The 54674-nt window shown below is 71.3% G+C and carries 60 protein-coding genes, 1 pseudogene and 1 riboswitch (1 of these 62 cut by a window edge); of the genes and pseudogenes, 12 read left to right on the plus strand and 49 right to left on the minus strand.

The genetic code is table 11. From position 1 onward, the window contains the following. Positions 1 to 217 precede the first annotated feature (217 nt). From guaA to guaB, 6 genes are all read right to left on the minus strand, one after another. Positions 218 to 1759 carry a glutamine-hydrolyzing GMP synthase gene (gene guaA / locus AB0M43_RS31135; RefSeq protein WP_363729383.1) on the minus strand — a complete coding sequence of 514 codons (1542 nt, stop codon included), beginning with the start codon at positions 1757 to 1759 and terminating at the stop codon, positions 218 to 220. Between the two features lie 9 nt (positions 1760 to 1768). Next, on the minus strand, positions 1769 to 2434 hold the full coding sequence (locus AB0M43_RS31140; protein WP_363729384.1) for a TetR/AcrR family transcriptional regulator: 666 nt from the start codon (positions 2432 to 2434) through the stop codon (positions 1769 to 1771). Next, a complete protein-coding gene (locus AB0M43_RS31145) occupies positions 2431 to 3975 on the minus strand; it encodes a DHA2 family efflux MFS transporter permease subunit (RefSeq protein ID WP_363729386.1) in 1545 nt (514 codons plus the stop codon). Before AB0M43_RS31145 ends, AB0M43_RS31140 begins: the two co-directional genes overlap by 4 nt. Positions 3976 to 4148: 173 nt before the next feature. Then, positions 4149 to 5804, minus strand: coding sequence for a GMC family oxidoreductase (locus AB0M43_RS31150; RefSeq protein WP_363729387.1), 1656 nt, complete (start codon positions 5802 to 5804; stop codon positions 4149 to 4151). 83 nt (positions 5805 to 5887) lie between these two features. Further along, positions 5888 to 7000 (minus strand): GuaB3 family IMP dehydrogenase-related protein, encoded by a 1113-nt coding sequence (locus AB0M43_RS31155; protein WP_363729389.1) that lies wholly within the window; start codon positions 6998 to 7000, stop codon positions 5888 to 5890. Between the two features lie 10 nt (positions 7001 to 7010). Next, complete coding sequence (guaB, locus tag AB0M43_RS31160) at positions 7011 to 8513, minus strand: IMP dehydrogenase (protein ID WP_363729390.1); 1503 nt, start codon at positions 8511 to 8513, stop codon at positions 7011 to 7013. Positions 8514 to 8977: 464 nt separating this feature from the next. On the opposite strand from guaB, the gene AB0M43_RS31165 reads away from it, so the two are divergent. Continuing rightward, positions 8978 to 9361, plus strand: a complete 384-nt coding sequence (locus AB0M43_RS31165) for a DUF5319 domain-containing protein (protein ID WP_197006725.1) — start codon at positions 8978 to 8980, stop codon at positions 9359 to 9361. Positions 9362 to 9696: 335 nt separating this feature from the next. On the opposite strand, the gene AB0M43_RS31170 is transcribed toward AB0M43_RS31165, so the two are convergent. The 5 genes and pseudogenes from AB0M43_RS31170 to groES form a co-directional block, all read right to left on the minus strand. Further along, positions 9697 to 10278: a hypothetical protein gene (locus AB0M43_RS31170; RefSeq protein ID WP_363729934.1), complete on the minus strand. Its 582-nt coding sequence runs from the start codon at positions 10276 to 10278 to the stop codon at positions 9697 to 9699. Positions 10279 to 11043: 765 nt separating this feature from the next. Further along, positions 11044 to 11157, minus strand: a pseudogene (locus AB0M43_RS31175) (anti-sigma-D factor RsdA); the annotation flags it as partial. Beyond that, positions 11154 to 11726, minus strand: coding sequence for an RNA polymerase sigma factor ShbA (shbA, locus tag AB0M43_RS31180; RefSeq protein ID WP_363729391.1), 573 nt, complete (start codon positions 11724 to 11726; stop codon positions 11154 to 11156). The gene shbA and the pseudogene AB0M43_RS31175, both read right to left, overlap by 4 nt. 114 nt (positions 11727 to 11840) lie before the next feature. Further along, positions 11841 to 13469 carry a chaperonin GroEL gene (gene groL / locus AB0M43_RS31185; RefSeq protein ID WP_363729392.1) on the minus strand — a complete coding sequence of 543 codons (1629 nt, stop codon included), beginning with the start codon at positions 13467 to 13469 and terminating at the stop codon, positions 11841 to 11843. A gap of 63 nt (positions 13470 to 13532) precedes the next feature. After that, the gene (gene groES / locus AB0M43_RS31190) at positions 13533 to 13847 is read right to left on the minus strand and encodes a co-chaperone GroES (RefSeq protein WP_197006721.1); all 315 of its coding nucleotides are present in this window, start codon (positions 13845 to 13847) and stop codon (positions 13533 to 13535) included. Positions 13848 to 14009: 162 nt separating this feature from the next. Here groES and AB0M43_RS31195 point away from each other — a divergent pair, with 162 nt between their 5' ends. Continuing rightward, positions 14010 to 15197: a class I SAM-dependent methyltransferase gene (locus AB0M43_RS31195; protein WP_363729394.1), complete on the plus strand. Its 1188-nt coding sequence runs from the start codon at positions 14010 to 14012 to the stop codon at positions 15195 to 15197. 288 nt (positions 15198 to 15485) lie between these two features. Here the strand turns inward: AB0M43_RS31195 and AB0M43_RS31200 are convergent, their stop codons facing one another. The 3 genes from AB0M43_RS31200 to AB0M43_RS31210 all read right to left on the minus strand — a co-directional run bounded on the left by AB0M43_RS31200 (position 15486) and on the right by AB0M43_RS31210 (position 19388). After that, positions 15486 to 17231, minus strand: a complete 1746-nt coding sequence (locus tag AB0M43_RS31200; RefSeq protein WP_363729395.1) for an ABC transporter ATP-binding protein — start codon at positions 17229 to 17231, stop codon at positions 15486 to 15488. After that, positions 17228 to 18922 carry an ABC transporter ATP-binding protein gene (locus AB0M43_RS31205; RefSeq protein ID WP_363729396.1) on the minus strand — a complete coding sequence of 565 codons (1695 nt, stop codon included), beginning with the start codon at positions 18920 to 18922 and terminating at the stop codon, positions 17228 to 17230. Before AB0M43_RS31205 ends, AB0M43_RS31200 begins: the two co-directional genes overlap by 4 nt. A gap of 76 nt (positions 18923 to 18998) precedes the next feature. After that, the gene (locus AB0M43_RS31210) at positions 18999 to 19388 is read right to left on the minus strand and encodes a helix-turn-helix domain-containing protein (RefSeq protein ID WP_363729397.1); all 390 of its coding nucleotides are present in this window, start codon (positions 19386 to 19388) and stop codon (positions 18999 to 19001) included. Between the two features lie 85 nt (positions 19389 to 19473). On the opposite strand from AB0M43_RS31210, the gene AB0M43_RS31215 reads away from it, so the two are divergent. From AB0M43_RS31215 to AB0M43_RS31225, 3 genes are read left to right on the plus strand one after another with little or no spacing between them, the layout of a single operon-like run. After that, a complete protein-coding gene (locus AB0M43_RS31215) occupies positions 19474 to 20391 on the plus strand; it encodes an NADP-dependent oxidoreductase (protein ID WP_363729398.1) in 918 nt (305 codons plus the stop codon). Positions 20392 to 20394: 3 nt separating this feature from the next. Further along, entirely contained in the window at positions 20395 to 20838 is a 444-nt protein-coding gene (rimI, locus tag AB0M43_RS31220; protein WP_363729399.1) for a ribosomal protein S18-alanine N-acetyltransferase, read from the plus strand. Between the two features lie 11 nt (positions 20839 to 20849). Beyond that, positions 20850 to 21104 carry a hypothetical protein gene (locus tag AB0M43_RS31225; RefSeq protein ID WP_363729400.1) on the plus strand — a complete coding sequence of 85 codons (255 nt, stop codon included), beginning with the start codon at positions 20850 to 20852 and terminating at the stop codon, positions 21102 to 21104. A gap of 116 nt (positions 21105 to 21220) precedes the next feature. On the opposite strand, the gene tsaB is transcribed toward AB0M43_RS31225, so the two are convergent. From tsaB to AB0M43_RS31260, 7 genes are read right to left on the minus strand one after another with little or no spacing between them, the layout of a single operon-like run. After that, positions 21221 to 21862, minus strand: a complete 642-nt coding sequence (gene tsaB / locus AB0M43_RS31230; protein WP_363729402.1) for a tRNA (adenosine(37)-N6)-threonylcarbamoyltransferase complex dimerization subunit type 1 TsaB — start codon at positions 21860 to 21862, stop codon at positions 21221 to 21223. Then, entirely contained in the window at positions 21843 to 22292 is a 450-nt protein-coding gene (gene tsaE / locus AB0M43_RS31235) for a tRNA (adenosine(37)-N6)-threonylcarbamoyltransferase complex ATPase subunit type 1 TsaE (protein ID WP_363729403.1), read from the minus strand. Before tsaE ends, tsaB begins: the two co-directional genes overlap by 20 nt. Further along, a complete protein-coding gene (locus AB0M43_RS31240) occupies positions 22289 to 22861 on the minus strand; it encodes a uracil-DNA glycosylase (RefSeq protein WP_363729405.1) in 573 nt (190 codons plus the stop codon). Before AB0M43_RS31240 ends, tsaE begins: the two co-directional genes overlap by 4 nt. Beyond that, entirely contained in the window at positions 22851 to 23936 is a 1086-nt protein-coding gene (locus AB0M43_RS31245) for an alpha/beta hydrolase (RefSeq protein WP_363729407.1), read from the minus strand. Before AB0M43_RS31245 ends, AB0M43_RS31240 begins: the two co-directional genes overlap by 11 nt. Further along, positions 23933 to 25042, minus strand: coding sequence for an alanine racemase (gene alr / locus AB0M43_RS31250; protein WP_363729409.1), 1110 nt, complete (start codon positions 25040 to 25042; stop codon positions 23933 to 23935). Before alr ends, AB0M43_RS31245 begins: the two co-directional genes overlap by 4 nt. Before the next feature lie 4 nt (positions 25043 to 25046). After that, positions 25047 to 26486 (minus strand): NAD(P)H-hydrate dehydratase, encoded by a 1440-nt coding sequence (locus tag AB0M43_RS31255; RefSeq protein ID WP_363729410.1) that lies wholly within the window; start codon positions 26484 to 26486, stop codon positions 25047 to 25049. Beyond that, entirely contained in the window at positions 26483 to 26857 is a 375-nt protein-coding gene (locus tag AB0M43_RS31260) for a holo-ACP synthase (RefSeq protein WP_363729411.1), read from the minus strand. Before AB0M43_RS31260 ends, AB0M43_RS31255 begins: the two co-directional genes overlap by 4 nt. A gap of 125 nt (positions 26858 to 26982) precedes the next feature. Here AB0M43_RS31260 and AB0M43_RS31265 point away from each other — a divergent pair, with 125 nt between their 5' ends. Together AB0M43_RS31265 and AB0M43_RS31270 are read left to right on the plus strand one after the other, a co-directional pair. After that, positions 26983 to 27405, plus strand: coding sequence for a hypothetical protein (locus AB0M43_RS31265; protein ID WP_363729413.1), 423 nt, complete (start codon positions 26983 to 26985; stop codon positions 27403 to 27405). Beyond that, on the plus strand, positions 27402 to 27785 hold the full coding sequence (locus tag AB0M43_RS31270) for a DUF5615 family PIN-like protein (protein WP_363729414.1): 384 nt from the start codon (positions 27402 to 27404) through the stop codon (positions 27783 to 27785). Before AB0M43_RS31265 ends, AB0M43_RS31270 begins: the two co-directional genes overlap by 4 nt. A gap of 267 nt (positions 27786 to 28052) precedes the next feature. Here AB0M43_RS31270 and glmS read toward each other — a convergent pair whose 3' ends face one another. The 4 genes from glmS to rplM all read right to left on the minus strand — a co-directional run bounded on the left by glmS (position 28053) and on the right by rplM (position 32603). Next, on the minus strand, positions 28053 to 29900 hold the full coding sequence (gene glmS, locus AB0M43_RS31275; RefSeq protein ID WP_363729416.1) for a glutamine--fructose-6-phosphate transaminase (isomerizing): 1848 nt from the start codon (positions 29898 to 29900) through the stop codon (positions 28053 to 28055). Positions 29901 to 30130: 230 nt separating this feature from the next. Next, positions 30131 to 31471 (minus strand): phosphoglucosamine mutase, encoded by a 1341-nt coding sequence (gene glmM, locus AB0M43_RS31280; RefSeq protein WP_363729417.1) that lies wholly within the window; start codon positions 31469 to 31471, stop codon positions 30131 to 30133. Between the two features lie 191 nt (positions 31472 to 31662). Then, positions 31663 to 32145: a 30S ribosomal protein S9 gene (gene rpsI / locus AB0M43_RS31285; RefSeq protein WP_363729419.1), complete on the minus strand. Its 483-nt coding sequence runs from the start codon at positions 32143 to 32145 to the stop codon at positions 31663 to 31665. A 14-nt stretch (positions 32146 to 32159) separates the two neighbouring features. Further along, a complete protein-coding gene (gene rplM, locus AB0M43_RS31290; RefSeq protein WP_363729420.1) occupies positions 32160 to 32603 on the minus strand; it encodes a 50S ribosomal protein L13 in 444 nt (147 codons plus the stop codon). Between the two features lie 393 nt (positions 32604 to 32996). Here rplM and AB0M43_RS31295 point away from each other — a divergent pair, with 393 nt between their 5' ends. Further along, the gene (locus AB0M43_RS31295) at positions 32997 to 33140 is read left to right on the plus strand and encodes a hypothetical protein (protein ID WP_363729421.1); all 144 of its coding nucleotides are present in this window, start codon (positions 32997 to 32999) and stop codon (positions 33138 to 33140) included. A gap of 114 nt (positions 33141 to 33254) precedes the next feature. Here the strand turns inward: AB0M43_RS31295 and AB0M43_RS31300 are convergent, their stop codons facing one another. The 9 genes from AB0M43_RS31300 to AB0M43_RS31340 form a co-directional block, all read right to left on the minus strand. After that, complete coding sequence (locus tag AB0M43_RS31300; RefSeq protein WP_363729422.1) at positions 33255 to 33494, minus strand: DUF397 domain-containing protein; 240 nt, start codon at positions 33492 to 33494, stop codon at positions 33255 to 33257. An 8-nt stretch (positions 33495 to 33502) separates the two neighbouring features. Continuing rightward, the gene (thiC, locus tag AB0M43_RS31305; protein WP_363729871.1) at positions 33503 to 35119 is read right to left on the minus strand and encodes a phosphomethylpyrimidine synthase ThiC; all 1617 of its coding nucleotides are present in this window, start codon (positions 35117 to 35119) and stop codon (positions 33503 to 33505) included. Then, positions 35116 to 35907, minus strand: a complete 792-nt coding sequence (gene thiD, locus AB0M43_RS31310; RefSeq protein ID WP_363729423.1) for a bifunctional hydroxymethylpyrimidine kinase/phosphomethylpyrimidine kinase — start codon at positions 35905 to 35907, stop codon at positions 35116 to 35118. The genes thiC and thiD overlap by 4 nt, the downstream gene beginning before the upstream one ends. Next, positions 35904 to 36449 carry a thiamine phosphate synthase gene (locus tag AB0M43_RS31315; RefSeq protein ID WP_363729424.1) on the minus strand — a complete coding sequence of 182 codons (546 nt, stop codon included), beginning with the start codon at positions 36447 to 36449 and terminating at the stop codon, positions 35904 to 35906. Before AB0M43_RS31315 ends, thiD begins: the two co-directional genes overlap by 4 nt. A 76-nt stretch (positions 36450 to 36525) precedes the next feature. Further along, positions 36526 to 37284 (minus strand): thiazole synthase, encoded by a 759-nt coding sequence (locus AB0M43_RS31320; RefSeq protein WP_363729874.1) that lies wholly within the window; start codon positions 37282 to 37284, stop codon positions 36526 to 36528. A gap of 157 nt (positions 37285 to 37441) precedes the next feature. Further along, positions 37442 to 37603 (minus strand): sulfur carrier protein ThiS, encoded by a 162-nt coding sequence (gene thiS, locus AB0M43_RS31325; RefSeq protein WP_233472858.1) that lies wholly within the window; start codon positions 37601 to 37603, stop codon positions 37442 to 37444. A gap of 17 nt (positions 37604 to 37620) precedes the next feature. Further along, positions 37621 to 38625, minus strand: coding sequence for an FAD-dependent oxidoreductase (locus AB0M43_RS31330; protein ID WP_363729425.1), 1005 nt, complete (start codon positions 38623 to 38625; stop codon positions 37621 to 37623). Beyond that, on the minus strand, positions 38622 to 39230 hold the full coding sequence (gene thiE / locus AB0M43_RS31335) for a thiamine phosphate synthase (RefSeq protein ID WP_363729427.1): 609 nt from the start codon (positions 39228 to 39230) through the stop codon (positions 38622 to 38624). Before thiE ends, AB0M43_RS31330 begins: the two co-directional genes overlap by 4 nt. Beyond that, a riboswitch (TPP riboswitch) is annotated at positions 39225 to 39334 on the minus strand. (Overlaps the previous gene by 6 nt.) A 66-nt stretch (positions 39335 to 39400) precedes the next feature. Beyond that, positions 39401 to 40351: a hypothetical protein gene (locus tag AB0M43_RS31340; protein ID WP_363729428.1), complete on the minus strand. Its 951-nt coding sequence runs from the start codon at positions 40349 to 40351 to the stop codon at positions 39401 to 39403. 236 nt (positions 40352 to 40587) lie between these two features. Here AB0M43_RS31340 and AB0M43_RS31345 point away from each other — a divergent pair, with 236 nt between their 5' ends. Together AB0M43_RS31345 and AB0M43_RS31350 are read left to right on the plus strand one after the other, a co-directional pair. Further along, the gene (locus AB0M43_RS31345) at positions 40588 to 40767 is read left to right on the plus strand and encodes a hypothetical protein (RefSeq protein ID WP_363729429.1); all 180 of its coding nucleotides are present in this window, start codon (positions 40588 to 40590) and stop codon (positions 40765 to 40767) included. Then, positions 40764 to 41114: a hypothetical protein gene (locus tag AB0M43_RS31350; protein WP_363729430.1), complete on the plus strand. Its 351-nt coding sequence runs from the start codon at positions 40764 to 40766 to the stop codon at positions 41112 to 41114. The genes AB0M43_RS31345 and AB0M43_RS31350 overlap by 4 nt, the downstream gene beginning before the upstream one ends. A 77-nt stretch (positions 41115 to 41191) precedes the next feature. On the opposite strand, the gene AB0M43_RS31355 is transcribed toward AB0M43_RS31350, so the two are convergent. Next, positions 41192 to 42868 carry an ATP-binding cassette domain-containing protein gene (locus AB0M43_RS31355; RefSeq protein WP_363729432.1) on the minus strand — a complete coding sequence of 559 codons (1677 nt, stop codon included), beginning with the start codon at positions 42866 to 42868 and terminating at the stop codon, positions 41192 to 41194. Between the two features lie 16 nt (positions 42869 to 42884). Then, positions 42885 to 43400: a methyltransferase gene (locus AB0M43_RS31360; RefSeq protein WP_363729877.1), complete on the minus strand. Its 516-nt coding sequence runs from the start codon at positions 43398 to 43400 to the stop codon at positions 42885 to 42887. 151 nt (positions 43401 to 43551) lie between these two features. Here AB0M43_RS31360 and AB0M43_RS31365 point away from each other — a divergent pair, with 151 nt between their 5' ends. Then, complete coding sequence (locus AB0M43_RS31365; RefSeq protein WP_363729433.1) at positions 43552 to 44604, plus strand: hypothetical protein; 1053 nt, start codon at positions 43552 to 43554, stop codon at positions 44602 to 44604. 61 nt (positions 44605 to 44665) lie between these two features. On the opposite strand, the gene truA is transcribed toward AB0M43_RS31365, so the two are convergent. From truA to AB0M43_RS31410, 9 genes are all read right to left on the minus strand, one after another. Continuing rightward, on the minus strand, positions 44666 to 45508 hold the full coding sequence (gene truA / locus AB0M43_RS31370) for a tRNA pseudouridine(38-40) synthase TruA (protein WP_363729879.1): 843 nt from the start codon (positions 45506 to 45508) through the stop codon (positions 44666 to 44668). Positions 45509 to 45759: 251 nt separating this feature from the next. Continuing rightward, on the minus strand, positions 45760 to 46293 hold the full coding sequence (rplQ, locus tag AB0M43_RS31375; protein ID WP_363729434.1) for a 50S ribosomal protein L17: 534 nt from the start codon (positions 46291 to 46293) through the stop codon (positions 45760 to 45762). A 30-nt stretch (positions 46294 to 46323) separates the two neighbouring features. Further along, complete coding sequence (locus AB0M43_RS31380; RefSeq protein ID WP_197006684.1) at positions 46324 to 47412, minus strand: DNA-directed RNA polymerase subunit alpha; 1089 nt, start codon at positions 47410 to 47412, stop codon at positions 46324 to 46326. Positions 47413 to 47496: 84 nt separating this feature from the next. Then, on the minus strand, positions 47497 to 48123 hold the full coding sequence (gene rpsD, locus AB0M43_RS31385) for a 30S ribosomal protein S4 (RefSeq protein WP_363729437.1): 627 nt from the start codon (positions 48121 to 48123) through the stop codon (positions 47497 to 47499). 19 nt (positions 48124 to 48142) lie between these two features. Continuing rightward, positions 48143 to 48547, minus strand: a complete 405-nt coding sequence (gene rpsK, locus AB0M43_RS31390; RefSeq protein WP_197006682.1) for a 30S ribosomal protein S11 — start codon at positions 48545 to 48547, stop codon at positions 48143 to 48145. 37 nt (positions 48548 to 48584) lie between these two features. After that, positions 48585 to 48965: a 30S ribosomal protein S13 gene (gene rpsM / locus AB0M43_RS31395; protein ID WP_363729440.1), complete on the minus strand. Its 381-nt coding sequence runs from the start codon at positions 48963 to 48965 to the stop codon at positions 48585 to 48587. Positions 48966 to 49150: 185 nt separating this feature from the next. Continuing rightward, entirely contained in the window at positions 49151 to 49264 is a 114-nt protein-coding gene (gene rpmJ / locus AB0M43_RS31400; protein ID WP_197006680.1) for a 50S ribosomal protein L36, read from the minus strand. Between the two features lie 44 nt (positions 49265 to 49308). Next, entirely contained in the window at positions 49309 to 49530 is a 222-nt protein-coding gene (gene infA / locus AB0M43_RS31405) for a translation initiation factor IF-1 (RefSeq protein WP_007073013.1), read from the minus strand. 205 nt (positions 49531 to 49735) lie between these two features. After that, complete coding sequence (locus AB0M43_RS31410; RefSeq protein WP_363729443.1) at positions 49736 to 50512, minus strand: class I SAM-dependent methyltransferase; 777 nt, start codon at positions 50510 to 50512, stop codon at positions 49736 to 49738. A 174-nt stretch (positions 50513 to 50686) separates the two neighbouring features. Between AB0M43_RS31410 and AB0M43_RS31415 the strand changes: the two genes are divergently transcribed. Then, positions 50687 to 51235 (plus strand): DUF1707 domain-containing protein, encoded by a 549-nt coding sequence (locus tag AB0M43_RS31415; RefSeq protein WP_363729445.1) that lies wholly within the window; start codon positions 50687 to 50689, stop codon positions 51233 to 51235. 135 nt (positions 51236 to 51370) lie between these two features. Here AB0M43_RS31415 and map read toward each other — a convergent pair whose 3' ends face one another. The 4 genes from map to rplO all read right to left on the minus strand — a co-directional run. Beyond that, positions 51371 to 52192, minus strand: a complete 822-nt coding sequence (gene map, locus AB0M43_RS31420; RefSeq protein WP_363729880.1) for a type I methionyl aminopeptidase — start codon at positions 52190 to 52192, stop codon at positions 51371 to 51373. A 35-nt stretch (positions 52193 to 52227) separates the two neighbouring features. Then, a complete protein-coding gene (locus AB0M43_RS31425; protein WP_363729447.1) occupies positions 52228 to 52881 on the minus strand; it encodes an adenylate kinase in 654 nt (217 codons plus the stop codon). A gap of 37 nt (positions 52882 to 52918) precedes the next feature. Further along, entirely contained in the window at positions 52919 to 54250 is a 1332-nt protein-coding gene (gene secY, locus AB0M43_RS31430) for a preprotein translocase subunit SecY (protein ID WP_363729449.1), read from the minus strand. Positions 54251 to 54512: 262 nt separating this feature from the next. Next, positions 54513 to 54674 carry the 3' portion of a 50S ribosomal protein L15 gene (gene rplO / locus AB0M43_RS31435; RefSeq protein WP_363729450.1) on the minus strand. It continues 282 nt past the right edge of the window, so 162 of the gene's 444 nt are visible here — the last part of the coding sequence; its start codon lies beyond the right edge, outside the window — the gene reads right to left on this strand; its stop codon occupies positions 54513 to 54515.

Raw genomic sequence — 54674 nt, forward strand, 5'->3', positions numbered from 1 at the left:
TTTTGTTTCTATTTTAGCCTTTTCTTCCATTTCCAACCACCCCCCCACGGACCTGTACTGGTCGCTGTGGAGTGCCGCGCCGGGTGGGATTTCGGGCCGCGTACCCGGCTTGGGGGCTTCGTGAAAGATGCGGGACCCGCCACGGCGTCCATGCAAGCGTGGCGGGTCCCGCAGACTTTTTAGTTTACTCCCGATTTCGGCTGGTAGTGCCGGTGTGCTACTCCCACTCGATGGTGCCCGGGGGCTTGCTCGTGACGTCGAGGGTGACCCGGTTGATCTCCGCGACCTCGTTGGTGATCCGGGTCGAGATCCGGGCGATCAGGTCGTAGGGCAGGCGGGACCAGTCGGCGGTCATCGCGTCCTCGGAGGAGACGGGGCGCAGCACGACCGGGTGGCCGTAGGTGCGGCCGTCGCCCTGGACGCCCACGGAGCGGACGTCGGCGAGCAGGACCACCGGGAACTGCCAGACGTCGCGGTCCAGGCCGGAGGCGGTGAGCTCCTCGCGGGCGATCAGGTCGGCCTGGCGCAGGATGTCGATCCGCTCCTGGTCCACCGCGCCGATGATCCGGATCGCGAGGCCGGGGCCCGGGAACGGGTGCCGCCAGATCATCTCCGGAGGGAGGCCCAGTTCGAGGCCGATGGTGCGGACCTCGTCCTTGAACAGGGTGCGCAGCGGCTCGACCAGGGAGAACTTCAGGTCCTCGGGCAGGCCGCCGACGTTGTGGTGCGACTTGATGTTGGCGGTACCGGTGCCGCCGCCCGACTCGACCACGTCCGGGTAGAGCGTGCCCTGGACCAGGTACTCGACGCCCTCGGCGGCGAGGTCGCGGGCCGCGGCCTCGAAGCACCGGATGAACTCCCGGCCGATGATCTTGCGCTTCTCCTCGGGGTCGGTGACCCCGGCGAGCGCGCCCAGGAACTGGTCCTGCGCGTTGAAGACCCGCAGCTTGATGCCGGTGGCGGCGACGTAGTCGGTCTCGACCTGCTCGGCCTCGCCGGCGCGCAGCAGGCCGTGGTCCACGAACACGCAGGTCAGCTGGTCGCCGACGGCCTTGTGTACGAGGGCGGCGGCCACGGCGGAGTCCACGCCGCCGGACAGGGCGCAGAGCACCTGCTTGTCGCCGACCTGGGCGCGGATCGCGGCGACCTGCTCCTCGATGACGTTCGCGGAGGTCCACTCGGGGGTGAGGCCAGCGATGTTGTACAGGAAGTGCTCCAGCACCGTCTGGCCGTGCGCGGAGTGCTTGACCTCCGGGTGGTACTGCACCCCGGCGAACCGGCGCGCCACGTCCTCGAAGGCGGCCACGGGGGCGCCCTCCGAGGTGGCGGTGACGGTGAAGCCGGCGGGGGCCTCGGAGACGCTGTCCCCGTGGCTCATCCACACCGAGAGATCCTTCGGCAGGTCGGCGAGCAGGACACCGGGGGTCACGACGGACACCGGGGTGCCGCCGAACTCCCGGAGGCCGGTACGGGCCACGGTGCCGCCGAGCGCGCGGGCCATCGCCTGGAATCCGTAGCAGATGCCGAAGACGGGCACGCCGGCTTCGAACAGCTCATCGGAGACCTGCGGGGCGCCGGGCTCGTAGACGGACGAGGGGCCACCGGACAGGATGATCGCGGCCGGGTTCTTCGCGAGCATCTCGGCCACGGGCATCGAGGACGGGACGATCTCGGAGTACACCCGGGCCTCGCGGACGCGGCGGGCGATCAACTGGGCGTACTGCGCCCCAAAATCAACAACGAGGACGGGCTGCTGCATGTCAAGAGCCTAGTCATCCCCGTCCGGGGGCCCGGCGGCGATCCCCCGCAGTGTGAGCTGGACGAGTTGGTCGATCTCCGCCGGGCCCGGCATCGGCTGGTGCGCCAGGGCCCGGTTGACCGTGACCCCGTTGAACAGTTCCATCACCAGCTTGGCGTTGACGCCGGGCCGGACCTGGCCGCGCGCGCCGGCCCGGTCGAGCAGGGTCTGGGCCATCGAGATCCGGGCGTCCATCCCGGTGACGAGCAGGGCGGCGACCTTCGGGTTGCGGGCGGCCTCCATGGCCACGGTCCGGATCCAGGCGGCGCCCTGCTCGGTGGAGAACATGGTGACGGCCGAGGTGTAGACCGTGCGCAGGTCGGTGGCGATGTGCCCGGTGTCGGGCAGGGGTACCCGGTAGTCGATCAGGCTGGCGAACGCCTCCAGGACCAGCTCGTCCTTGCTGGCCCAGCGGCGGTACAGGGTCGCCTTGGCCACGCCGGCCCGTTTGGCGACCTCGTCGACGGTCGTGCCCTCGAAGCCGACCTCGAAGAGGAGTTCGGCGGCGGCGCGGCGGACCCGTTCGGCGACCTCGGGGTCGCGGGGGCGGCCACGGGGGGCGGCGGTCGGGTCCCCGGCCCCGGAGGCCGCCGCCTCGGGAACGGCCCCCACCGTGGCCGGCTCGCGCTTGCTCACTTGACCTCCACGAGCTCCGGTTCCTCAGCGACGGCCGCGTGCGCGGGCAGCCACACGGCGGCCACGAGCGCGCCGATCACGCACAGCGCCACCGAGACCCACGCGACCACGTGCAGCCCGTCCACGAAGGCCTGGAAGGCGGTACCGGTCAACTGTCCGCCCGCCTGCGGGGGCATGCCCGGCGCCGCCGCGACCTGCATCGCGCCCTGCACGTTGTCCTTCGCCATGTCCTGGGCCTGCGCGGACAGGCCGGCGGTGGCGTCGACCATCTTATGCCGGTACACCGAGTTGATGATCGAGCCGAGCACCGCGACGCCGAGCGCGCCGCCGATCTGGCGCACCGCGTCGTTGACCGCCGAGCCGACGCCGGCCTTCTCGATCGGCAGCGAACCCATGACCGCCTCGGTGGCCGGGGCCATCGCGAAGGACATCCCGAAGCCCATGATCAGGACGGCGGTGAGCACCCGGCCGTACCCGGAGTCGACCTGGGTGCCGGCGATCACCCAGAAGGACGCCGCGAGCAGGACCAGCCCGAACACGACCGGGATCTTCTCGCCGACCTTCTGGGCGATGGCCATCGCGAGCGGGGCCCCGAACACGAGTCCGGCGGCGATCGGCATGATCCGCAGGCCGGCTTCCAGGGCGTCGTACCCCATGACGGTCTGGAGGTGGATCGAGAGGAAGAACGCCGAGCCCATCAGGACGAAGAACACGAGCGTGACGGCGATGGCGGGTACGGAGAACCGCCTGTTCGCGAAGAACCGCATGTCGAGCATCGGGTACGGGTGCCGCAACTCCCACACCGCGAACGCCACCAGCGTCACGGCCGCCACCCCGAAGCCGACCACGACCTTGGTGGCTCCCCAGCCGGCGCCCGGGGCCTCGATGATGGCCCACACGAGCGCGACGAGTCCGATGACGCTGAGCAGCCCGCCGACCAGGTCGAGCTTGGGGGCGTGCGCGTCGCGGGACTCGGGGACGATCAGCAGCGCGCCCACGATCCCGGCGACGACGACGAACACGTTGATGTAGAACACGCTGGACCAGTCGAAATGGTCGAGCAGGTACCCGCCGAGGGCCGGTCCGGCGGCGATCCCGATCCCGGAGACGCCGGCCCAGATCCCGATCGCGGACTTGCGCTCCTTCTGGTTGGTGAAGGAGTTGGTGAGGATCGACAGGGTGCTCGGCATGATCAGGGCCGCGCCGACGCCCATCACGGCGCGGGCGGCGATCAGCTGCTCGGGGCTCTCGCACAGCGCCGCCCACAGCGAGGACGCGCCGAAGACGACGAGACCGATCAGCAACGCCTTCCGCCGCCCGTACTTGTCCCCCCACGCGCCCGCGAGCAGCAGCAGCCCGGCGAAGGCGAGGGTGTAGGAGTCCACGATCCACTGGAGCTGGCCGGCGGTGGCGTCGAGTTCGCGCTGGAGGGTGGCGAGCGCGACGTTCAGGACGGTGTTGTCCAGGCCGATGATGAGGAGCGAGACGCAGAGGACGCCGAGGGTGGCCCAGCGTCGGCGGTGGATGACGGCAGTGTCCATCGGAGCCTCTTTCCGATACCGAGGGGTCTAGTAATAGAAACTAGACCCGGCGGTATCGGAATGGGGAGGGGGTATGGCGGATGTCACCCGGGTGTCGGGAGGCCGGCGCCCCGCTTGCCGGGAGGCCGGCGCCCCGACTGCCGGGAGGTCGACGCCCCGGGGCCGCGGGAGGCTCAGGGACGCACGGTCAGGCGTAACACCGCCGGCGCGTGCTCCGGCACCACCGGGCTCTCCGGCGACACCGGCCCCACCTGCACGTACGCGCTCCCCAGCGCCGGGCGCGGGTCGGGCTCGCCGTAGTTCGGCCAGAAGGACAGGGCCCGCTCCGCCTGGGCCGTGATGGTCAGGGACGGGTTCACGCCCAGGTTCGCGCTCACCGCCGCGCCGTCGACGATGTGCAGCCCGGGGTAGCCGTACACCCGGTGGTAGGGGTCGATCACGCCCGTCTCCGGCGAGTCCCCGATCGCGCAGCCGCCCAGGATGTGCGCGGTGAGCGGGATGTTGAACAGGTCGTTCCAGGTGCCGCCGGCCACGCCGCCCATCTTCTCGGCGAGCCGGCGGACCGCCTCGTTGCCGGCCGGGATCCACGACGGGTTCGGCTCGCCGTGGCCCTGCTGGGAGGTGAGCTTGCGGCGGCCGTACCAGGTGCGCTTCAGGCTGACGGTCAGCGAGTTGTCCCGGGTCTGCATGACGAGCGCGATGATCGTCCGCTCGGACCACTTGCGGATCGACAGCGCGCGCAGGGTCTTCGGCTCGCGGAACAGGGTGGCGATCCCGACCAGCCAGCGCGGCCAGCGCGAGCCGCCGTCGGTGAGCACGGTCTGGAGCAGGCCCATCGCGTTGGAGCCCTTGCCGTAGCGCACCGGCTCGATGTGGGTGTCGGCGTCCGGGTGGAACGAGCTGGTGATCGCCACCCCGTCGGTGTAGTCGGCGCCCTTGGCGAACGACCGCGCACCGATGATGGACTCGGAGTTCGTCCTGGTCAGGTAGCCGAGCCGATCGGACAGCCGGGGCAGCTCGCGTGCCTTGAACGTGTGCAGCAGCCGCTGGGTGCCGAGCGCCCCGGCCGCGAAGATGACCTGGTCGGCGGTGAAGGCTTTTTTCTGGTACCCGCCGGTGCGTCGGGTCCGCACCTCGTAGCCGCCGTTGTGCGGGCGCACCGAGGTGACGGTCGTGAGCGCGTGCACCTGGGCGCCGGCCTGCTCCGCGAGGTAGAGATAGTTCTTGACCAGCGTGTTCTTGGCGTTGTAGCGGCAGCCCGTCATGCACGCCCCGCACTCCCGGCACGGCTGGCGCTCCGGGCCGACCCCGCCGAAGAAGGGGTCCACGCCGGGCTCGCCGAAGTACACGCCGACCGGGGTCTGGTGGAAGGTGTCCCCGACCCCCATGTCGTCGGCCACCGCCTTGATCATGACATCGGCGCTGGTCATCCGGTCGTACGTGACCACGCCCAGCATCCGTTTCGCCTGGTCGTAGTAGGGGGCCAGCTCGGCCTTCCAGTCCGTGATGTGCGCCCACTGCCGGTCGGCGAAGAACGCGGGCAGCGGCTCGTACAGCGTGTTCGCGTACACCAGGCTGCCGCCGCCGACCCCCGCGCCGGACAGGATCAGCGCGTCGCGCAGCAGGTTGATCCGCTGGATGCCGAAGAAGCGCACCTTCGGGGCCCAGAGGAAGCTGCTCAGCCGCCAGGAGGTCCTGGGGAACTCGTCGTCGGCGAACCTGCGCCCGGCCTCCAGGACCGCGACGCGGTAGCCCTTCTCGACGAGCCGGAGCGCGGAGACGCTGCCCCCGAACCCGGAGCCGATCACGATGACATCGAAGTCCGCCATGCCTCGGGATGCTACTCGCGGGTAGCTTGCGACGGAAGAGGCCCGACCGGCAGCACGCCGGTCGGGCCTCCCACGATCACGAACTAGATGTCGAGGCTCAGCTCGACCTTCTGGAACTCCTTCAGGTCGCGGTAGCCGCACTTGGCCATCGCGCGCTTCAGCCCGCCGAACAGGTTCAGCGCCCCGCTCGGGTCGTCCGACGGGCCGTAGAGCAGCTCCTCCAGCGAACCGAGCGGCTCGTCCCCGGGCACGTACATGCCCCGGGCCAGCTTCGGGTGGCTCGCCGACGAGTGCCACCAGGCGCCGCCGGCCGGCGAGTCCTCCGCGAGGGCGAGCGGCTGGCCGAGCATCACGGCGTCCGCGCCGCAGGCCAGGGCGCGCGCGATGTCACCCGAGGTGGAGATGTCGCCGTCGGCGATCAGGTGGACGTAACGGCCACCCGTCTCGTCGAGGTAGTCCCGCCGGGCCGCCGCCGCGTCCGCGATCGCCGAGGCCATCGGGACCCGGATGCCGAGCACCTGGTCGGTGGTCGAGAAGTCGTCCGCGCCGATGCCGATGATGACGCCGGCCGCGCCGGTACGCATCAGGTGCAGTGCGGTCTGGTAGTTGGTGCAGCCGCCGACGATCACCGGCAGGTCGAGGTCCGCGATGAACTCCTTGAGGTTCAGGGGTTCGTCCGTGGTCGACACGTGCTCGGCGGACACCAGCGTGCCCTGGATGACCAGCAGGTCCACGCCCGCGTCCAGGATCACCGGGGCGAGGGCGAGGGTGTGCTGCGGGGACACCCGGACGGCCACCGTGCCGCCGCCGAGGCGCATCTCGCGGACCCGCTCGGCGATCAGCTCGGGCTTGATCGGCTCGGCGTAGATCTCCTGGAGCCGCGCGGTCGCGGGCTGGTCGAGGTCCGCGAGCTCGGCGAGGAGCTTCGACGGGTCCTCGTACCGGCACCACAGGCCCTCGGCGTTCAGCACGCCCAGCCCGCCCAGCCGACCGAGGGCGACCGCCGAGGCGGGGCTCATCGTGGCGTCGGTGGGGTGGGCCACGCAGGGGATCTCGAACCGGTAGGCGTCGAGCTGCCAGGCCGTGGAGACGTCGTCGACATCCCGGGTTCGGCGGCTCGGCACGATCGCGACATCCGACAGGTGATATCCCCGCCGGGCGACCTTGCCCAGCCCGATCTCGACGACGTCTCGCACGGCGCGCTCCTTAACGGGAGTGGTAGTTGGGTGCCTCGACGGTCATCTGGATGTCGTGCGGGTGGCTCTCCTTGAGGCCAGCCGACGTGATCCGGATGAGCTTGCCCCGCCGCTGTAGCTCACTGATGCTATCGGCACCGCAGTAGAACAGCGCCTGGCCCAGGCCACCCACCAACTGATGGGCGACGGCGGAGAGCGGGCCGCGGTACGGAACCTGGCCCTCGATGCCCTCCGGGACCAGCCGGTCCTCGGAGACGTCCTGCTGGAAGTACCGGTCCTTGGAGTACGACCGGCGGTCGCCCCGGGACTGCATGGCCCCGAGGGAACCCATGCCCCGGTACGACTTGAACTGCTTGCCGTTGATGAAGATCAGCTCGCCCGGGGACTCCTCGCAGCCCGCCAGCAGCGAACCGAGCATCACGGTGTCCGCGCCCGCGACGATGGCCTTGGCGATGTCCCCCGAGTACTGCATCCCGCCGTCGCCGATCACCGGCACGCCGAGCGGGCGGCACGCGCGGGCCGCGTCCATGATGGCCGTGACCTGGGGGGCGCCGACGCCGGCGACCACCCGCGTCGTACAGATCGAGCCCGGGCCCACGCCGACCTTGACCGCGTCCGCGCCGGCCTCGGCGATGGCCAGGGCACCGGAGTAGGTGGCGATGTTGCCGCCGACGACGTCGACCGACGTCTCCTTCTTCAGCAGCTTGATCATGTCGAGGAGGTGCCGGCTGTGCCCGTGCGCCACGTCGACCATGATCACGTCGACGCCGGCGTCGACCAGGGCGCGCGCCCGCTTGTACCCGTCCTCGCCGACCCCGACGGCCGCCGCGACCCGCAGCCGGCCCGCGTCGTCCTTGGTGGCGTTCGGGAACTGCTCGCTCTTCGTGAAGTCCTTGACCGTGATCAGCCCGCGCAACTTGCCCGTGCCGTCGACCAACGGGAGCTTCTCGATCTTGTGCTGCCGCAGCAAGGCGAGCGCGTCGTCCTTGGAAACCCCGACCGGGGCCGTGACCAGGGGCATCTTCGTCATGATCTCGCGGACCGGGGTCGCGCCGTCCGTGACGAAGCGCATGTCCCGGTTGGTCACGATGCCGACCAGCGTGCCGTCGGCGTCGATCACCGGGACGCCCGAGATCCGGAACTTCGCGCACAGCGCGTCGACGTCGCGGAGGGTGTCGTTCGGCTGACAGGTCACCGGGTTCGTGATCATGCCGGACTCGGACCGCTTCACCAGGTCCACCTGGGTCGCCTGGTCCTCGACGGAGAGGTTGCGGTGCAGGACGCCGATGCCGCCGTTGCGCGCCATCGCGATGGCCATCCGGGCCTCGGTCACCGTGTCCATGGCACTGGAGACCAACGGGATCTCGAGAGTGATGTTCTTGGTGAGCCGGGTCGTGGTCCGCGTGGACCCCGGTTCGATGTCAGCTTCGGCGGGCAGGAGAAGCACGTCGTCGAAGGTCAGACCCAGTGGCAGGGTGTTCATGGCGGTGTCCGATTCCAGATGCTGCGGCATACACAATCCTACCCAGCGGGATACTCGCACCTCGGCGGCACCCTCTGTGATCTGGACCCCGGTCCCGGCAGGCGTGACCAGGGCCGGAACGGGCGGGCGCCGCACGGGGCCGGGCCGGGTCGGCGACGGGCGCGCCACCGCGCCCGGCACAGGTCGCCCGCCCCTCCTGGCTCGGGTCGCCTTACCGCTCACGGTACGGGCCGGCCAGCGGGCAGGCTCATGGGCCGCCGCCGGCCCGACACGGACCAGACCACTGGCGACCGGATCACCGCGCCGGTGCGGGTCGGGCGACGCATCGGCCCTGGCCTGCGAAGACGGCGCACGGCCCGGGAGTTCGGCGCGCACCACGGGTCGGGGCGGGCGGGACGCGTACCCGTCGGAGGTTCTTGATCGTCGGGGTCGGCCCGAGCGCGCCAGGAAGCAGGTGGAGCGCGCAGGGCCCTCGGAGCGATACGGTAGGAGGCGTGCACGACGAGCCGATCGACCCTTTCGCCGGTGATCCGGGCGACCCCTCCGCGGGGCTCGACCCCGAGGAGCCGACCGATCCGCTGTCCGAGGACGAGAAGCAGGACGTCCTCGACGACCTGGAGGATCTGGAGCTCTACCAGACCCTGCTGGAGCCGTCCGGCGTGAAGGGCCTCGTCGTGGACTGCGAGGACTGCCGCGAGCCGCACTACTTCAACTGGGAGCTGCTGCGCGCCAACCTGCGCCACCTCCTGGACGACGGCCGGCCCCGGGTGCACGAGCCCGCGTTCAACCCGGACCCGGAGCACTACGTGACCTGGGACTACGCGCGCGGCTACACCGACGGCGTCCAGGACACCCTCGCGGCCGAGGACACCCCCTAAACCCTCATTTGGGTACTGGGGACCCTGCCCCGAATCCCCCCGGGGCGCCTTGTTCCCGCAGGCCCAGCCCACGGTGCTGTCGACCCGACGCGAGTTCCGCCGCATGCCGCCGCCCAGGTCCGGCACGGCCCGGACACGCGCGCCCGGCACCGCCACCTTGCACGCGGGGTAGGCGCAACCACACAGGCCCTGCACGCCCTGAAACGCGGGGTAGGCGCAACCACACAGGCCCCGCACGCCCTGAGACGCGGGCACGGCACAGGCACGCGGCAGATCCTGCACGCCCTGGGCATGGGGCCGGCACGGCCCGGGCACGTGGGGCCGGCGGGCTGATCTCAGGCGTGCTTGGGCGGCTTCGGGGGCTTCTTCGGCGGCCAGTTGCCCTTGTGCCCGCCGCGGCTCCTGTCGTCCCAGTCCTTGTCGCCGTCGTCCTTCTTCTCGTTTTCGCCGCCCGGACCGCCACCCGGCCTGTCCCCCGAATCGCCGGTGCCGCCGGTCGGCCGGGACTGCGGCCGGGACTTGTCCCCAGGGTTGTCCACAGGCTTGGTGGGCTTCGGCGTCGGCGCGAACCGCGGATCGGCCCGCCCCGGCACGCCCTCCACTCCCCCGGCGACCCCCTTGAGATCCTCCGTACGCTGCCGCAGCCGGCGGCCCGCCTGGTCCGAGGTGACCTTGTCCAGCCAGCGCTCTGCCTCGGCAAGGTACTTCTGCGCGTCCTCCGGCCGGCCCGTCTCCAGCGCCTGGGTCGCCAGGTTCAGCGACTCCTCCGCGCGGGTCTCGGCGAGGGTGGAGGCGGCCCGGTCGGCGTACACCACCCGGGTGACCGGCCACAGCGGGCTGCCGGGGCGGGCGTTCCCGGCGGCGGCCACCCCGCCACCTCCGGCGGCCAGCACCACCACGGCGGCAGCGGCCAGCACGAGCCTCCGCCGCGACCGCGCGCCCCTGACTCCCGGAGCACCGCCGATCCCGCCAGGCCCGGCGGGCTCGCCCAGACCACCGGGCCGACCGGCGCGTCCGGACGTGCCGAGGTCTTCTGACGCTGCACGATCTCCGGACCCGCCCGGACCGCCGTGCGCGCCGTGCCCGCCGGCGCCACCAGGCCCGCCGGGCTTGCCAGAGCCAACGGGCCGGCCAGTGCCTCCGGACCTGCCGAGGTCCCCCGACCCACCCGGGCCACCGCGCACGCCATGCCCGCCGGGTTCATCGGATCCACGGGGTTCGACTCCGAGGTCCGCGCCGGCCGTGGGCGCGGCCTTCGCGGGCACACGCGCGGCGGGAACGAACACCACCGGCGGCACGGCATCCTGGCCGAGCTGGTCGGAGGCCGCGATGCCGAACGTCGCTCCCTCCTGGCCGGAATGGTTCAGCCGGGCCGCGCCGCCCTGCGCGAAATCATTCAGGCCAGTAGCGCCGCCCTGCCCAGAATCATTCAGGCCAGTAGCGCCGCCCTGGACGGAATCGTTCAGACCAGTCGCGCCGCCCTGGACGGAATCGTTCAGACCAGTCGCGCCGCCCTGCGCGGATTCACTCGGACGGGCCGCGCCAGCCTGCGCGGAATCGTTCGGGCGGATCGGAGTGTCAGGACCAGACAGGCTGTTCGGGACCGAGTCGAGTGGAGTCCCCGACCGGAGCCCGAGCAGGGTTCCCACGGGGAGCGACGGGTCCTCGTCGGCCGTCACGTCCGCCCGCCACGCCGCCAACGCGTCCACCAGCGGATCCCCGGCCGGCACGGGCCCGCCCCGGCCGAGGGCGTCGAGCAGCGCGTCCGTCCGCGCGAACTCCTCGAACGGGGTCACGCTGACACCTCCTCGTCCGCGAACGTCCGCAGCCGGGCCAGCGCCCGGTGCTGGGCGACCCGGATCGCCCCGGCGGTCATGCCGAGCACGGTGCCGGCCTCCTCGGCGGAGAGGCCGACGGCCACCCGGAGCAGGATGATCTCGCGCTGCACGGGGGTGAGGCGTTCCAGTAGGCCGGCGAGTTGGCGGGACAGGTCGGCGGCCACGGCCTGGGCTTCGGGGTCGGCGCCGGGGTCGGGGCGTTCGGGGACCTGTTCGACGGGCGCGACGGTGAGGGCCCGCTGGGCCGCGCGGTGCGCGTCGGTCACCTTGTGCCCGGCGATCCCGAACACGAACGCGGCGAAGGGGCGGCCCAGGTCCTGATATCGCGGCAGGGCGGCCAGCACAGCGAGGCACACCTCCTGGGCGACGTCGTCGGCGGTCAGGTAGCCACCACCGACCCGTCCGAGGCGCGCCCGGCAGTAGCGCAGGATCAGTGGCCTCAGCTTGCCCAGCAGGTCGGACAGCGCCTGCTGATCGCCTGCCGCCGCCCGGACCGCGAGCCCGGTGAGCTCATCCTCTTCGACCATCGTTGAAGACAGACCCTCCGTTACGGTGCCCGTGTATTCGCACCGTAACGGACGCGTGCAAAAAGAACGAGCACCCAGCTTTCGCCGGGTGCCCGTCCACTGTGCACGGTTTTGCTAGTGCGCGTGCCCGCGACCGCCGTGAGAGTGGCCGTGACCTGCGTCACTGTCGTTCTCGGGCTTCTCGACGATCAGCGTCTCGGTCGTCAGGAGCAGCGCCGCGATGCTGGCCGCGTTGGCGACCGCGCTGCGGGTGACCTTGACCGGGTCGACGATGCCGGCGGCGAGCAGGTCGACGTACTCACCCGTCGCGGCGTTGAGGCCCTGGCCCCACGGGAGCGCCCGGACCTTGCCGACGACGACGTACCCGTCGTGGCCGGCGTTCTGGGCGATCCAGCGCAGCGGCTCGTCGAGCGCCTTGCGGACGAGCCGCACGCCGACGCCCTCGTCACCGGTGAGGCCGAGGTCCTTGTCGAGCACCTCGGTCGCCTGGACGAGCGCCGCGCCGCCTCCGGGCACGATGCCCTCCTCGACAGCGGCCTTGGTCGCGGCGATCGCGTCCTCGATCCGGTGCTTCTTCTCCTTCATCTCGACCTCGGTCGCGGCGCCCACCTTGATGACCGCCACGCCGTCGCCGAGCTTCGCGAGCCGCTCCTGGAGCTTCTCGCGGTCCCAGTCGGAGTCCGAAGCCTCGATCTCAGACTTGATCTTGTTCGCCTGGATCTTGACCTGCTCGGCGTCGCCGCCGCCCTCCACGACCGTGGTGTTGTCCTTGGTCACCACGACCCGCCGGGCGGTGCCCAGCATGTCGAGGGTCACGTCGGACAGCTTGTGGCCGAGGTCGGCGGTGATGACCTGACCACCGGTCAGGACCGCGATGTCCTCGAGCATCGCCTTGCGCCGGTCGCCGAAGCCCGGGGCCTTGACGGCCACGGACTTGAACGTCTTGCGCACGGCGTTGACGACGAGGGTCGACAGCGCCTGGCCGTCCACGTCCTCGGCGATGATCAGCAGCTGCTTGTTCGCGCCGATGATCTTCTCGAGCAGCGGGAGGATCTCCTCGAGCGCGGAGACCTTCTGGCCCGTGATGAGGATGTAGGGGTCCTCCAGCACCGCCTCGCCGGCCTCGGCGTCGGTCACGAAGTGCGGGGACACGAAGCCCTTGTCGAACTGCAGGCCCTCGGTGACCTCGAGCTCCGTGGTCAGGGTCGAGCCCTCCTCGACGGTGATGACACCGTCGCGGCCGACCCGGTCCATGGCCTCGGCGAGGAGTTGGCCGATCGTGGCGTCCTGCGCGGAGACCGTCGCGACGTTGGCGATGGCTTCCTTGGTCGACACCTCGACGGCGCGGTCGAGCAGCACGCCCGAGACGGCCTCGACGGCCGCGTCGATGCCGCGCTTGATGCCGCTCGGGTTCGCGCCGGCGGCCACGTTGCGCAGGCCCTCGTGCACCATGGCCTGGGCGAGCACGGTCGCGGTGGTGGTCCCGTCACCGGCGACGTCGTTGGTCTTCGTCGCCACCTCCTTGGCCAGCTGCGCGCCGAGGTTCTCGTACGGGTTGGTGAGCTCGATCTCCTTGGCGATGGTGACACCGTCGTTGGTGATGAGCGGAGCGCCGAACTTCTTGTCCAGCACGACGTTGCGGCCCTTGGGGCCGAGCGTCACGCGGACGGCGTTGGCGAGCTGGTCGACGCCGGACTCGAGGTGCTTGCGGGCGTCGTCGGAGAAGCTGAGGATCTTCGACATGTGTGAATCCCTTTCGAAAAAAGTGACGGGCCACCCCGCAAGGGGTGACCCGTCACTTCACGACTACTTCTCGACGACCGCGAGAACGTCGCGGGCGGACAGGATCAGGTACTCCTCGCCGGCGTACTTGACCTCGGTGCCGCCGTACTTCGAGTAGATCACCACGTCACCGACCTGGACGTCCACCGGCACGCGAGCGCCGTTGTCGTCGAAGCGGCCGGGCCCGACGGCCAGGACGGTGCCCTCCTGGGGCTTCTCCTTGGCGGTGTCGGGGATCACGAGGCCAGATGCGGTCGTGGTCTCAGCCTCGTTCGCCTGGACCACGATGCGGTCCTCGAGAGGCTTGATCGCAACCTTGGTCGCGGTGCTCATGGACATACCCTCCTGGGGTACTTGGTGTGTATGCCAACTCCACCGACGGAACCGTCGTCGCGGGTCCGGGACCGCCGAGTGCTGGCACCCTCGGGTGGAGAGTGCTAACCGAAGGTTATGTCGTGGCTGGCACTCCGTCAACCAGAGTGCCAGCCGTAAGCTGTCGTGGTGAGTCTCACCGAGCTGCGGAGCCCCGCCGGAAATGCCCTCCTGGCCCTCGCCGCCGACCTGGTGGACGGGGACCAACTGCGCGCCGTCGAGGCGCTCCGGGCCACCGGGGCCGGCCCCGAACTCGCGGGTGAGGCGCTCACCCAGGCCACCCTGCGGGCCCGCGCGGTCGGCAAGTTCGGGCCGGACGCGGCGGAGATGTTCTTCACCCGGGCCGGGCTGGAGCAGGCCACCCGGTTGACCGTGGCCGACCGGCGCGCCGCCCGGCTCGCCCGCGCCGGAGTGCGCACGATCGCGGACCTGGGTTGCGGGATCGGCGCCGACGCGCGGGCGTTCGCGAGGGCCGGCATCACGGTGTACGCGGTGGAGGCCGACCCCGGCACCGCCGAGATCGCCGCCGCGAACACCGCCGGGCTGCCCGTGACCGTCGAGCACCGCGACGCCCAGTCGGTGGACCTGTCCGGGTTCGACGCGGTGTTCTGCGACCCGGCGCGCCGGGCGGGCAACCGGCGGGTGTTCGACCCCCGGTCGTACTCGCCGCCGTGGGACTTCATCGAGAGCCTCACGAAACGGGCCGCCGTGATCAAGCTCGGGCCCGGGATCGACCACGCGCTGCTGCCGGCCGGGGCCGAGGCCGAATGGGTCAGCGTCGGCGGGGAGGTGGTCGAGGCGGCGCTGTGGTGCGACCGGCTCGCCGAGGTGCCCCGCCGGGCCACGGTGCTGCCCGCCGACCATCGCCGGAGCACGGCCGACGGCGGCGGGGACGTGGCCCAGATCACCGGGGGCGGGGACCGGGAGGCCGACGTCGGGCCGACCCGGGGATTCGTCTACGACCCCGACGGGGCCGTCATCCGGGCGCACCTGGTCGCCGAGCTGGCCGACACCCTCGGGGCGAACATCGCCGACCCGACGATCGCGTACCTCTACGCCGACGAAGTGCGCGCGACCCCCTTCGCCAGGGCGTACCGGATAGAGCTGGTGTCGCCCTTCGGGTTGAAGCGGTTGCGGGCCACCCTGCGCGACCGGGGCGTCGGGCGGCTGACCATCAAGAAGCGCGGCTCGGCCCTGGAACCGGAGGCGCTCCGCAAGCAACTCAGGCTCGACGGCCCGAACGAGGCGACGGTGATCCTGACCCGGGTGGCCGGTGCCCCGGTGACGCTGGTGTGCCAGCCGGCCGACGTTTCGTGAACCGCTGCCACGTCCGGCAGCCGGCGTCGTCCACGGCGCGTTCCCGCCAGGTCTCCTCGGCGGAGAACCGGTGACCCTCGCACTCGGCGAGCTCCCGCTCGGCGAAGTGCGTGACCGGCACGGCCAGCACGCCGACGAACAGCACGACAGCCGCTGCGCTCAGCGCCAACCGCCGCATGGTCCCCTCCCGTTGTCCCGCCTGACCGGCGCGCGGCCGGGCCGGACCGGGCGGCGCACCCCGCGCGGGGGCGCCGCCAGCGGACCGGCGGGACACAGCGTAGCGGGGAACTAGTCGTTCTTTCCGCCGTGCCAGGAACTCCACAGCGCCGAGTACGCGCCGCCGGCGGCCACCAGTTCCTCGTGGCTGCCCAGCTCGGAGATCAGCCCGTCCTCGACGACCGCGACCCGGTCCGCGTCGTGCGCGGTGTGCAGCCGGTGCGCGATCGCGATCACGGTCCGGCCCTCCAGGACGGCGGCCAGCGAACGCTCCAGGTGCCGGGCGGCCCTCGGGTCGAGCAGCGAGGTCGCCTCGTCCAGGACCAGCGTGTGCGGGTCGGCCAGGACCAGGCGGGCCAGGGCGATCTGCTGGGCCTCCGCCGGGGACAGGGTGTGCTCCCCGGAGCCGACCTTCGTCTCCAGGCCCTCGGGCAGGGCCAGCACCCAGTCCAGGGCGTCGACGGCGGCCAGCGCGGTGCGGATCTGGTCGTCGTCGGCGTCGGGGCGGGCCAGGGCCACGTTCTCCGCGAGGGTGCCGAGGAAGACGTGGTGCTCCTGGGTGACCAGGGCCACCTGGCCGCGCAGGTCGTCCAGCGGCAGTTCGATCAGGGGCACCGCGCCGACGTCGACCGAGCCGGTCCGGGGCCCGTGGATGCCGGCCAGCAGCCGGCCGAGGGTCGACTTGCCGGCCCCGGACGGGCCGACCATGGCGAGCCGTTCGCCGGGGCGGATCTCCAGGTCGATGCCGTGCAGGACGTCGCGGGTGCCGTAGGAGTACCGCACGTCGCGGGCCTCGATGTCCGAGCCGATCGGGACCTTGCCGGTGGCCTCGCGGTCGGCCGGCACCTGGGCCACGCCGAGCAGCCGGGCCAGGGAGACGCCGCCGACCTGGAGCCGGTCCAGCCAGCTGAGCAGCTCGTCCAGCGGGTTGATCAGCTGCTGGATGTACAGCACGCCGGCCACCGCCTGCGGCAGGGTCACCCAGTCGTTGGTGTAGAAGATGCCCGCCCCGAGCGCGGTGGCCGCGACCGGGAGCACGTAGCCGAACTCGACGATCGGGAACCAGACGCTGCGCAGCCACAGGGTGTAGCGCTCCGCCGCCCAGGACTCCTTCAGCGCGTCGTCGAGCCGGTCGCGGCGCCGGTCGGCGAGGCGCAGGGCCTCCACGGTGCGCGCGCCGTCGACGGTCTCGGCGAGGTTGTCGTTGATCGACGCGTACGCGGCGTTCTCGCGCAGGTAGCCGGGGGTGGCGCGCTTGAGGTACCAGCGGGTGCCGAAGTACAGCAGCGGCACGGTGACCAGCCACGGCAGGGCCATGATCGGGCTGACCAGCGCCAGCGCGCCGATCGTGAGCACCACGGTGACGATGGCGACGAGGGTGGCGGGGACCGCGTACCGCACGGCCTCGGACATCTCGTCCACGTCCCGGGAGCTGCGGGTCAGCAGGTCGCCCGAGCCGGCCTTCTCGACCGTGGACAGCGGCAGGGCCAGGGTCTGCTCGATGAAGTCCTCGCGCAGCTCGGCGAGCATCTTCTCGCCGAACTTGGCGCTGGCCAGCCGCGCGTACCGGATCAGGAGGGCCTGGACCACGAGGAACGCCGCGATGGCGATCGCGATCTTGTCCACGGTGACCCTGCTGCCGTGCTGGGATACCTCGCCCACGAGGTCGCCGAGCAGGCGCGGCGCGAACAGGCCGGACACCGCCGCGGCGGCGTAGAGGCCGACGGTCAGGAGCAGGTCGCCGGGGTGCCGGCGCATCAGGACCAGGGCGTAGCGTCGGACCTCGGGGCCGTCCGCGATCGGCAGGAGCTGTTTCACGCCTCACCTCTCGTCACAGTCGCCAGGTACCTGGGCTCGGTCTTCAACAGGTCACGGTGCGCGCCCTCCGCGACCACCTTGCCGTCCTCCACGTAGAGGACCCGGTCGGCGTGGTCGAGCATCAGCGGGCTGGTCGTGCACACCACGGTGGTGCGGCCCTCGCGGGCGCCCCGGAGCCGCTCGGCGATCCGGGCCTCGGTGTGCGCGTCGACGGCGCTGGTCGGCTCGACCAGGAGCAGCACGTCCGGGTCGATGAGCAGGGCCCGGACCAGCCGGAGCCGCTGCTGCTGGCCGCCGGAGAAGGACCGGCCGCGCTGGGCGACGTGCTCGGCGAGCCCGTCGGGCAGGGCCTCGACGATGTCGGTGGCGCTCGCCACCCGCAGCGCTTCGTCGAGGGTCGCGTCGTCGGCCGCGCCGGTCGGGTCGAGTTCGGCGCGCAGTTCGCCGGCGAAGATCAGCGACTCGTTGTCGGCGACCAGGATGCGTTCGCGCACGGCGGCCAGGGGCGCGTCGCGGAGCGGAACCCCACCCCAGGTCACGACACTTTCGGTGTACCGGCCGAGCCGGTCGACGATCGCCGCCGCGTCCTCCGGGGTGGCCGCCGCGATCGCGGTCAGCCGGCCGGGCCCGACGACGGTGCCCGACTCGGGGTCGTGCAGTTCCCCGCCGGTGGGCAGGACCGCGTCCCCGGTCGAGACGACCTCGGGTTCGAGGGTGAGGATGCGGACGACCCGCTTGGCCGCCACGTTCGCCTTGATCATCTTGTCGGCGACCTCGGTCAGGGTGCGCATCGGCGTGACCATGAAGGCCGCGTACCCGTAGAAGGAGACCAGTTGGCCCGGGGTCACGTCACCGGCCAGGGCCAGACGGGCCCCCACCCAGGTGACCAGGACCAGGAACACGCCCGGGATCAGGAACTGGGCGGCCTCCAGCAGCGACTGGACCCGGCCCACCCGGACCCCGGAGTGCCGGACCCGCTGGGACTCGGCGCGGTAGCGCTCGTTGAAGGCCTGCTCGCCGCCGACCCCGCGCAGCACCCGCAGCCCGGCGACGATGTCGTTGGCCCGGGAGGTCAGGCCGCCGTACAGCTCGCGCTGGGCGCTCTGCCTGCGGTGCAGCGGGCGGAACAGCGGGCCGATCAGGGAGAGCAGCAGCGGCACGCCGACGAGCACCAGCAGGCCGAGCTTGACCGAGGTGCTGAGCATGATCGCGGCGATCACGAAGATGGCGATCACCGCGCCGCTGCCCCGGCCGAGCACGTCGATCGCGCTGCCGATCCGGGACACGTCGGAGTTGCCGACCGCGACGACCTCGCCGGCCGCGAGCCGCTTCGGCAGGGTCGCGCCGAGGCGGGTGGCCTGCCGGCCGGTGACCTGGATCGTGCGGTAGGCGGCGGCCAGCCAGTTCGTCACGGCGAACCGGTGCCGGGCCAGACCGGAGGCCACGATCACCAGGCCGAGGACCAGGATCATGCCGGTCCAGGTCAGGAGCCCGGAGAGGTCCTTGGCCCCGATCTTGTCGATGGACTTGCCCACGGTGTAGGGCAACAGGGACTGGGCGACCATCCAGACGATGCCGAAACTGACCAGGCCGGCGACCGCCGAACCCTGCATGCGGATCACCCACAGCAGGTAGCGGGTGGCCGAACGGACATCGGGCTCGCCGGGATCGGCTTCGGGAAGTTTTCGCATGGCGCACCCGACGCTACGCGGATCGGCTCCGGAACGCCTCCCGTTTTCGGTGTGACATGTAAGGGGTGAACGGTGGCTAGACCGCTACGAGTTCCCGGGTGTCGTACGCCACCCGGGCCGCCTCCACCGCGTCCGTGTTCTCCTCGGCCCACGCCCGGAGCTGGGCGGTGAGCACCAGGACACTGCGGCCGAGGTCCGCGAGCGAGTACTCCACCCGGGGCGGGGTGGTCGGGTACACCCGGCGGTGCAGCAGGCCGTCGCGTTCGAGGGTGCGCAGGGTCTGGGTGAGCACCTTCTGGCTGATCCCGTCGAGCCGGCGGCGCAGCTCCCCGAAGCGCATCGGGCCGTCGGTGAGCGCGCAGATCGCCAGCAGCGCCCACTTGTCGGCGAGCATGTCGAGCACCTGACGGGACGGGCACGCCTTGAGGAAGCTGTCGTGCCAGGTGGCTCCGCAGTCGGTTTCCATGAGGTACCTATAGCACAAATTACTGCCTACTTCCCAACGGATACCGCCTCTGCGCAGGATGGAATCCGACGGAGAGGAGCACGAGATGCGTGCGATGCAGGCCCAGAAGTACGGCGACCCGATCACCCTGGTCGAGCTGCCCGTCCCCGCCCCGGCGGCCGGCGAGGTGCTGGTCCGGGTGGCGGCGGCCGGCGTGAACCCGGTCGACTGGAAGGCGCACGCCGGCCACGTCGCGAGCTGGTTCGACGGCGGGCCCTACGTGTGGGGCTGGGACGTGTCCGGCACCGTCGAGGCGGTCGGCGAGGGGGTCACCGCGTTCGCGGCCGGCGACGAGGTCTACGGCATGCCCCGGTTCCCGGACCTGGTCGGCGGCTACGCGGAGTACGTGACGGCCCCGGTCGACGCCATCGCCGCCAAGCCGGCCGGGCTCGACCACGTGGGAGCCGCCGCGCTGCCCCTGGCCGGCCTCACCGCGCTCCAGGCCCTCGACGTGGCCGGGGTCACCGCCGGGCAGCGGGTGCTCGTGCACGCCGCGGCCGGCGGGGTGGGGCACCTGGCGGTGCAGGTGGCGAAGGCGCGCGGCGCGTACGTCGTCGGCACCGCCCGGGCCGCCAACCACGGGTTCCTCCGCTCGATCGGGGTGGACGAGCCGGTGGACTACACCGTGCCGGGCTGGCTGGAGGCCCTGGAAAAGGTCGACGCGGTACTCGACGGCATGAACGACCCGGCCCTGGTGGCCGCCCTGAAGCCCGGGGGCATCGTGGTGACCCTGCCCGCCGGCCTGAGCCCCGAGATGACCGGGGCGGCCGAACGGGCCGGCGTGCGGGCCGTCGGGCACCTGGTGTTCCCCGACGGCCCCGGGCTGCGCGCGCTCACCGCGCTGGTCGACGCGGGCGCCCTGCGGGTCGAGATCGCCGAGACCCTGGCGCTGGAGGACGTGGCCAAGGCACACGAGCTGGTGGCCACCGGTCGGACCCGGGGCAAGGTGGTGCTTACCATCTGAAGGATGCGACCCGAACTCGTGACCCTCGAACCGCTCGTCCGCGCGCACGTGCCGGCGGTCCTGGCCATCGAGAAGGAGTTGTTCGGCCGCGAGGCGTGGAGCCGGTGGATGGTGCAGAGCGAGCTGGACGAGGGGCACCACTACCGGGCGGCGATGTCCGGCGGCGAGCTCGTCGGGTACGCGGGCCTGGCCGTCGTCGACGACACCGAGGCCTGGGTGCAGAACATCGCGGTCCGGGCGGAGAGCCAGGGTCACGGGATCGGCCGGCTGCTGCTGGAGGACCTCCTCGCGGCGGCCGGCGACCGGACCGTCGGGCTGGAGGTGGCCACCGACAACCCGGCCCAGCGGCTCTACGCCCGGTACGGCTTCGAGATCGTCGGCGTCCGGAAACGCTACTACCAGCCGAGCGGCAAAGACGCTCTGGTCATGCTGAGGGGGCGGCCCTAGTGTCAACAGACGTGATGGTGCGCATGTGGGAGGTCAGGGCCGAGCCGGACGGGTTCGAGGAGCTGCTGGCCTGGATCTGTGAGTACGCCGTCCCCAACGTCGAGCACCATCCGTCCCATCTGGACAGCGAGGTGTTCAGCTCCACCGACGACCGGATCGTGTGGCTGTCGCGGTGGCGGGGGTTGCCCGCGCCGCTGCCGAGCCCGCCGGCCAGGTTGGTGGCGCGGCCGCCGCATTCGTGGGACTTCACACCCGTCGAGTTCTAGAGGGGTACTGCGGGGCGCGGCGCCAGGCCCTGGCCGAGCTGGTGCCCGGGTGGGCGCGGACCGGGCGCGCCAGGCCTTGGCCGGCCCCATGCCCGGGTCGGCTCCGGACCGGCGCGCTAGGCCCGGGGTGCCTTCGGCGTCGGGGGCACGGCGTCCGGGCGGCGCAGGTAGAGCGGGGTCAGCTTCTCGTCCGGGGCGCCCGACCGGATCCGCTCCGCCGCGAGCTCCCCGAACGCGCGCACCGACGGGTACAGCGGCTCGTCGAGCACCGGCACGCCCAGCGGGTACAGGTGCGCGCCCGCGCCGACCGCCGCCTCGTAGTCGCCGGAGATGTCGGCCGGCTTCGCGACGGACGGGCCGGTGACGGGGAGCCCGTCGGCGTACACCCCGTAGTAGAGCTCCTTGCGGCGCGCGTCGGTCGCCACCAGCAGCCGGCCGACGGTGCCGTGCCCCAGCGCGTCGAGGGTGCCGACGGCGTAGGTCGGGATGCCCAGCGCGTGGCCGAGGGCGGTGGCCGTGACCAGCCCGACCCGCAGGCCCGTGAACGGCCCCGGACCGACCCCGGCGACGATCGCCTTGAGGTCCTTCGTCACGAAGCCGGCCTCGGTCAGCGCCAGCCGGATCGACGGGGCGAGCAGCTCGCCGTGCGCCTTGCCGTTGACCGTGACCTTCTCCGCCAGCACCTCCACCGACTCGCCGACTTCCAGGACGCCGGCCGTCACCGCCGCCGTAGCCGTGTCAATCACCAAGGTCAGCACGGGTCAGCCTCTCCGTCCAGGAGTCGCCATGCGGCTCCAGCGTCACGATCCGGGTGTCGTCGTCCAGCCGGTCGAGCCGGATCTCCAGGTACTCCTCGACCATCCGCTCCACCAGCCCGTGGCCCCACTCCACGACCGTGACCGCCTCCTCGGCGGTGGCGTCGAGGTCCAGGTCGTCCACCTCGCCGATCGAGCCCAGCCGGTACGCGTCCACGTGCACCATCGGCAGCGGCCCCGGATGCACCCGGGCGATCACGAACGTCGGACTGGTCACCGCGCCGGACACCCCCAGCCCGGTACCGATGCCCTGGGCCAGCGCCGTCTTGCCCGCGCCGAGCGGACCGGTCAGTACCAGCAGGTCACCGGGTTGGAGGTAGAGCGCGAGCCGGACGCCGAACGCGCGGGTGTCGTCCACGGTCGGAAACTTCACAGCGAGTCCCCCAACAGTCGGGCGGCCAGGGCCAGGTCGTCTCTGAGCGCGGCGAGGGGCTTGCCGTTCGGGCCGAACCGGATGGCGGCCGACGGGTGGTAGGTCGCGACCACGGCACGCCCGTCGACCTCGTGCACCACACCACGCACCCCCGCCAGGGTAGTCCTGGGTCCGAGGAACCATGTCGCCGCGGTCAGTCCCAGCGCGACGATCAGGCGGGGATTGAGGAGGTCCAGCTGGGCCGCCAGCCACGGCCTGCAGTTGTCCACCTCGGCGGCCCGGGGCGTGCGGTTGCCGGGCGGGCGGCACTTGATCGCGCTCAGCACCGCCGTCTCGCGCCGGGCCAGGCCCGCGTCCGCGAGGAGCTGGTCGAGGAGCTGGCCGGACAGCCCGACGAACGGCCGGCCCGCCGCGTCCTCCTGTGCGCCCGGAGCCTCGCCGACCACCGCGAGCCGGCGGGTGAACATGCCCGGCTCGCCGGGGACCACGGTGTTGCGGGACGCGACGAGATCCTTGCAGAGGACGCAGGCGCGGATCCGGGTCGTCAGGTCGTCCCAGTCACCGTTCACGCCGCGACACCCGGCTCAGCAGGTCGGTCAGGGCCTCGGTGACGGGGACCGGGTGCTCCAGCAGCGCCAGGTGCCCGCCGTCGGCGATCGCGACGAACTCGGCGTGCGGCAGCAGCCGGACGATCTCCTCACCGTGGCTGCGCGGCGTGAACAGGTCCTTGTCCCCGGCGATGACCAGCACCTCCCGGTCCGCGAACGCGACCAGCGCCTCGGCCCGGGAATGGCTCAACAGCGTCTTGAGATACCCCGCGATGATCTCCACCGAGGTACGGGAGATCATCCGCTCCACGTAGGAGACCAGGGCCGGGCTCGGTTTGGGGCTGCCGAAGCCGTACTTGCGGGTCAGCAGCCAGAACAGGTCCGTCGAGGCCCGGCGCGCCCGGTCGATCGCGCCCGGGGTCAGCCGGCCCGCCGTGGAGAGCACCGGCAGAATCGGCTTGCGGAGCACCCCCAGCAGCGCCGGCAGCCCGAACGTCACCTCGTCGAGCTTGCCGGAGGACGTGTTGATCAGGGCCACGCCGACGATCCGTCTGCGGATCAGGTCCGGCCACTGTTCGGCCAGCGCCATGATGGCCATCGCGCCCATCGAGTGGCCGACCAGCACGATCGGGCCCGTCGGGGTGGTCTCCTCGATGACGCGGCGCAGGGTCGCGGCCAGGGCGCCGAGGTCGTAGTCGCCGGCGGCGAGCCTGCCGGAGCGGCCGTGGCCGGGCTGGTCGAAGAACACCATCCGGTACTGGCGCCAGAGGGCCTTGCGCTGGAAGTGGAACGTGCCCATGTCCAGGCAGAAGCCGTGCACGAACAGGAGCGTCGGCTCGGGCCTGGCCTTGGCCGTACCCGGCTTCGCCTTCTCGCGTTTGCAGATCTCCACGTAGATGTCGACGTCGTCCTCGGTGACGACGGTGCGCTGCTCGTCGAAGGGCAGCCGGTCGAACGGCTCGCCCGCGCACGGGTCCTCGGCGACCCGGCGGGTGCGGCGGACCAGGACCCGTTCGGCGGCCACGCCGGCCGCGACCCCGGCCGCGGCCACGCCGAGGAGGGCGCCGATGACGCCGACCTTCTTCTTCCGGCTCACCGGTACACCCGGGGGATGCGGCGCTGGCTGCCGAAGCTGGTCAGCACCTCGTAGTTGATGGTGCCCAGGACCCCGGCCCAGTCGTCGGCCGTCGGCTCCCCGTCGTCGCCCGGCCCGAACAGGGTCGCGATGTCGCCCGCGTGCACGTCGTCGTCCCCGCAGTCCACCACGAACTGGTCCATGGCGACCCGGCCCGCGATCGACCGGCGCGCGCCCCCGAGCTGCACCGGGCCGACGCCGGACGCGGTGCGCGGCAGGCCGTCGAAGTACCCGATCGGCACCAGGGCCAGCGTCGACTCCCCGGCCGTCGCGTACGTCAGGCCGTAGGAGACGCCGTGGCCGGCCGGCACCCGCTTGGTCAGGGCGACCCGGGCCCGCACGGTCATCGCCGGCCGGAGCCCGAAGTCGCGCCCCGGGATCGGGGTCAGCCCGTACATCGCCACCCCGAGCCGGATCACGTCGAAGTGCGCGTCGGGGCGGGTGAGGATGGCGGCCGAGTTGGCCATGTGCCGCTGGGCGGGGCGCAGCCCGGCGGTGGAGGCGACGTCGAGCGCCCACGCGTACCGCTCCAGCTGGAGGTCGTTGGCCGGGTGTTCCGGCTCGTCGGAGCACGCGAAGTGGCTCCACACGCCGACGACCTCGACCAGGCCGGTGGCCTCGGCCTTCGCGGCGGCCTCGACCAGCTCCAGCCAGTCGCGGGGCTGCGCGCCGTTGCGGCCCAGCCCGGTGTCGACCTTGAGGTGCAGCCGCGCGTTCCGGCCGGCCGTCGCCGCGCCCGCGGTCACCTCGGCCAGCTCGGTCAGGGAGGCGGCCGACAGCTCGATGTCGGCGGCCACGGCCTGCTCGCGGGGCTGACCGGGGGCCAGCAGCCAGGCCAGCACGGGGGCGGTGATCCCGGCGTCGCGCAGTTCCAGGGCCTCGGACAGGGTCGCGACGCCCAGCCGGGTCGCGCCCGCCGACAGGGCCGCGCGGGCGACCTGGACCGCCCCGTGCCCGTACCCGTCGGCCTTGACGACCGCCATGACCTCGGCCGACGTGCCCGAGCACACCCGCGCCACGTTGGCCCGGATCGCGCCCAACTCGATGCTCGCCTCGGCCTGCCACATGCCGTTAACCGTAGCTGAGCACCTCGGCGACCACGTTCCGGAGCGCGCCGGCCACGTCGGAGGCGGTCACCGGGCCGGCCTGCGCGGCGTGTTGCCCGGCGAGTCCGTGCACGTACGCCGCGCACACCGCCGCCCAGGTCGGCTCGACCCCGCCGGCCAGCAGGGAGCCCAGCAGCCCGGCCAGCACGTCCCCCGTGCCGGCGGTGGCCAACGCCCGGGTACCCGTCGGGTTGACGAACGCCGTGCCGTCCGGGGCCGCCACGATGGTCCGGGGCCCCTTGAGCAGGACCGTGGCGCCCATCTGGCGGGCCAGGCCGCGCGCGGCGGCCACCCGGTCGGGGCCGGGCGGGGCGCCGGCCAGCCGCTCATACTCCCCGTCGTGCGGGGTCACGACCAGCGGTACCTCCCGGCCGGCGAGCCAGTCCGGGTGGGTGGAGATCAGGGTCAGCGCGTCGGCGTCCAGGCACAGCGGCACCCGTTCGGCGATCGCGGTGCGCAGGTCCGCCTGGGCCGGGGAGTCCAGGCTGAGCCCCGGGCCGACCACCCAGGCCTGCACCCGGCCCGCGTCGGACACCCGGTCGGTGACGACGACGTGCGGGTGCCGGTCCCGGACGGCGGAGGCGCCCGCGCCCGCGTACCGGATGTAGCCGGTCGGGCCCGCCGAGGCCCCGGCAACCGCCAGGACACCGGCACCGGGGTACCGCCGGGAGCCGGCCGACACCCCGACCACCCCCCGGGTGTACTTGTCGTCGTAGCTGCGCGACCGGGGCCAGTGCGCGTGGATGTCCGCCAGGTCGGGAATGTTGAGGTCGGTCGCCGGCAGGGTCAGCCCGATGTCCACCACCTCGACCTGCCCCACGTACCGCGCGCCCTCGCCCACCACCAGCCCCGGCTTCAGGCAGCCGAACGTCACGGTCACGTCCGCGCGCAGCGCCCGGCCCGGCACGTCCCCGGTGTCGGCGTCCACGCCGCTGGGCACGTCGACGGCCACCACCGGCGCGTTCGCGGGCAGTTCCGGCAGTTCGACCCGGAGCGGGCCGGACGCGCCGATGCCGACGATCCCGTCGAGGACCAGGTCGGGGCTGCCTACGGCGGTGACGACCCGCCCGCCGGCCGCCCGGAGCGCGGCGAGCCCGGCCTCGTGCACCCGGACGCCACCTGGCCGGGCAGGCCCTGAGCCCGGGTCGTCCGCGCGTTGGGAGCCCAGCAGCAGCGCCGACACCTGCGCGCCCCGCCGGGCCAGCAACGCCCCCGCGAACAGCGCGTCGCCCCCGTTGTCACCGGAACCGACGAGGAGCAGCACCCGGGCCCCGTACACCCGGGGCAGGATCTCCGCACAGCGGCGGGCGAGGCCGGCGGCGGCCCGGGCCATCAGCGGCTCCCCGGCGGCCAGCAGCGGAGCCTCCGCCGCCCGGACGGCGGCGACGCCCCAGACGCCTCTCACAGCTCCCCCTCCGCCACCACCATGGCCGAGGCGATCCCCCCGTCGTGCGACAGCGACAGATGCCACCGCGCCACCCCCCGCGACGTCGCCGCCGCCGCCACGGTGCCGGACACCGTCAGCCACGGCCGGCCGTCGGGGTCGGTGACGATCTCGCAGTCGTGCCACATCAGCCCGCTGGGCGCGCCCAACGCCTTGGCCACGGCCTCCTTGGCCGCGAACCGGGCCGCGAGGGATTCCGGGGCGCGCGGGTTGCCGGAGGAGGTGAGCCGCTCGGACTCGGTGAACAGCCGCTCGGAGAGCAGGGGCGTGCGGAGCAGCGCCTGGGTGAACCGCTCGACCAGGACGACGTCTATCCCAACCCCGACAATCATGCCGTTCACCCTATTGGTTCCGTCGTGACCGGGGCTGTGCCGGTGCCGCACTCCCGCACGATGGGAGAACTTCACTCACGCCCCGGGAGTGGCGACGCTGTAGTGCACGCGCTACGGTGTAGTGCATGTCCACGCCTCTCTCTGTGCGTTTTGAGGAACAACTCCTCACCCGGCTGCGCCGCCGCGCCGCCGGCACCCCCGGTGCGAGCGTGTCCGGGCTGGTCCAGCGGCTGGTCGACGAGGGGCTCCGGCTCGCCGAGCACCCCGGCATCGTGTTCAAGGACGGCCCCAGCGGCCGGCGCGCGGCCCTGATCGCCGGGCCCGACGTCTGGGAGGTCGTCCAGGTGCTCCGCGAGGTCGACGAGCGCGGCCCGTCCGCCGTCGCCGCCACCGCCGAGATCCTGTCGCTCCAGCAACCCCAGATCAAGATCGCCATTCGGTACTACGCGGACCACTCCGCCGAGATCGACTTCGAGATAGCCCAGGCAGACGCTGAGTCCGCAGCGGCCCAGGCAGCCTGGGAGGCCGAGCAGCGGCTGCTCGCGTGAAGATCCTCCTCGACGAGATGCATTCCCCCGCCGTCGCCCGCGCCCTGCGCGCCCTGCACCACGACGTCATCGCGATCGCCGAGCACCCCGAACTCCGGTCCCTCCCCGACGACGAGGTCTACCTGTACGCGGTGGCCCACGACCGGTGCGTCGTCACCGAGAACGTGAAGGACTTCCGCCGGCTGCACGCGCGGGCCGAGGAGACCGGCGCGCCCCGGACCCGGCTGCTGTACACGAGCAGTCGGACGTTCAAGCGGAGCCGGCGGGACTTCGGGCCGTTCGTGGAGGCGCTGGTGGCGTGGATCGGGGCGCCGCACGCGGCCGGTACGGAGGCCTGGCTGAAGGCGCCCCGGCCACGACCGGTGGGTGGGTCGGCCTAGGTGGCGACGCGGGCGCCGGGGCCGCGCTCGGGCTAGCCCGAGCGCCGAACGCGCACTTCGCCGGGGTCACACGATCACTGAAGTGCTGATGCGCGGCGGTCCAGGCGCGTGGCGTAACCGTCTGATGTTCGTGGTCTTCGGTTCTTGACCTGATGGCCGGCCGCGCCGGACGCCTGCCGCCGGACCCCGCCGGACGCGCCGGACAGCTCCCCGGACGCGGCGGGGCCCCGCACGCGCGTCGCATGCGGGGCCCCGACCAGCACGGATCTACTCGACGGTGACCGACTTCGCCAGGTTCCGGGGCTGGTCCACGTCGTGCCCCCGGGTCGCCGCGATCTCCGCCGCGAGCACCTGCATCGGCACCGCGGTCATCAGCGGCGCGAGCAGGGTCGGCGTGGAGGGCACGTAGATCAGGTCGTCGGCGAACTGGGCGACGTCGAGGTCGCCCTCCTCGGCGATGACGATGGTCCGCGCGCCCCGGGCCCGGACCTCCTGGATGTTCGACACGATCTTGTCCCGGAGGATGCTCCGGCCGCGCGGCGACGGCACGATGCAGATCACGGGGGTGCCCTGGTCGATGAGCGCGATCGGGCCGTGCTTGAGTTCGCCGGCCGCGAAGCCCTCCGCGTGGATGTACGCGAGCTCCTTCAGCTTCAGCGCGCCCTCCAGTGCCACCGGGTAGCCGACGTGCCGGCCGATGAACAGCACGGTCGGCGCGGCGGACAGGTCCCGGGCGAGCTGGCGGACCGGGGTCATCTCGCTGAGCAGGCGGGCGACCTTGTCGGGGGTGGCCTGGAGCTCGGTGAGCACGGCCCCGACCTCGTCGGCGTACTTGACCCCGCGGACCTGGGCCAGGTGCAGCCCGACCAGGTAGCAGGCGGCGAGCTGGGTGAGGAACGCCTTGGTGGAGGCGACGGCGACCTCGGGCCCGCCCCGGGTGTAGAGCACGGCGTCGGACTCGCGCGGGATGGTCGATCCGTTGGTGTTGCAGATGGCCAGCACCCGGGCCTTCTGGCCCTTCGCGTGCCGCAGCGCCATGATCGTGTCCATGGTCTCGCCGGACTGGGAGATCACGATCACGAGGGTGGACCGGTCGAGGACCGGGTCGCGGTACCGGAACTCGCTGGCCAGCTCCACCTCGCACGGGATCCGGGTCCAGTGCTCGATCGCGTACTTCGCGACCAGCCCCGTGTTGAACGACGTCCCGCAGGCCACGATGAAGATCTTGTCCACGTCGCGCAGGTCCTGGTCGGTGAGCCGGACCTCGTCGAGCAGGATCTCGCCGGAGTCGGTGAGCCGGCCCCGGAGCGTGTCGGCGAGCGCGTGCGGCTGCTCGTCGATCTCCTTGAGCATGAACCAGTCGTAGCCGCCCTTCTCGGCGGCGCTCGCGTCCCAGTCGACGTGGTAGTCGGTCCCGGTTTCCGGGTGCCCGTCGAAGTCGGTGATCTCGATCGACTCGGGGGTGATGGTGACGACCTGGTCCTGGCCGAGTTCGACGGCGTCGCGGGTGTGCTCGATGAACGCGGACACGTCGGAGGCGAGGAAGTTCTCCCCGACGCCCCGGCCGACGACGAGCGGCGAGTTGCGCCGGGCCCCGACGACGACGCCGGGCTCCTCGGCCCGCACGGCGAGCAGCGTGAACGCGCCCTCCAGCTGGGCGACGACGGCGCGCATCGCGTGGGTGAGGTCCTTCGAACCGTTGGCCAGCGCGGCCTGGATCAGGTGCGCGACGACCTCGGAGTCGGTGTCGGACGCGAACTCGATCCCGGCGGCGGTCAGCTCGGTGCGCAGGTGGGAGAAGTTCTCGATGATGCCGTTGTGGATGACGGCGACCCGCTCGTCGGCGGACAGGTGCGGGTGCGCGTTGCGGTCGGTGGGCCCGCCGTGGGTCGCCCACCGGGTGTGCCCGATCCCGGTGGAGCCGGTCAGCTCGACCTCGCCGAGTTCCTTCTCCAGGTTGGCCAGCTTGCCGGCCTTCTTGACGGACCGCAGGGTCTCGCCCTCGACGATCGCGACGCCGGCGGAGTCATAGCCCCGGTACTCCAGCCGGCGCAGGCCGTCCACCACGATACCCAGGGCCGAGCGGCCCCCTACATAACCGACGATGCCACACATGAGGGAGAGCCTAGCCGAGTTTCAAGCAAAGTGCATGCTCACATGGTGCACCTTTGCGCAGGGTATTTGCTTGAAACACGGTTACTCCAGCCAGGTCCGCGCCCGAAGATCCATCGATATGCCTATCATCCGTCTTCCTCATGACGAAGGGTGTCCAATCGGCCCTAGAAGACAAAAAGCACGGCACTTCCGGGGGTACCGGAGGTGCCGTGCTCTCTTCAGAACTCGGGTCAGACGGGGCTGGACGCCCGGACCAGTACGACGATCCGCTCGGCCACCTCGGCGGCCAGTTCGGCGCTCGGCGCCTCGACCATGACCCGGACCAGCTGCTCCGTACCGGACGGGCGCAGCAGCACCCGGCCCGTCTCGCCCAGCTCGGCACCCGCCACGGCCACGGCGGCCAGCACGTCGGTGTCCACGGCGGCGGCGGCCCGGTCGGCCACGGGCACGTTGATCAGCACCTGCGGCAGCGGGGTGACGATCGAGGCCAGGTCCGCGAGCGTACGACCCGTGGACGCCATCCGCGCCATCACCTGGAGCAGGGTCAGCGACCCGTCCCCCGTCGTCGCGTACTCCGGCACGATCACGTGCCCGCTCTGCTCCCCGCCGAGCGACAGCCCGCTGTTGCGCAGCTCCTCCAGCACGTACCGGTCGCCGACCTTGGTCTCCAGCAGCGTGATCCCGTGCTCGCGCATCGCGATCCGCAGGCCCAGGTTGCTCATCACCGTCGCGACCAGGGTGTCCTTGACCAGGGTGCCGTTGTCCCGCATCGACACGGCCATGATCGCCATCAGCTGGTCGCCGTCGACCACGGTGCCGTCGGCGGCCACGGCCAGGCAGCGGTCCGCGTCGCCGTCGAGGCCGACCCCCAGGTGCGCGCCGTGCTCGACGACCGCCGCCTGCAGGTCCGCCAGGTGGGTGGAGCCGCAGTCCTCGTTGATGTTCAGGCCGTCCGGCTCGCCGTGGATGACGACGACGTCGGCACCCGCCCGCCGGTACGCCTCCGGGGCCACCTCGAACGCCGCGCCGTTCGCGCAGTCGATGACGACCTTGAGCCCTTCGAGGGACACGGGCACCGACTCGGCCAGGTGCGTGATGTACGCCTCCGCGCCGTCGAGCAGGTCGTGCACCCGGCCGACGTTCGCCCCGGTCGGACGGACCCAGGCCTCCTCCAGGTGCGCCTCGATGGCGTCCTCGAGCTCGTCGGCGAGCTTGTGGCCACCGGCCGCGAAGAACTTGATCCCGTTGTCGGGCATCGGGTTGTGCGAGGCGGAGATCATCACGCCCAGGTCCGCGCGGGTCTGGCCCACGAGGAACGCCACGGCCGGGGTCGGCAGCACGCCGACCCGCACGACGGTCGCGCCGGCACTGGTCAGGCCCGCCACGACGGCGGCCTCCAGCATCTCCCCGCTCGCGCGCGGGTCACGGCCGACGATCGCCACCGGCGGATGGGTCCGGTCCCGTTGGCTCAGGATGTGCGCGGCCGAAGCGGCCAGTCGCAGAGCCAGGTCGGGAGTCAGGCTGGCGTTGGCCAGACCGCGAACCCCGTCGGTGCCGAACAGCCGTCCCATACACATCTCCCCAGATACTCAAAAGCCGAGCGCCCGGGGCGTCGACGACGCGGCACGGACCTCAGGCGAGGGTCACAACCAGGCTCCCACACCGACCCCCCGACCGGTTGAGTGCGCAAAGAGCAGTTTCGGTGGTAAAAAGCACCACGGCCGGGCACCTTTGGAAGGCGGCCGGCCGTGGTGGGAAAGATTTAGCGCTTCGAGTACTGCGGAGCCTTACGGGCCTTCTTCAGACCGTACTTCTTCGACTCGGTGACGCGGGCGTCACGGGTCAGGAAGCCGGCCTTCTTGAGGGCCGGACGGTCGTCGGGCTCGACCTCGATCAGGGCCCGGGCGATGCCGAGACGCAGCGCGCCGGCCTGCCCGGTGATGCCGCCGCCCTTGAGGTTGGCGATGACGTCGAAGCTCTCGAGACGCTCGGTGATCACCAGCGGCTCCTTGACGAGCTGCTGGGAGACCTTGCTGGGGAAGTACTCCTCCAGCGTGCGGCCGTTGCAGGTCACCTTGCCCGAACCCGGCACGAGCCGGACGCGGACGATGGCCTGCTTACGACGACCGACGGTCTGCACCGGACGGTCGCCACGGGGGGCGGCCTTCGGCACGGCCACGACGGCCTCGGCGACTACGGCTTCGGTGTCAACCGGCTCGAGCACGGTCGCGACGCTCTCGGTCATGCTGCTTCCTTCGGTCACTGCGCGATCTGCTTAATCTCGAAAGGCACGGGCTGCTGCGAGGCGTGCGGGTGCACGTCGCCCGCGTAGACCTTGAGCTTCTTGATCTGCTTCGCACCGAGCTTGTTGTGCGGGAGCATGCCCTTGACGGCGAGCTCGACGGCGCGGTCGGGGCGCTTGGTCAGCAGCTCCTCGTAGGAGGTCTTGCGCAGACCGCCCGGGTAACCCGAGTGGCGGTAGGCGACCTTGGTCGCCCGCTTGTTGCCCGTCAGGGCAACCTTGCCTGCGTTGATGACGATCACGAAGTCGCCGGTGTCGACGTGCGGCGCGAAAGTCGGCTTGTGCTTACCGCGCAGCAGAGTGGCGGCGTGGGTCGCCAAACGGCCAAGCACGACGTCAGACGCATCGATGATGTGCCACTGACGCTCGATCTCACCCGGCTTCGGGCTGTACGTACGCACAGGTCTACCTTGTCTCGTCGTGGGTCTAGGGCCTGGGTACCGCTGGCCCGGCGTGAGACCCGGCGGCGGCGCATAGGCGACAAGCGTACCCGTGGGGGTCCGCCTTGCAACTGTCGCACAACAGTCGCTGATGATATCGGGCGGGCTCCGCATTGGTCAAAACGAGCCGCCGCACCCGGAGTTTCCGTGCGCGCCGAAGGGGCCGTGCACGGCTGCCAGTATGACCTATCGGGGAGCACCCTCGCGCGTCGATGGGAGCGGATTCACAGTACCCGCGCATAAATTATGGGGATTTGACCGTAAGGGTGAGCTGGGACTCAACCGCTCGCACCCTCCCCCCGAAAGCCCCCGCCCGACTACTCTGGAACACGGCGGCAGCGATCAGGAGGCATCGTGGAGAAGCTGGCGGTCGCGCTACGTGACGAAGACCAGGAGATGGGGCTCGACTTCCTCACCCGGGTGTGGTTACACACGGTCGAGGGTCGTAGCCGCGAAGAGGCACTCGACATGGTCCTGGATCAGGACTCCCAGGACTGAAAGACGCGAAGGAATGCCCCACCCCCTCGGTGGGGCATTCCTTTTCGCTCTCACGATCCGCTACCCGGCGTTCGCGGGGCGGGCCGGAGTTTCCCGGCCGCGCCGCCGGAACAGCTACTGAGCGTCGTCCAGTTCGATGTCGAACTCGCCGTCCTGGACCCCGCCGATGAAGGCGTCCCATTCGGCCGGGGTGAAGACCAGGATCGGCCCGTTCTCCTCGGCCATGTCGCGCATGCCGATCAGGTCGTCGACGAAGGCCACGCCGATCCGACCGGGCGAGCCGTCCGGGTTCTCGGCGCGCTGCCAGACCGCGCGGGTCTCGTCAAACTGCCCCTTGAGGGGATGTTCCACCATGTGAGCTCCTAGCTCGCCACCACCGGCAGGTAGACCTTTCCGCCGCCGTTGACAAACTCTACCGACTTGTCCGCCATGCCCTTCGCCGCGTACTCCTTGAGTTCCGCGCTGATCTTCATCGAGCAGAACTTGGGTCCGCACATCGAGCAGAAGTGCGCCGTCTTGGCCCCGGTGGCCGGCAGCGTCTCGTCGTGGAACGAGCGGGCCGTGTCGGGGTCCAGGGACAGGTTGAACTGGTCCTCCCACCGGAACTCGAACCGGGCCTTGGACAGCGCGTCGTCCCAGTCCTGGGCGCCCTTGTGCCCCTTGGCGAGGTCGGCGGCGTGCGCGGCGATCTTGTACGCGATCACGCCGGCCTTCACGTCGTCGCGGTTCGGCAGGCCCAGGTGCTCCTTGGGCGTGACGTAGCAGAGCATCGCGGTACCCATGCTGCCGATGATCGCCGCGCCGATCGCGGAGGTGATGTGGTCGTAGCCGGGCGCGACGTCCGTGGTCAGCGGGCCGAGCGTGTAGAAGGGGGCGTCCATGCACCACTCCTTCTGCAGGTCCATGTTCTCCTTGATCTTGTGCATCGGGACGTGCCCGGGGCCCTCGATCATGACCTGGACGTCGTACTCCCACGCGATCTTCGTGAGCTCGCCCAGGGTCTTCAGCTCGGCGAACTGGGCCTCGTCGTTGGCGTCCGCGATCGAGCCGGGGCGCAAACCGTCGCCGAGGGAGAACGCGATGTCGTACTGGGCGAGGATCTCGCACAGCTCGCGGTAGCGGGTGTAGAGGAAGTTCTCCCGGTGCCCCGCCAGGCACCACGCGGCCATGATCGAGCCGCCCCGGGAGACGATGCCGGTGACCCGGTCGGCGGCCAGGGGCACGTGCGCGAGGAGTACCCCGGCGTGCACGGTCATGTAGTCGACGCCCTGCTCGGCCTGCTCGATGATCGTGTCCCGGTACAGCTCCCAGGTCAGGCCCAGCGGGTCGCCGTTGCACTTCTCCAGGGCCTGGTAGATCGGCACCGTGCCGATCGGCACCGCCGAGTTGCGGACGATCGCCTCCCGGGTGGCGTGGATGTGCTTGCCCGTGGACAGGTCCATCACCGTGTCGCCGCCCCACTTGGTGGCCCAGGTGAGCTTGTCGACCTCCTCCGCGATCGAGGAGGACACGGCGGACGTGCCGATGTTCGCGTTGATCTTCACCAGGAACGCCGAACCGATGATCATCGGCTCGCTCTCGGCGTGGTTCACGTTGTTCGGGATGATCGCCCGACCGGCCGCGATCTCGTCCCGGACGAACTCCGGCGCGACCCCCTCGCGGATCGCCACGAACTCCATCTCGGGCGTGACCGTGCCCTGGCGCGCGTAGTAGAGCTGGGTGGGGCGCTTGCCCGGCTTGGCCTTGCGCACCGTCTGCCCGATCGTGGCCGTACCCTCGGCGGGCACCTCCTCCACGTCGCCCCGCTCCATGATCCAGTGCGCCCGGAGCTGGGGCAGCCCGACCTCCGGGTCGGAGCCGGGGCCCGAGGTGTCGTACAGCCGGACCGGCGGGTCGTCGTTCGTCAGGTGCACCTCGGCGAAGGGCACCTGGATGTCGGGACGAGAACCCTCCACATAGAACTTGCGACGCGTCATCAGATTTCCTTCCAGGAGAGGGGACCGTGTCCCGAGCCCAGCCGCCAGTCGGCCGAGCCGGCGAGGGCACGGGTGACATAGGTCTTCGCGGCCCGGAGCGCGTCCGGCAGCGAGGACCCCAGTGCGAGGTGCGCGGTCACCGCGGCCGCGAAGGTGCAGCCCGTGCCGTGGTTGTTGGGGGTACTGACCCGGGGCGCCCGCAGATAGGACAGCTCGCCGTCGAACCAGACGACGTCCACGGCGTCCGGGTCCGCGCCGTGGCCCCCCGCGAGGTGGCCGCCCTTGACGACGACGCAGCGCGGGCCGAGCGCGGCCAGGTCGGTCGCAGCGGCGGCCATGTCCTCGACCGTGCCGACCTCCCGGTCGAGGAGCGCCCGGGTCTCGGGCAGGTTCGGGGTGAGGACCAGGGCCCGGGGCAGCAGGACCCGGTACGCGTCGGCCGCGCCCCGGAACAGCGGGTTGCCCGTGGACGCCACCATCACCGGGTCCACGACCAGGTTGGGCAGCTCCCGGGTCGCCACGTACGCGATCACCTCCGCGCTCGCGAGCATGCCCGTCTTCACCGCCGCCGGGGGCAGGTCGGACAGGACGGCGTCGAGCTGGAGGGCCAGGAAGTCGAGGGGGGTGGCGTGCACGCCCAGTACCCCCGAAGTGTTCTGGGCTGTCAGGGCCGTGATGACGGAGGTGCCGAAGACGTGGTGCGCGGCGAAGGTCTTCAGGTCCGCCTGGATGCCGGCGCCGCCGCCGGAGTCGGAGCCGGCGACGGTGAGGGCGATCGGGGGCTGCTTCATGGCGCTCCGCCCCCGGTGCCGGCCGAGGCGCTGGCCGAGGCTCCGGTGGGCGTGCTGGCCGCCCCCAGCGCCGTGAGCAGGTTGCGCACCGCCCGCGCCGGGTCGCTCGACCGCGACACCGCCCCCAGCACCGCCACCCCCTGCGCACCCGCCGCCACGCATTCGGCGGCGCGGGCCGGACCGTCGACCCCGCCGAGGGCGTAGACCGGCCGGCCGGCCCGACCGAGCACGTCCACGCCCAGCGGCGGCCCGTAGCCGGGCTTGGTGGCGGTCTCGAAGATCGGCGACAGGCTGACGAACTCCGCGTCGGCGGCAGACGGCAGCTCGTCCAGGCCGTGGCAGCGCCAGAGCATGTCCCGGCGGCCGTGCACCGGGGTCGCGGTCGGGCCGAGGGTGAGCACCCGGCCGCCGAACTCCTCGACCCGCCAGTCGAACTCCAGGTCGAAGAACGTGCCCGCCAGCAGCGTCGCCCCGGCGTCGATCACCGTGCGCGCGAGGTGCAGGTCGGGGGTCTCCAGGACGACGATCAGCCGGTCACTCATCGGAAGCCTCCACTCGGACGGGACGCGGGCGGGACGGGCGCCGGCGAGGCGCTCCGGGCACGGGACACGCGGCGGCTCACCACGACGGCAGCCCTTCCTGGCTGGTGGAGGCGGTGGCGTAGTCGCGGCGCGGGATCCGCCCGGCGCCGGCGGCCAGCCTCCCGGCGAGCACCGCGTGCCGCATCGCCGCCGCCATCCGGGTCGGGTCGGCCGCCCGGGTCACCGCGCTGGCCAGCAGCACGGCGTCGCAGCCCAGCTCCATCGCCAGGGCCGCGTCCGAGGCGGTGCCGATCCCGGCGTCGAGGATGACGGGTACCGACACCAGGTCCCGGATCAACGCGAGGTTGTACGGGTTCCGGATCCCCGCCCCCGACCCGATCGGCGCCCCGGCCGGCATGACCGCGGCGCACCCGACGTCGACCAGCCGCCGCGCGAGCACCGGATCGTCGGTCGTGTACGGCAGCACCACGAACCCGTCGTCCACCAGCCGGGCGGCGGCGGCCACGAGCTCGACGGCGTCCGGCAGCAGGGTCCGGTCGTCCCCGATCACCTCGAGCTTCACCCAGTGCGTCTCGAACGCCTCCCGGGCCAGGTGGGCGAGCTTGACCGCCTCGGTGGCGGTGTAACAGCCGGCGGTGTTGGGCAGGATCCGCACGCCGGTCCCGTCGAGCATCTCCAGCAGGCCGCCGGGGGCGTTCGGATCGAGGCGGCGGAGGGCGACGGTGACCATGGCGGTACCGGAGGCCTCGACGGCCTCGTGGAGGGCGGTGAGGCTGGCCGCGCCGCCGGTGCCGAGGATGAGTCGGGACGACAGGGTCACGCCCGCGATGACCAGCGGGTCGTCGAGGCCGGACGCGCCCGTGGGCGAGGAGGCGGTGGGCACGCCCGTGGCCGAGGAGGCAGTGGGCACGCCCTCGGCCGGGGAGGCGCCGGGCGCAGTCGGAGCCGGAGGGCCGCCGGGCGCGGCCGCTGTCGAGGGGCCACCGGCCGGGCTAGCCACCCTGCACCGCCGTGAGCAGCTCCACCACGTCGCCGTCGGCCAGCGCCGTCGACGTCCACGTGCTCCGGGGCACCACGGTCCCGTTGACCGCGACGGCCACCCCGCGCCGGTCCCCGGTGAGCGCCGACACCGTCCCCTCGAACTCGGTCTCCACGCCGTTGACGACTATCTTCACGAAAACCTCCCGGGGGCGAAGGGCGCGAGGTCGACGCTGGGTTCCCGGTGCAGGAGCAGCGCCGTGACCACCTCGGCGGTGATGGGGGCGAGCAGGACGCCGTGCCGGTAGTGCCCGGTCGCGGCGAGGGTGCGGTCGTCGAGCCAGCCGATCAGCGGGGCGTTGTCCGGGGTACCGGGGCGCAGGCCGGCCCGCGCCTCCACCAGCTCGTACTCGGCCAGCTCCGGGAGGACCTCGATCGCGGTGTCGAGGAGGTCGCGGACGCCCTCGGCGGTGACCCGGGTGGAGAAGCCGCGCTCGGCGGTGGTGGCGCCCACGACGACCTCCCCGTCCTTTCGCGGCACAATATAGACATATTTCCCGTCAATGTAGCCCCGGATCACGTGCCGGATCGACGGCTTCCCGCGCAGCCGCAGCACCTCGCCGTGCACGGGCCGCACAGGCAACCCGCCCACCGCGCCACCAGGTCGCCCCGCCCAGGCCCCGGTCGCGATCACCGTCACATCGACCCCGTCCGACGGGTACCCGGCGGCCACCGGCACCCGTTCGCGCAGCGCCGCCAGTACCCGTCGGGGATCCACCTGGTGGTCACCGGGCGTCAGCAGCCCACCCCGGAGCCGGGGCGTCAGCGAGGGCTCCAACGCGCGCGGATCCACCTTCTCGGCCGGCAGGTCCCAGTCCGCGTACAACTGGCGGAGCCGGGCGAGTTCGCGCAGGTCGTCTCCTGTCCGCCCGACGAGCAGCGTGCCGTCGTCGCGGTAGCCGACCTCACCGAGCCCGGCCGCGAACTCCGGCCACCGCGCGGCACTGGCCAGCGACAGCCGGAGCAGGTCGACCTCGCCGAAGTAGGCCTCGGCGACCGGGGCGAGCATGCCGGCCGCGACGTTGGAGGCGCCCCGGGCGGGGGCGTCGTCGTACACCGTGACGTCGAGGCCCGCCGCCAGCGCGCGCCACGCCACGGACAACCCGATGATCCCGGCCCCCTGGACCGCGACCTTCATGACAGGGCCCTGAGCAGCGCCTTCGTGGCCACCCCGGGATCGTCGGCCGTGCTGACCGCGCTGACCACGGCGACGCCGTACGCCCCGGCCTCCAGGAGTTCGGGGACCCGTTCGAGGGTGACGCCGCCGATCGCGATGGCCGGCAGCCCGACGTGCGCCGCCGCCTCCAGCCCGGCGGGGCCGATCGGCTCGGGCAGGCCGTCCTTCGTGGACGTGTGGTAGCAGGGCCCGACGCCCACGTAGTCGGCCCCGTCGACCAGCGCGGCCCGGGCCCCGACGGCGTCGCGGGACGTCGCCCCGATGATCGCCGAGGAGCCGAGCAGTCGCCGCGCCACGGAAACGGGCAGGTCGAGGGCACCGAGGTGCACACCGTCCGCCTGCACGGCCAGCGCGATGTCCACCCGGTCGTTGATGAGGCACGTCGCCCCGTAGACCCGGCACAGCGCCCGGATCTCGGCGGCGAAGTCGAGGAAGTCGCGGTCGTGCACGCCGTCTTCCACCCGTACCTGGAAAAGGGGTGCCCCCGCGGCCAACGCGGCCCGCGCGACGGCGACGGCGTCCCGCCCGGGTCGGGCGTCGGTGAGGACATGGAGGCGACCGAGCATGATGAATCTCCTCCCTGCGCCGGCATGATCCGGATCAGGTTCTACGGTCGGCGGCTCACATCCGCCCTCTCAGCCCGGTCTACCGGACTCCCGTGGGTTCTCTTGCGGCACACGTTAGCGCACCTCAGCCGAGGAGGGAAGCACCGCGTAACTGATGCCTCACTGCACGGCTACGCCCCGTTCACCATGGTTTGCCGGTGCAGGACGTGGATGCGTTCGAGGAGTTCCGCGGCCGGTCCGTCGTGCAGCCAGCGGGCCCCGCCGAGCGCCTGCCGGAGCCGGACGAACTGTTCGGCGTCCAGGCCGTCCGGCGCTCCCCGGGCCGGGCCGGTCGGATCGGCCCAGGCGCGGGCCTCGACGCAGCGCAGGCCCGCGGCGGCCGCTCCCCGGGGGCGCGGGGCGAGGGCGTCCTCGACGGGGACGGGTGTCCGGCGGGGCCAGTGGGCCATCAGCGCCAGGTTGCCCCGGGCCCAGGCGCGGAGCGGCACGTGGCCGGCGAGGTCCGCGTAGGCGTGCGCGGCCCCGGCCTGGGCGAGGGCCGGGGACCAGGCGGCCATGTCGAAGGACGCGGCCGACATCAGGCCACAGAGTTGGGCGGCGACGAGAGACAACTCGGCCAGCTGGGCCGGGCGGCGCGTGCGTTCTAGAAGGGTGTAGGCGGTATCGCGGGCCCGACGCGCCTCGGCGAGAAAGTGCGAGGGCGGAACCTCCACATAGGTGTACGCCAGCCGGCGCACCTCCGCCCGCAATCGCTCGACGGTCCCCTCCCGCACGCCGATTCCCATTCGGCGAACGTGTTCGGCGGATTCCCGGGCCGCCTGGTGGGCAGCCTCGTACCCGGCGGTGCGCACCGGAACGGGGGCATTCCCGGCGGCGCCCACCGGCCCGACGAGTACCGCGAAGGGCTCCCGCCACAGGCTGCCCGCGACCCGCCGCGCGGAGGGTCGGGCCGTGCCGACCTGGCCCGCCATCCACCTCTGGAGCTGGCGGGCGGACAGCGTGGCCGGCTCGCCCAGGACCCTCGCGGCCCGGTCGAACCGCGCGCACCACTCGTCGATGGTGTGTTCGCTCCGCCGGATCAGGTATTCGAGTCGAGTCCGGTCCGCTACCCCGTCTTTCACATTCCGACCGTACCTCGGCGCCATTGGGCCTTCGGCGGGCGAATGTCGCCCCCTGAGCCGCACTTCCGGCGACCAATTCCGCATTGTGGCTGGTAGTCCAGCACGTCATCCGAGAGCGTCGCCCAAATGTCGTGCCAATGTCGTTGCGATGGCACAGTCGTACCACTCGCAATGTCGTTTCAACGTCGTTTCAATGTCGTGGCACCGTCGTCCTCAGCGGACGGACGGTGGGCGGCATGACGATGACGTACCAGGTGCTGATGACCAAGGTCACCGGCGAGTTCCCCGAACCGATCACCCGGATGGCGGTGTTCGACACCCGGGTGCAGGCACTGGCCACCGCGAAGGTGTGGTCGACCACCCAGGCGGTGTGCGACGGCACGTCCCGGGTCAAGGTGCTGGCGAGGCAGGCATGACGGAGGACACCGCGACGGCACTGGGCACACTGGACACCCACGAGGCCGACGGCCTGTACCGGATCATCACGCTCTGCCTGCACGACGACCAGTCGGACGAGGGCGACGGCGTGTACGCCTACTGGCTCGTCCCCGGCGAGAGCTACGGCCTGCGCCACGACGGCGTGACCTGGACGGTGGCGGGCGGCGCGTGGACGGAGCCGGGGCACACGTACCGGCTGCTCAGGAACGGTCAGCCGACGATGCTGGTGCCGACGGAGCACGGCGACGAGTGGCTGGACCCGGACCACGGCTACCTGACGCACCACGGGCCGGGCGGCTGGGAGCTCTGGCGCTACAACTCCTGACGGGTACGGGTGTGGGGCGCGCCGATCGGCGCGCCCCACCAAGGCCCGGGCACCGTCGTGACGTCAGACGGCCCAGGTCAGCGCACGTCCCACACCGGCTCCGGCACCTCGGTGACCTCCCCGTCGGTCCCGAACAGCAGGAACCGGTCGAACCCCCGGGTGAACCACCGGTCGTGGGTCACCGCGATCACGGTCCCCTCGAACCCCTTCAACCCTTCCTCCAGCGCCTCGGCCGACGCCAGGTCCAGGTTGTCCGTCGGCTCGTCGAGCAGCAGCAACGTGGCCCCGGACAGCTCCAGCATCAGAACCAGGAACCGGGCCTGCTGCCCGCCGGACAGGGTGCCGAACGTCTGGTCGCCCTGCGCGGCCAGCTCGTACCTGCCGAGGACGTTCATCGCGTCGTGCCGGACCCGGCCGGCCCGGTAGTCGTCGCCCCGCCAGAGAATCTCGACCAGGGTCTTGTCGTGTAGCTCGGGCCGGTCGTGCACCTGGGAGAAGTGCCCGGGGCGGACCCGCGCGCCGAGCCGGGCGACGCCGCCGTGCGCGACGGGCGCCAGTTCCACGAGGGGCACCTCCAGCGGGTCCGTGCCGCCCCGGCCGAGGAGGCGGAGGAAGTGGGACTTGCCGGTGCCGTTGGCGCCGAGGACCGCGACCCGGTCGCCGTACCAGACCTCGAAGTCGAACGGGAACGTCAGGTCGTCGAGTTCCAGCTGCTCGCAGATGACGGAACGTTTGGCGGTCCGCCCGCCGTCGAGCTTCATCCGGATGTCCTGGTCCTTCGGCGGCAGCGGGGGCGGCCCGTCGCCCTCGAACTTGGCCAGCCGGGTCTTCGCGGCCTGGTACCGCGACGCCAGCCCGTCGTTGTAGGCGGCCTTCTGCTTGTACATCAGCACCAGGTCCTTGAGTTTCTGGTGCTCCTCGTCCCAGCGCCGCCGGGTCTCCTCCATGCTGTCGTGCCGGTTGACCCGGGCCTCGTGCCAGCTGGCGAACCCGCCCGGATGCGTCCACGCGGAACCGCCCTCGACCGCGACGACCCGGTCGGCGGTGTTGGCGAGGAGTTCGCGGTCGTGGCTGACGTACAGCACGCTCTTGGGGGACTCGCGGAGCCGCTGTTCGAGCCAGCGTTTCGCGGGGACGTCGAGGAAGTTGTCCGGCTCGTCGAGGAGGAGGACCTCGTCGGGGCCGCGGAGCAGCAGTTCGAGGACGAAGCGTTTCTGCTCGCCGCCGGACAGGGTGCGCACGAGCCGGTGCCGGGCGGTGTCCCAGGCGATGTCGAGGACGGAGACGCTGGCGGTGTCGAAGGCGACCTCCGCCTCGTACCCGCCGACCTCGCCCCAGGCGGACAGCGCCGTCGCGTACCGCATCTGGGTCTTCTCGCTGTCCGACAGCGCGGCCTCGGCGCGGGCCAGGGCGAGCCCGGCGGCCCGGACCCGGACCGGCGCGAGGGTCATCGCGAGTTCGGCGAGGGTGGCGTCCTCGTGGTCGACCATGCTCCACGGCACGTCGTCGTCGAACCGGCCGACGACGGGGCGGAAGAACTGCCGCATCACGCCGAGCCCGCCGACCCGGGCGATGGCGCCCTCCTTGCTGTGCAGGTCGCCGGCGACCATCCGCAGCAGGGTCGTCTTCCCCGCGCCGTTCGGCCCGACGAGCGCGACCTTGGCGCCCTCCCCGACCCGGAACGACACGTCCCGAAACAGCTCACGGCCATCCGGCAGCGTGAACCCGACCCCTGCGACGTCTATGTATCCCACGGTGGCATCCTCCGGCCTACTCGGTCTCCGCGCGACCGACTTTCAGGATGCGGTACCCCTTCTGGCTGGCGTACTTCTCCGCCACCCAGCCCTCGGCCTCCAGCCAGTCGCGCAGCGAGTCGCCGCCGAGGTGCCGGGCGACGACGAGCCAGGCCAGCGCGTCCGGGCCGAGCCGGGGCAGCCAGAGCCGGAGCATCTCGTGCAGGGCTTCCTTGCCCACGTGGATCGGCGGGTTGCTGTAGATCCCGTCGAACACCACATCGACGGGTACGCCGTCCGGCTTGGCCGCGATCACCCGGTCCGACACCTCCAGGATCCGGGCGTTCTCCTCGACCAGTTCCAGGGCGCGCTCGTTCACGTCCACCGCATACATCGTCACCTTGGGTGACTGGTGAGCGAACACACAGCTGATCGGGCCGTAGCCGCAGCCGAGGTCGAGGAAGACGCCGCGGCCGGGGCGGGGGGCCTTCTTGAGCAGCACAGCGGTGCCGGCATCGAGCCGATTGGGGGAGAAAACCCCTGAGGACACCATGAATTGGTACTCGGTCGAGCCCACCGTAATGTCAATCATCCGACGCTTATCGGGTGTAGCTGGTATTTCGCTAAAGAAATGGTCCACGCGCTCATTCTCCCGACATCTTCGGCTGATGCTGTCCGGGCACCACTTGGGTAACCTGGCGGGCATGACCTACGGCGACCGAGGCTACGACGACCCTGACCCCGGTCAGTCCCAGCCCCGGCGGCGGCGAGCTGCCGAGCCGGACGATTCCCACGAGTACATCCCCGGTCAGTATGGCCAACAGGGCGGTTACGCCCCGGAGCCGGGCTACGCGACCTCCCCGGATCCCGGCTACAGCCCGCCGCCCGGTGGCACCCCGTTCGGCCAGCAGACCGTGGACCCGTACGCGCCGTACGGCTGGGAACAGCCCCAGCCCGAGGCCGACCCGTACCCGCAGCCGGCCTACGAGCCCGTCTCCGCCCCGCCGCCGGTGTTCGACCCGCCGCCCCCGACCCGCAAACGGTCCTCCAAGGGCTGGCTGGGCGCGCTCGCCGGGGTGCTGGCCGTGCTCCTGCTGCTCGGCTTCGGGATCGGCGCGTTCTTCCTGATCGACGAGGAGAAGCCCGCCGCCCAGGCGCCCGCGCCGTCCTCCGCCCCGCCGTCGGCCGCCCCGAGCGGCACCGCCTCCCCGGTCCCGGGCAAGAAGGACATCAACTCCCAGGCCACGGACCCGTCCCCGCTGACCGAGGTCGAGCTGTTCCCGGCGGCCACGGTCGCCATCGACGGCCGGGCGTACGCGATCCAGAAGACCCAGTCCCTGACCGACTGCAAGCTGGCGACGACGGGCGACCTGGGCACGGCGTACACGAAACTGGGCTGCACCCAGCTGGTCCGCGCGACCCTGTTCTCGCCGGGCAAGACGTTCGTGGCCACGATCGGGGTGCTCAACTTCCGGGACGCGGCCACCGCCACCGCCGCCAAGGCGGACACGAAGACGCTGCTCGGCTCCGGCAAGGGCGCGATCGCCGGTTGGGCCGTCGGGAACGGCACCGACGTCATCGCCGCCTCGGAGACGTACCTGTCCTGGCTCCCGGTCGGCCACTACCTGGTGTACTGCGTGGTGGCCCGCGCCGACGGCAAGAAGCCCGACCCGGCCGACCCGGCGGTGCAGCAGGTCCTCACGGACACGGCGGAGACGTACCTCAAGGGGCAGGTGGCACTGCGCGCCCAGGCGTGAGCCCGGGCGCGGCTCCGGCCACGGTCCGGCTGCCCGGCCACGGTCCGGCTACCGGCGGGCCTCAGGCCCCCGGCGACGCGTCCGGCGCGGTGAGCGTCCGGATGTTGCGGGTGACCGCCATCCGCGCCCGGTACTCCCCCGGCGCCGGATAGTCCACGTTCACCAGGGTCAACCCGTGCGCGGGCGCCACCCCCACCGCGTCCACCCGCGCCGAACTCGCCAGCTGCTCCCCCGGCCACTCCACCGGCCGCCGGCCCTCGCCCACCGCGATCAGCGCCCCGATCAGGCTGCGCACCATCGAGTGGCAGAACGCGTCCGCCTCGACCGTGGCGACGAGGACGCCGTCCGGGTCGCGCCGCCAGTCGAGCCGGAGCAGGTTGCGGATGGTGGTCGCGCCGTCCCGCCGTTTGCAGTACGCGGCGAAGTCGTGCTCGCCCAGCAGACCCCGGGAGGCGGCACTGAGGGCCTCCAGGTCCAACGGGCGCGGCCACCCGAGGGTGTTGCGCCTCGCGAGCGGCGCCGGCCCGCTGGGGGCGTCACAGACCCGGTACTCGTACCGCCGCCGCAGCGCCGCGAACCGCGCGTCGAAGTACTCGGGCGCGGGCTCCACGGCCAGCACCCGGACATCCCCCGGCAGCAGCCCGGCGAGCCGGCGGATGATGCTGGGCGCGAGCTCCTCCCACGCGGCGGCCGGCACGTCGATGTGGCAGACCTGGCCGGTGGCGTGCACGCCCGCGTCGGTCCGGCCCGCGACGGTCAGGTTGGCCACGGTCCGGAACACCCGGGTCAGCTCGCCGAGGAGCACGCCGGCGACGGTGCGGCGGGTCGGCTGGTGCGCCCAGCCGGAGAAGTCGGTCCCGTCGTAGGAGACGGCCAGCCGCAGCCGGATCGAGCCCTCGGGGATCCGGGGCGCACCGGGAGAGGTCCCGACGGACTCGCCGTCGACGGCACCGGGCACAACCCCGAAAGGCCCTGCGACCCCGGAAGGCTCCACGGCACCGGAAGCCATCGAGGCCCGGTCAGCCCCGACCGACCCGGCTCCCCCGGTACCCGTCAAAGGCTCTGGAACTTCGGCCACACCGACCTCCTCGCGGAAACGGGCGAGCCCGCCCTCCCCAGCGGGGAGAACGGGCTCGTCGGAGTCGTACTCGAGAATTACTTCTCGTCCTTCTCAGCAGCCTCGGCGGCCGGAGCCTCGTCGGCGGCGGGCGAGTCGGCGTGCTGGACGTTCTCCTCGACCGGGGCGTCCTCGACGGCCTCGACGGGGGCCGCTACGGCCTCGGTCTTGGCAGCCTTGCGGGCCGCGGTCTTCTTGTTCGCCTTCGGCGCGACCGGCTCGAGCACCAGCTCGATGATCGCCATGGGGGCGGAGTCGCCCTTGCGGAGACCGTTCTTGATGATCCGGGTGTACCCGCCGGCGCGCTCGGTCCAGTTCTGGGCCAGCTCGTCGAACAGACGGTAGACGACGTCCTTGTCCCGGATCACCCTTGCGACCTGGCGACGCGAGTGCAGGTCGCCGCGCTTGGCGTGCGTCACCAGCTTCTCGGCGTACGGACGCAGGCGACGGGCCTTGGCCTCGGTCGTCTGGATCTTGCCGTGCTGGAACAGCTGCGTCGCCAGGTTGGCCAGGATCAGCCGCTGGTGCGCGGGGCTGCCGCCAAGGCGGGCACCCTTAGTGGGCGTGGGCATCGGTGTAGCTCCTCAGGTAAGCCGCAGCGCTTAGAGCTGCTCGGTCTCGCGGTAGTCGTTGCCGTCGTCGTCGGAGTCGTCAGCCGCCACGGGGGCGACAGAACCGGCGGCGTCCTCGTCGAGCTCCTCGTCGTAGTCATCGTCGGAGTAGTCCCCCACGATGGTCGACGGGTCGAAGTTCGGCGCGGAGTCCTTCAGGCCGAGGCCCATGCCGATGAGCTTCAGCTTGACCTCATCGATGGACTTCTGCCCGAAGTTGCGGATGTCGAGCAGGTCAGCCTCCGTGCGGCCGATCAGCTCACCAACCGTGTTGATGCCCTCGCGCTTGAGGCAGTTGTAGGACCGGACCGTGAGGTCCAGCTCCTCGATCGGCAGCGCCAGGTCGGCAGCGAGCTGCGCGTCCTGCGGCGACGGGCCGATGTCGATGCCCTCGGCGGTCTCGTCCAGCTCGCGGCACAGGCCGAACAGCTCGACGAGGGTGGAGCCGGCCGAGGCCAGCGCCGTGCGGGGGCTGATCGAGTTCTTGGTCTCGACGTCGATGATCAGCTTGTCGAAGTCGGTCCGCTGCTCGACACGGGTCGCCTCGACACGGTAGGTGACCTTCAGGACCGGGGTGTAGATCGAGTCGACCGGGATGCGCCCGATCTCCTGGCCGGCCTGCTTGTTCTGCGCCGCGTTGACGTAGCCGCGGCCCCGCTCGACGGTCAGCTCGATGTCGAGCCGGCCCTTGCCGTTCAGGGTGGCCAGGTGCAGGTCCGGGTTGTGGACCGACACGCCGGCCGGCGGCTGGATGTCCCCAGCGGTGACCGGGCCCGGGCCCTGCTTGCGCAGGTACATGGTGACCGGCTCGTCGTGCTCGGAGCTCACGCAGAGCTGCTTGACGTTGAGCACCAGCTCAACCACGTCCTCCTTGACACCGGGGATCGTGGTGAACTCGTGCAGCACGCCGTCGATCTTGATGCTCGTGACCGCCGCGCCCGGGATCGAGCTCAGCAGGGTACGCCGGAGCGAGTTGCCGAGCGTGTAGCCGAAGCCCGGCTCGAGCGGCTCGATCGTGAACTTCGACCGCGCCTCGGTGATCGACTCCTCGGAGAGGGTCGGCCGCTGGGTGATAAGCACTATGCCTCCAAAACGGGCGTCCGCTATATGACGCCGAATGTTGGGGTGGCCGGCCCGACTCGCGCCGGGCCGGCCTGTTGAGCACTACTTCGAGTAGAGCTCGACGATGAGCTGCTCCTGGACCTGGGTGTCAATGATCTGACGGACCGGGAGGTTGTGCACGAGAACCTTGAGCGCGGCCGGGATGACCTCGAGCCACGCCGGCACGGTCTTGCTGCCGGCCTGGGCCTGGGCCACCACGAACGGGGTGAGCTCGCGGGACTTCTCGCGGATCTCGATGATGTCGTGCTCGGCGACCCGGTACGACGGGATGTCGACCTTCTTGCCGTTCACGAGCACGTGGCCGTGCTTGACGACCTGACGCGCCATGTCACGCGACTGGGCCAGGCCCGCGCGGAACACGACGTTGTCGAGACGGGTCTCGAGGATCTGCAGCAGGTTCTCACCGGTCTTGCCGGTGCGCCGGTTGGCCTCTTCGTAGTACCGGACGAACTGCTTCTCCAGTACGCCGTAGATGCGGCGGGCCTTCTGCTTCTCACGGAGCTGGAGCAGGTACTCCGTCTCCTTCGGCCGACCGCGCCCGTGCTGGCCGGGCGGGTACGGCCGCGACTCCAGCGGGCACTTCGGACCATCGCACTTGCTGCCCTTGAGGAACAGCTTGACCTTCTCGCGCCGGCAGCGGCGGCAGTCAGCACCTGTGTAACGAGCCATTGACCTATTCCTCCGCTACCTAGACCCGACGACGCTTCGGCGGACGGCAGCCGTTGTGCGGCTGCGGCGTCACGTCGGAGATCGTGCCGACCTCGAGGCCTGCTGCGGTCAGCGAACGAATCGCCGTCTCGCGGCCCGAGCCGGGTCCCTTGACGAACACGTCGACCTTGCGCATGCCGTGCTCCATCGCCCGACGAGCGGCGGCCTCGGCGGCCAGCTGCGCGGCGAACGGGGTCGACTTACGCGAACCCTTGAAGCCCACCTGGCCGGAAGAGGCCCAGGAGATGACGGCACCGTTCGGGTCGGTGATCGACACGATCGTGTTGTTGAACGTGCTCTTGATGTAAGCGTGGCCGTGGGCCACGTTCTTCTTTTCCTTGCGCCGGACCTTCTTGACGGCCCCAGCGCGTGCCTTCGGCGGCATTAGCTATGCGCTCCTAGAGACTCGAACTGCTACGGGGTTACTTCTTGCCCGGCTTCTTCTTGCCAGCCACGGTGCGCTTCGGACCCTTACGGGTACGAGCGTTGGTGCGGGTCCGCTGACCACGCACGGGGAGGCCGCGACGGTGCCGGATACCCTGGTAGCAGCCGATCTCGATCTTACGGCGGATGTCGGCGGCAACTTCACGGCGGAGGTCACCCTCGACCTTGAAGTTCTGCTCGATGTGGTCGCGGAGCTGCAGAACCTCTTCGTCCGTGAGGTCCTTGGTCCGCTTGTTGGGGTCGATGCCCGTCGCCGAGCAGAGCTCGATAGCGCGGGTACGACCAACCCCGTAAATGTAAGTGAGCGCGATCTCGAGCCGCTTGTCGCGGGGGAGATCGACGCCGACTAGACGTGCCATATGTGGGCGTGCTCCTCGTCAGTCTCGGAGGTCTGCGCCCATCCCATCCCCACCTGCCCGGGCGGGGCCCCGGCCTCCGACCGGGGGTTCGGCCACGAGGAGTCGTCACGCAATGCGCTTCGATGGTCCCCCGCGGCTGGGACGAGCCTTTACTACCTTGGCGGTAGAAGATCTGGTGGTGGTGCTTAGCCCTGGCGCTGCTTGTGGCGCGGGTCGTCACAGATGACCATGACCCGGCCGTGGCGGCGGATGACGCGGCACTTGTTGCAGATCTTCTTAACGCTCGGCTTAACCTTCACGGCTGCGCCTTACTTCAAAGACGGACACGGAATTCAACCGCACGTCACTTGTAACGGTAGACAATGCGACCACGGGTCAGGTCGTAGGGCGAGAGCTCCACGACAACCCTGTCCTCCGGCAGAATACGAATGTAGTGCTGCCGCATCTTGCCGCTGATGTGAGCCAGTACCTTGTGACCGTTCGCGAGCTCCACCCGGAACATGGCGTTCGGCAGTGGCTCGATGACTCGGCCCTCGATCTCGATGGCCCCGTCCTTCTTCGGCATGTCCTCCGCTAACGTGACGTAGGGTCTACTGCAAGGTGGCACGCCCGTCCTGCCAGCCGCGGCCCCGCCGTCCTCAGAAGCGCTCGAAGACATGGCAGGGTGGACGCAGCGCGCCGATTGATGAGTCTACCCACCCCCGTGTCGGAACACCAAACTGGGGCCGACACCCGGGGTCGGGCGTGTCACGGCTAACACCGCGAGCGGGTCACGGGTTGCACGCGAAGACGGTCATCGAACGCGTCAGGGCGAAATGCCCGCGACGGTCGAACTCCTCCCGGACCAGTCGCTCCGCCACCGCCAGTACGTCGGGGCCGTAGCTCTGGGTGGAGTGCAGGCTGGCGACGTAGCCGAGGACCGCGTCGACGTCCGGGATCCGGAGCTCCTCCACCTCGGGGTGCGCGACCACCGAGCCGAACACCGGGTCGAGGAACCCCGGGGCGGCCTCGGAGGTGAAGGACTCGCGGCCCCATAGCGGCCGGTGCTCGACCCCGACCAGCTCCGTCGCCCTCCGGAGGATCTCCATCACCTCCCGGCAGTGCGCGAGCCCGTTGGTCGCGACCAGGACCGTGCCACCCGGCCGGAGCACCCGGGCCAGCTCGGCGACGGCCATCGGCACATCCGGGACGTGGTAGAGCATGTGCATGCACAGGACAAGATCACATTGTCGGGTACCGACCGGGAGCCGTTGCGCGTCCGCCACCACGGTCGACGCGTGCCGGCCCGCCTCGGCGGCCATCCCGGGCGAGTAGTCCAGGCCCAGGACCGGGCCCCGGTGGCCGCGTTCCCGGAGGGTCCGCAGGTAGTGGCCGTTCCCGCAGCCGACCTCCAGGACGGACTCGTCCCCGGTCAGGCCCGCGATGTCCAGGGCGACATCGAAGATCGCCGGTCCCGTCCGGTACTCCCACACGGATTGGCGGGCGGCCAGATTGCCCTGGTTCGCATACTGTTGGACGTTGTGGTCCCTGCTCGTCAGCGCGCTCATGTGTCCCGATGGTGCCAGCAGCCCGTGGTTGCCGCCACCGAGGAGCACGGTGCATCCTGTGTGGGGACGCCCCTCGCGTTCCGTCGCCCGCCGTCCGGATCGGCCCGGTGCACCACACGTGGTGGTGACCACCGTCGCCCCGACCGCCGGCGGAGAGTCACGAAGGAGCACACGTTGGAGCAGCCGGAGCTGCGGGCCGCCGACGCGGACCGCGAGCGGGTGGCGGAGACCCTGCGCACCGCGCTCAATGAGGGGCGGCTCGACCTCTCCGAGTTCGACGAGCGGTTGCAGGCCGTCTACGCCGCGAAGACGTACGCCGAGCTCGCGCCGATCACCGCGGACCTGCCCGGGCCGGTGCCCGCAGCCCAGTCCCAGCTGGCCGTGCCGCAGCCGGGGGCGCCGATGCCGCTGGGCGCACCGGCAGTACCCGGGAAATCGGGTTTTGTCCGCAACGCCATCGCCGGGTGGGCCAGCGCGTCGCTGATCACGACCGGGATCTGGGCGGCGATCAGCATCTCGACCGGCCACCCGCACTACTTCTGGCCGATCTGGGTCATCCTGCCGATGGGCGCGGCCGTGGTCGCCAAGTTGATCAAGGGCAGTGCCCACGAGGAGCGCGAGCGCAGCGACCGCGAAGAGCGCCGGGCCTACCGCGAGGAACGCCGCCGGGCCCACGGCCACGGCCACCACCCGCACGGCCACCACGGGGACCGTCGGGACTGATCCGCACCGATCGTGCCCCGGCGCCCCGGTCAGGGTCCCGGGGCCGTTCTGTGCCCCACAGACCTTTTTCCGGGTACGCCCCGGACGTGGCTCAGGCGCGGGTCGCCGTGGGGCTCAGGCTCGGGTCGCCGTGGGTCAGGCGCGGGTCGCGTGGGCGCTGAGCGCGGCGGCGGGCAGCTTGCCCACGCCGCCGTCGTGCGCCGTCAGCACCCAGACCCCGTCGTCGAAGATCGCGATCGAGTGCTCGACGTGTACCGCCATCGAGGCGTCCTTGGTGACGACCGTCCAGCCGTCGTTGAGCTCGACCACCTTCGCGGAGCCCTCGGTGATCATCGGCTCGATGGCCAGCGCCATGCCCGCCACCAGCTCCGGGCCGCGACCCGGCCGGCCGTAGTTGTGCACGTGCGGGTCCTGGTGCATCTCCGTACCGATGCCGTGCCCGCCGTAGCCGCGCACCGTGCCGTACTTGCCGACCTTGCGGACCCCGGTCTCCACCGCGTGCCCGATGTCGGAGAGCCGGGCGCCGGCCTGCGCGGCCGCGATCCCGGCCCACATGCCCGACTCGGCCGCCTCGATCATCGTGAGCAGCTCCGGACGGACCTCGCCGACCGGCACCGTGATCGCCGAGTCGCCGTGCCAGCCGTCCAGGATCGCGCCGCAGTCGATGGAGACCAGGTCCCCGTCGCGGAGGACCTGCTTCGTCGACGGGATGCCGTGCACGACCTGCTCGTTGACGGAGGCGCAGATCGTGGCCGGGAAGCCGTGGTACCCCTTGAACGACGGGACCGCGCCCACCGACCGGATGTGCTCCTCCGCCAGGGCGTCGAGCTCACCGGTCGAGACGCCGGGGCGCACCGCCGCCCGCAGCTTCGCGAGCGTGTCCGCCACGATCAGACCCGCCGCCCGCATCTTGTGCAACTGCTCGGGCGTCTTGATCTGGATGTCGTCGCCGTACAAAGTGCTGTCCCCGCTCTCGGCCACCTGCGGCCCGCTTATCCCCCGTACGACCGGAGCGCGTCGATCGCCCGGTTCGTAATGTCCTCGACCGGTCCGGTCGCGTCGATGCCCACGAGCTTGCCCTGGGCGCCGTAGAAGTCGACCAGCGGGGCGGTCTTCTCCGCGTACTCCTTCAACCGGTTGGCGATCGTCGCCGGGTTGTCGTCGTCGCGCTGGAAGAGCTCGCCCTGGCAGTTGTCGCACACACCCGGCTTGGCCGTCGGCTCGAACTCGACGTGCCAGATCCGACCGCAGCTGCGGCACATCCGCCGGCCGGACAGCCGCCGGATGACCTCGTCGTCGTCCACGACGAGCTCCAGCACCAGGTCCAGCGTGAAGCCCAGGTCGACGAGCAGCTTGTCCAGCGCCACGGCCTGCGGCACGGTACGCGGGAAGCCGTCGAGCAGGAAGCCGTCGCTCGCGTCGGACTCGGCCAGCCGGTCGCGGACCATGTTGATGGTGACCTCGTCCGGGACCAGGTCACCCGCGTCCATGTACCGCTTCGCCTCGAGCCCGAGCGGGGTCTTCTGGGTCACGTTGGCCCGGAAGATGTCCCCGGTCGAGATCCCCGGAACCGCCAGGTGCGACGCGATGAACTGCGCCTGGGTGCCCTTACCGGCCCCGGGTGGTCCTACCAGAACGAGCCTCACGCGGAACCCACCTCACTGCGCCTGCGAACCCGCGCCACTACCTCAGGAACCCTTCGTAGTTGCGCTGCATGAGCTGGCTCTCGATCTGCTTGACCGTCTCCAGGCCCACGCCGACGATGATCAGCACCGCTGTACCACCGAACGGGAAGTTCTGTTGGTTGCCGCCGGCCAGGCCCATGAACAGGTTCGGCAGGACGGCGATGATGCCGAGGTAGAGAGCACCCGGGAGCGTGATGCGGCTCAGGATGAAGTCGAGGTACTCGGCGGTCGGCTTGCCCGGGCGGATACCCGGGATGAAGCCGCCGTACTTCTTCATGTTGTCCGCGACCTCGGTCGGGTTGAACGTGATGGCCACGTAGAAGTACGTGAAGAACAGGATCATCGCGAAGTACAGCAGGATGTGGATCCAGCTGTCCTGGGGGATGACCCACTTGTTGATCCACGCGCCCCACGCGGGCAGGTTGTTCTGGTCCATCAGCTGGAGGCCGAGCGTCGGCAGGTACAGCAGCGACGAGGCGAAGATGACCGGGATGACGCCGGCCTGGTTGACCTTCAGCGGGATGTAGGTGGAGGTGCCCCCGTACATCCGGCGGCCGACCATCCGCTTGGCGTACTGCACCGGGACCCGGCGCTGTGCCTGCTCGATGAAGATGACCAGCGCGATCACGATGAGGCCGATGCCGACGACGATCGCGAAGTTGAGCTTGTTCTGCTGCCAGATCTGCAGGCCCTCAGCGGGGAGCCGGGCCGCGATCGAGGTGAAGATCAGGACGGACATGCCGTTGCCGACACCCTTGTCCGTGACCATCTCGCCGAGCCACATGATCACACCGGTTCCGGCGGTCATCGTGATGACCAGGCACGTCAGCGTGAGCCAGTTCGGCATGATCGAGCTGACCGGGATCGGCTCGGTGTCAGCGGTGCTGCACTGGTTGTTGAAGAGCTGCCCCGACTTGGCGAGAGCCACGAACCCGGAGGCCTGGAGGACCGCGAGGCCCAGCGTCAGGTACCGCGTGTACTGCGTGATCTTCGCCTGCCCCGACTGCCCCTCCTTCTTCAGCTGCTCGAGCCGCGGGATGACCACGGTGAGCAGCTGCAGGATGATGCTCGCCGTGATGTAGGGCATGATGCCCAGCGCGAACACCGTCAGCTGGAGGAGGGCTCCACCGGAGAACAGGTTCAGCAGCGTGAAGACCTCGTTGCTGTCGCCCGTGCTCATCCGGTCGATACACCGCTGCACGTTGCCGTAGTTCACACCGGGGCTGGGGATGGTGGCTCCCAGCCGGTAGATGGCGACGATGAACAGGGTGAACAACAGTTTCTTGCGCAGGTCAGGCGTGCGGAACGCACTGAAAAATGCGGAGAGCAACAGATCCTCCTGCGCGAGCGGCCACGGGGGGCGGCCGATTGCCGGTGAGCGGTGTTGGGCCCGGCGGGCCCACCGCATGGGGGGGTGAAGCCTATATGCGACCGGACTCTAACAGCACATGGCCCCTCCGGTCAGGAGGGCCGGCCGGACTATTTCATCCGGGGCCACAGAAACCACCCCGAACGAGACGCGGACCCTGCCCGGAACGCCGTCCCCATTGTGCTGGGGACTGCGGTCACTGGACAGGGTCCATCGCCACTTGTTACAGCTCGGTGACCGAGCCGCCGGCAGCCTCGATCTTCTCCTTGGCCGACGCGCTGAACGCGTTGGCCGAGATGTCGAGCTTCACGCCGCCCAGGTCCCCGCTGCCGAGAACCTTGACGAGCTGCCCCTTGCGCACCGCGCCGGCCTGAACCAGCTCGAG

This window comes from Longispora sp. NPDC051575, assembly GCF_040681875.1.
In the GTDB taxonomy this organism is placed as follows: domain Bacteria; phylum Actinomycetota; class Actinomycetes; order Mycobacteriales; family Micromonosporaceae; genus Longispora.

Bases quoted from the DNA above. Each gene is read 5' to 3' on its own strand.
- guaA (WP_363729383.1), bottom strand. From the start codon at position 1,759: ATGCAGCAGCCCGTCCTCGTTGTTGATTTTGGGGCGCAGTACGCCCAG.
- AB0M43_RS31210 (WP_363729397.1), bottom strand. From the start codon at position 19,388: ATGGAAACCGACTGCGGAGCCACCTGGCACGACAGCTTCCTCAAGGCG.
- AB0M43_RS31345 (WP_363729429.1), top strand. From the start codon at position 40,588: ATGACGATGACGTACCAGGTGCTGATGACCAAGGTCACCGGCGAGTTC.
- AB0M43_RS31410 (WP_363729443.1), bottom strand. From the start codon at position 50,512: ATGAGCGCGCTGACGAGCAGGGACCACAACGTCCAACAGTATGCGAAC.
- AB0M43_RS31150 (WP_363729387.1), bottom strand. From the start codon at position 5,804: ATGGCGGACTTCGATGTCATCGTGATCGGCTCCGGGTTCGGGGGCAGC.
- AB0M43_RS31315 (WP_363729424.1), bottom strand. From the start codon at position 36,449: ATGAGTGACCGGCTGATCGTCGTCCTGGAGACCCCCGACCTGCACCTC.
- thiD (WP_363729423.1), bottom strand. From the start codon at position 35,907: ATGAAGCAGCCCCCGATCGCCCTCACCGTCGCCGGCTCCGACTCCGGC.
- thiE (WP_363729427.1), bottom strand. From the start codon at position 39,230: ATGCTCGGTCGCCTCCATGTCCTCACCGACGCCCGACCCGGGCGGGAC.
- AB0M43_RS31260 (WP_363729411.1), bottom strand. From the start codon at position 26,857: ATGATTGTCGGGGTTGGGATAGACGTCGTCCTGGTCGAGCGGTTCACC.
- infA (WP_007073013.1), bottom strand. From the start codon at position 49,530: ATGCCGAAGAAGGACGGGGCCATCGAGATCGAGGGCCGAGTCATCGAG.
- rpsM (WP_363729440.1), bottom strand. From the start codon at position 48,965: ATGGCACGTCTAGTCGGCGTCGATCTCCCCCGCGACAAGCGGCTCGAG.
- AB0M43_RS31145 (WP_363729386.1), bottom strand. From the start codon at position 3,975: ATGGACACTGCCGTCATCCACCGCCGACGCTGGGCCACCCTCGGCGTC.
- shbA (WP_363729391.1), bottom strand. From the start codon at position 11,726: ATGGTCGAAGAGGATGAGCTCACCGGGCTCGCGGTCCGGGCGGCGGCA.
- groL (WP_363729392.1), bottom strand. From the start codon at position 13,469: ATGTCGAAGATCCTCAGCTTCTCCGACGACGCCCGCAAGCACCTCGAG.
- rpsD (WP_363729437.1), bottom strand. From the start codon at position 48,123: ATGGCTCGTTACACAGGTGCTGACTGCCGCCGCTGCCGGCGCGAGAAG.
- rpsK (WP_197006682.1), bottom strand. From the start codon at position 48,547: ATGCCGCCGAAGGCACGCGCTGGGGCCGTCAAGAAGGTCCGGCGCAAG.
- rpsI (WP_363729419.1), bottom strand. From the start codon at position 32,145: ATGACCGAGAGCGTCGCGACCGTGCTCGAGCCGGTTGACACCGAAGCC.
- AB0M43_RS31350 (WP_363729430.1), top strand. From the start codon at position 40,764: ATGACGGAGGACACCGCGACGGCACTGGGCACACTGGACACCCACGAG.
- AB0M43_RS31360 (WP_363729877.1), bottom strand. From the start codon at position 43,400: ATGGTGTCCTCAGGGGTTTTCTCCCCCAATCGGCTCGATGCCGGCACC.
- rimI (WP_363729399.1), top strand. From the start codon at position 20,395: ATGCGACCCGAACTCGTGACCCTCGAACCGCTCGTCCGCGCGCACGTG.
- AB0M43_RS31300 (WP_363729422.1), bottom strand. From the start codon at position 33,494: ATGGTGGAACATCCCCTCAAGGGGCAGTTTGACGAGACCCGCGCGGTC.
- rplQ (WP_363729434.1), bottom strand. From the start codon at position 46,293: ATGCCCACGCCCACTAAGGGTGCCCGCCTTGGCGGCAGCCCCGCGCAC.
- AB0M43_RS31365 (WP_363729433.1), top strand. From the start codon at position 43,552: ATGACCTACGGCGACCGAGGCTACGACGACCCTGACCCCGGTCAGTCC.
- alr (WP_363729409.1), bottom strand. From the start codon at position 25,042: ATGTGGCAGGCCGAGGCGAGCATCGAGTTGGGCGCGATCCGGGCCAAC.
- AB0M43_RS31205 (WP_363729396.1), bottom strand. From the start codon at position 18,922: ATGCGAAAACTTCCCGAAGCCGATCCCGGCGAGCCCGATGTCCGTTCG.
- glmS (WP_363729416.1), bottom strand. From the start codon at position 29,900: ATGTGTGGCATCGTCGGTTATGTAGGGGGCCGCTCGGCCCTGGGTATC.
- guaB (WP_363729390.1), bottom strand. From the start codon at position 8,513: ATGCCGCAGCATCTGGAATCGGACACCGCCATGAACACCCTGCCACTG.
- AB0M43_RS31215 (WP_363729398.1), top strand. From the start codon at position 19,474: ATGCGTGCGATGCAGGCCCAGAAGTACGGCGACCCGATCACCCTGGTC.
- glmM (WP_363729417.1), bottom strand. From the start codon at position 31,471: ATGGGACGGCTGTTCGGCACCGACGGGGTTCGCGGTCTGGCCAACGCC.
- groES (WP_197006721.1), bottom strand. From the start codon at position 13,847: ATGTCCATGAGCACCGCGACCAAGGTTGCGATCAAGCCTCTCGAGGAC.
- AB0M43_RS31265 (WP_363729413.1), top strand. From the start codon at position 26,983: ATGTCCACGCCTCTCTCTGTGCGTTTTGAGGAACAACTCCTCACCCGG.
- AB0M43_RS31330 (WP_363729425.1), bottom strand. From the start codon at position 38,625: ATGAAGGTCGCGGTCCAGGGGGCCGGGATCATCGGGTTGTCCGTGGCG.